Consider the following 50,711-nt stretch of genomic DNA (forward strand, 5'->3'; position numbering starts at 1 on the left):
AAGGCCTCGGTGGTGGCGGCCGGCTTGGTGGAGACGGCGAAGGCCTCGGTGGTGGCGGCCGGCTTGGTGGAGACGGCGGCTTCCACCAGGTGCAGGCCGTGGCCCGGCTGCAGCAGGTGGACCATCAAGAGGCCCAGCACCAGCGACACGGCCGAGGCGCCGATGAACCAGCCCAGGGTCTTGGCGCCGATGCGGCCCACCGCGGCGGCGTCCTCCATGTGGGCGATGCCGGCCACCAGGGTGGTGAACACCAGGGGCGCGATGATCATCTTGATCAGCCGCAGGAAGATGTCGGTGATCAAGCTCAGGCCCGAGGCGGCCGACTTGGCCCCTTCGGCGTCCAGGAACTGGTTGCAACCCCAGCCGACGAGCACCCCCAGCACCATCGCGCCGACGATCAGATAGGCGAAGCGTTTGTTCATGAAGGAGCCTTTGCGCACGCGGCGAACGCGCCGGGCGTCGCCGGGACGTCCGTGAAGCGCGTGGATTTTGGGAAAGGAAAGGACAGCGGGCGCGGCGAGGCCGGCCCGTCGGTGTCAGGAGCGCAGATGCGCGAAAGTCAGGATGCGGCGGCCTTCTGCAGGCGCTCGTAGCGGCTCAGCAGCCGCTCCCAGGTGACGCGCTTGATCGGCTCGCCACGGCGCAGCTTGGTCCAGGTCGTCTCGCTGATGCCGTAGACGTTGTTGAGGTGCTCGCGGGTGATGGCGGGCAGGCGGCTCTTCAATCGCTCGAAATGTTCGGCGGGGATCTGGATCACGTCCGGCATGGCGGTCCCGTAGCTCTGTTCAAGAGGCCGACATGAGCGGCCCGCATCTATCAAGACGCAGCCGACCTGCGTTTCCTCACGTCCGAAAGCAAAAATTTTTCCCCTTACCAATCCGTGACTTGGCTCTACGGCAAAAAGTTGTCGGGAAGGTGTGGGTTCGGAAACAGGCTGCGTCTTGAGGATCGGAAGCGCGAGGGGCGCGACCCAATCCAAAGGGGATGCAAGTATGCGATCGAGGACCTTGAAGCGGATGATGGCCGGCGGCTGCGCGTATGGCGCGCTGATGCTCGGCGTCGCCCACGCCCAGGAGGCCGCGGCCCCCGAAGAGCCCCAGGCCGTCGAGGCCGTCGTCGTCACCGGCTCGCGCATCGCCCGCCAGGACTACGTCGCCAACAGCCCGATCCAGACGGTCGGCGCCGCCGCCATCGAGGCCACCGGCCAGGTGACGGTCGAAAAGGCCCTGTCGCAGATGCCGCAGTTCACCGGCTCGTTCGGCCAGGGCAACACCGGCTCGACCAGCACGGGCCTCAACGGCGGCCAGTCCTACGCCAGCCTTCGCGGTCTGGGCGCCAAGCGCACCCTGATCCTGCTCGACGGCCGTCGCCTGCAGCCGTCCAACCCCGATGGTTCGGTCGACCTCAACATCATCCCCGAAGCCCTGATCGAGAACGTCGAAGTCATCACCGGCGGCGCTTCCACCGCCTACGGCTCGGACGCCACGGCCGGCGTCGTCAACTTCAAGCTCAAGCGCAGCTTCAACGGCCTGACCGCCGACGCCCAGTACGGCATCTCCGAGAAGGGCGACGCGGAGTCGTTCCGCTTCTCGATCACCGGCGGCTCGGACTTCGCCGAGGGCCGCGGCCGGGCGGTGCTGTCGTTCGACTACACCAACCGTGACCGCGCCCTGCAGAGCGCCCGCGACTACTACATCTTCCGCACCTCGGCGCCGGGCCTGTCGACCATCCCGCAAGGCACGGTGCTGTTCGGCGCCAACCTGCCGACCCTGGCCTCGATCAACAGCCTGTTCCAGGGGACCTACGGCACCGCCGCGCTCACCGGCAACAGCGCCGGCCGCTACACCGGCCAGATCGGCTTCAACACCGACCAGACCCTGTTCTCGACCTCGGGCGTGCCGGTCCTGAACTTCCGCGACCCGCAGACCGACAACGCCTACATCGTCAACGCCAACGCCGCCGGCACCTCCCAGCAGGTGAACTTCGGCTACAACGGCAGCTCGATGCAGTCGGACCTCGACCGCTACGCCGTGTTCGCCAAGGTCGACTACGACCTGACCGACAATCTGAAGTTCTTCTCGCAGTTCACCTTCACCGACTACGTCTCGGTGGGCGTGTCGAACCCGACCCTGGCCTCGAACGTCTACGGCCTGACCGTTCCGGTCACCAACCCGTTCATCCCGACCGACTTCCGTCCGATCCTGGCCTCGCGCCCGACCCCGAACGCCGCCTTCACCTTCTACAAGGCGCTCGATATCCTGGGTCCGCGCATCCAGAAGTACAGCTACGACGTCTTCCAGTTCACCAACGGCCTGTCTGGCGAGACCGGCTTCAAGGACTGGACCTGGGACGGCTACGTCTCGTTCAGCCGCGCCAAGTTCGACAACGAACAGACCGGCGGCGCCAGCGCCAGCGCCATCTCGCGCCTGCTCAACAGCCCGACCGGCGGCACCGAGTACTGCGCCGGCGGCTGGAACCCCTTCGGCAATCTGACGCCGTCGGCCGAGTGCGCCCGCTACATGTCGCGCCGCACCCTGAACCAGAACACCCTCGAGCAGCGCATGGTCGAGGTGAACGTCTCCGGTTCGCTGTTCGACCTGCCGGCCGGCACGGTGAAGTTCGCCGCGGGCGCCGACTACCGCTCCAACGAATACACCTTCAAGCCCGACAGCCAGCTGAACCAGCCCGACGGCACCAGCGACATCCTGGGCTACAGCGTGCTGCGCGACGCCTCGGGCTCGGTCGACACCTATGAAGTCTACGGCGAACTGCTGGTGCCGGTCCTGAAGGACCTGCCGTTCATCCAGGAGTTCAACCTCGACCTCGGCTACCGCTACTCCGACTACAGCTCGGTGGGCGGGGTGCAGACCTACAAGGCCGATTTCGACTGGAAGATCGTCGAGCCGGTGCGCCTGCGCGGCGGCTACAACCGCGCCATCCGCGCCCCGAGCGTCGGCGAGCTCTACGCGCCGGTCTCGACCGGCTCGGTGGCCATCGGCACGGCCTCGTCGACCACCACCAACGGCGACCCCTGCGACGTGCGCTCGTCGTACCGCACCGGCGCCAACGCCGCGGCCGTGCGCAGCCTCTGCCTGGCGCAGGGCGTGCCGACCGCGATCATCGACAGCTACCAGTTGGGTACGGCCCAGGTGTTCGCCCTCACCGGCGGCAACCCGGACCTGCAGGAAGAAACCGCCGACACCTACTCGTTCGGCGCGGTCCTGCGTTCGCCGTTCGACACGCCGCTGCTCAGCCGCCTGACGGCCTCGATCGACTGGTACGACATCAAGGTGAAGGACGCGATCGGCAGCCTGTCGATCGTCAACGCCTTCCAGTTCTGCTTCAACTCGGGCGGCTCCAACCCGACCTACGACCCCAACAACTACTACTGCTCGCTGCTGACCCGTAACTCGGCCAGCGGCGTGCCGACCAATCCCGTCCAGCCGCTGCTGAACCTGGGCCAGTTCCAGACCACCGGCGTCGACGTGCAGGTCGACTGGAGCTTCGACTTCGCCGACAGCGCCCTGGACATGATCCCGGGCTCCTTCGCCCTGAACGTGGCCCTGGGCTACACCGACAAGTTCAAGATCCAGAACCTGCCGGGCGCGCCGGTCTACGACTATGTCGGCACCATCGGCACGGGCGTGGAAAGCACCGCCGGCACCGCTCACCCGAAGTGGAAGTCGGTCACCTCGGGCACCTACACCTGGGGTCCGGCTAGCCTGGGCCTGCGCTGGCGCTGGATCGAGGCCATGGAGAACTCGGCCAAGGTCGTCACCCCGACCAGCACCTCGCGCGGCGTGAAGGCCTACAACGCCTTCGACCTCAACGGCCGCGTCGAGCTGCCTTGGGACACCGCCCTGCGCTTCGGCGTCAACAACCTGTTCGACAAGGCTCCGCCGCAGGTGGGCGACACCGAGGGCAACTACGACCCGCAGAACTACGACGTGCTCGGCCGCTCCTACTACGTGGGCATCCGCAAGCGCTTCTAGGTTCGATCGAAGTCCCGGGCGCGCTTCTCCCCCTTTGCGCGTCCGGTGCTCGCCGCCCAGTCAGCCCCGGCGGCGGCGAGGCGGGGCGCCGGTCTTGGCGGGCCGGCGCCCTTTTCGCGTTCAGTGGATCAGCAGGCCCGCCGCCGCCATCAGTCCCCCGGCCCCCAGCGCCAGGGCCCCGAGGATCGGCCAGGGCGAGAGCGGCGCCGGCGGATCCCAGCTCGTGATTTCGGCGTCGACGGCCTTGACCGCCTCGAAGGCGTCGCGGCGGCGGGGATGGGCCACCCAGGTCTCGAACTCCTCCTGGTCGCCTTGCCCGGCTTCGGGCGAACGCAGGCGCTCCAGCCAGGCGGCGGCTTCGCGGACGTCGTCTTCGGTTCGGGTCATGCGCACTCACTCCTGACCACGATCATGCGGGTGGGTGTTGCGTGCGTGTTTCGCGCGGGACGCGCCGCGATATCGCCGGCTGTCCTTCGACCCTCTGCTCCTAAAGCAGATGCGCGGGCGGGCTGCGGGACGGTTTCTTCAAACCGCAACCTTGCCGCAACACTGGCGAAACCGACAGCCGCCATGCCCCCGGCTTCCGCTGGCTATGCGCGTGGGGCGTGCTCATGGACTTCCTGGAACAGACGACGTTTCACAACCGCATCTGCGAGGACCTGGAGGCCGCCATGGCGGCGGGCGGCAAGGTCGACGCCGCCGCGATCCGGGCCGAGCGGACCTGCGCCGCCGGCCAGTGGCTGCACGGCGAGGGCCACAGGCGCATGCCCGGCAGCCACCTGCACCTTCACTGCCTGGAGGCCCATCGCGACTTCCACCGCATCGCCGGCCAGGTGGCCGAGCAGATCAACCGCGGCGCGATGGCCGACGCCCGCCGCGCGGTGCGCAACGGCGGGGCGCTGGCCGGGGCCAAGACCGAACTCGCCGCCGCCCTGCGCAAGCTGCGCGTCGCGATGGAAACGTCGGCGGGGTAGGGGGCGAGGGGCCCTGCGTCCTTCGAGGCCCGCTTGCGCGGGCGCCTCAGGATGAGGAGGTCAGTGCAATAGGGTCCTCATCCTGAGGTGCGACCCGAAGGGGAGCCTCGAAGGACGCAGGGCCTCACAGACCCGTCCACCCCCCGCCGATCGCCTGCACCAGGGCCACCGCCGCGGTCTGGCGCGAGATGCGGGCGGACGCCAGGTCGCGGCGGGCCGACAGGGCCGAGGCCTGGGCGGTGACGACGTCGGTATAGGCCACCTGGCCGGCGCGATACTGGTTCAGCAGCATCTGCTCGGTCTGGTCGGCGGCCTTGGAGGCGGTCTCCAGCAGGGCGTACTGGCGCTCGAGCACCCGCACCGCCGTTAGCTGGTTCTCCACGTCCTGGAAGGCGGTCAGCGCGGTCTGGCGATAGTCGGCGGCGGCCGCGTCGTACGAGGCGCGGGCCTGGGCGACCTGGGCCTTGCGGGCGCCGGCGTCGAACAGGGTCTGGGCCGCCGACAGCCCCAGCGACCAGGTGTTGGCCGAGGCCGAGAACAGGTCGCCCAGCACGCTGGCGGTCGAACTTCCGCTGCCGCTGAGGGTGAAGGTCGGGAAGTAGGCGGCGCGGGCCACGCCGATCTGGGCGTTGGCGGCGGCCACGCGGCGTTCGGCGGCGGCGACGTCGGGACGGCGCTCCAGCAGCGCCGAGGGCAGGCCGACCGGGATCTCGGGCACGCTGGCCGTCCAGTTCGGATCGGCGGCGATGCGGAAGCCGCTGGCCGGCTGGCCGACCAGCACGGCGATGGCGTTCTCGTACGTGGCGCGGGTCTGGGTCAGGCCCTCCAGGCTCGACTGCGCGTTGGCCAGGGTGGTCTGGGCCTGCAGCACGTCCGAGCGCGGGGCGATCCCGGCGTCGTAGCGGTTCTGGGTGATCTTCAGGCTGCGCCGGTAACCCTCGACGCTGGCCTGGACGAGGGCGATCTCGATGTCGCTCTGGCGCAGGCCCAGATAGTTGGTCGCCAGCTCGCCCTGGGCCGACAGCTGGGCGGCCGCCAGGTCGGCGGCGCTGGCCTGGGCGCTGGCGTCGGCGTTGCCGATCGAGGCGCGGATACGGCCCCAGACGTCGGGCTCCCAGCTGGCGCCGATGCTGGCGGCGTAGCGCTTGGTGTCGCCCGAGCTGGTGGCCCCGCCGGCGCCGGGCGCGCTGCTGGTCCCGCCGCCGCCCGAGCGCGTGCCCGAGGCCGACAGGTCGATGCTGGGGAACAGCGATGCGCGCTGCTCCTTCACCAGGGCGCGGGCCTGGCGATAGGCGGCCTCGGCGGCGGCGATGGTCTGGTTGTCCACCTTCACCCGCTCGGCCAGGGCGTTCAGCTGGGCGTCGCCCAGCAGGGTCCACCAGTCGCCGCGGTCCAGGTGGTCGGCCGGGGCGGCGGCCTTCCAGCCGTCCATCGCCTTCCACATGGCGGGCGCGGGCGAGGCCAGCCTTGGCGTCTCGTAGGCCGGCGTCGTCGAGCAGGCGGTCACGAGCGCCAGCAGGGGCAGGGCGGTCAGCAGGCGGGCGGTCATCGGGCGAGCTCCGGCGCGGAGGGCATGTGGGTCAGGTCGCGCTCGTCGCGCCGCTTGCCGCGCAGGCGGTCGAGATAGACGTAGACCACGGGGGTGGTGATGAGGGTCAAAAGCTGGCTGGCGATCAGGCCGCCGATGATGGTGATGCCCAGCGGCCGGCGAAGTTCGGCGCCTTCGCCGAAGCCGATGGCCAGGGGCAGGGCGCCCAGGGCGGCGGCCAGGGTCGTCATCAGGATCGGACGGAAGCGCAGGAGGCTGGCCTCCCGCACCGCCTCGATCGCCGTCAGGCCCCGGCCGCGCTGGGCCTCCAGGGCGAAGTCGATGATCAGGATGGCGTTCTTCTTGACGATGCCCAGCAGCAGGAACACCCCGATCAGGGCGATGATCGAGAACTCCATGTTGAAGATCAGCAGGGCCAGCACCGCCCCGACGCCGGCGGCCGGCAGGGTGGACAGCACCGTCACCGGGTGGACGTAGCTCTCGTAGAGGATGCCCAGCACGATGTAGATCGCCACGATGGCGGCCGCGATCAGGAACGGCTGCTGCTTCATCTGCTCGTTGTAGCTGCGGGCGCTGCCCTGGAAGCTGCCGCGCACGCTGGTCGGCAGGCCGATGTCGGCCTCGGCCTGGGTGATGGCCGCCTGGGCCTGCGACAGCGACACGCCTTCGGGCAGGTTGAACGACACGGTGGTCGCCAGCTCGCCGTTCTGGTGGTTGACGCTGGTGGGGGTGGCGCTCTGGGCCACGCTGGCGATGGCCGTCAGCGGCGTCATCGGCGTGGCGGTGGTGTTCAGCGCCGAGCCGGTGGAGGCGTCGCGCAGCGACGGGTTCACCGCCGCCCCGCTGCTGCTCGACGTGGTGGTCGAGCCGCTGGCCGAGGTCGGCACATAGACGTCGTTCAGCGCCTCGGGGCCCTGGGCGAACTGCTGCTGCCACTCCATGATCACCGAGTACTGGTTGACGTCCTCGTAGATCGTCGCGACCTGGCGCTGGCCAAAGGCGTTGTAGAGGGCGTTGTCCACCGCCCGGGGCGTGACCCCCATGCGCGAGGCGCTGTCGCGGTCGATGGTGACGAAGGTCTCGACGCCGTTTTCCGACTGGTCGCTGTCGACGTCGGTCATGACGTCGGAATGCTCCTTCATCGCCTCGGCCAGCTTCGGCGCCCATTCCTTGAGGGCGTCGCTGGAGTCGCTGGTCAGGGTGTACTGGTAGGTCGAGTTGCTCGACCGGCCGCCCATGCGCAGGTCCTGCACCGGGTTCAGGAAGATCGAGACGCCCGTCACCTTCTGCAGTTGCGGCCGCAGGCGGGCGATCACCGCGCTGCCCTTCTCCTTGCGCTCGCTGGCGGGCTTGAGATTGACGAACATGAAGCCGCCGCCGGCCCGGGCGCCGCCGGTGAAGCCGACCACGGTGTCCACCGCCGGGTCCTTGCGGATGATCTCGACCACGGCGCGCAGCTTCTGCTCCATGGTCTGGAACGAGACGCTCTGGTCGGCGCGGATGCCGGCCATCAGCTGGCCGTTGTCCTGCTGGGGGAAGAAGCCCTTGGGCACGGCGATGTAGAGCCAGATGGTCATGCCGATCACCGCCACGAGCATGAACATCACCAGCGGCTTGGCGTGCAGCGCCCAGTCCAGCGAGTGGGCGTAGATCGCCTGGATCCTGTCGAACATCCGCTCGAAGACGCGGGCGATGCGGCCTTCCTTGTGGCCCTCGGGACGGGCTTTGAGCAGGTAGGCGCACATCATTGGCGTGGTCGTCAGGCTGATGACCAGCGAGATCAGCACCGCCGCCGACAGGGTGACGGCGAACTCGCGGAACAGCCGCCCCACCTGGCCGCCCATGAACAGCAGCGGGATGAACACGGCCACCAGCGAGACGCTGATCGACAGCACCGTGAAGCCGACCTCGCGCGCGCCCAGGGTGGCGGCCTTGAAGCGGTCCATGCCCGCCTCGATGTGGCGCTGGGTGTTCTCCAGCACGACKATGGCGTCGTCGACGACGAACCCCGTGGCCACGGTGATCGCCATCAGGCTGAGGTTGTTGAGCGAGAAGCCCAGCAGGTACATCACCCCGAAGGTGCCCAGCAGCGAGACGATGGTCGCCGCCGCTGGGATGAAGGTCGCCCGGCCGCTGCGCAGGAAGGCGCTGACCACCAGAACCACCAGCACGATCGAGATCAGCAGGGTGACCTCGATCTCGTGCAGCGAGGCGCGGATCGAGTTGGTGCTGTCGCTGGCCACCTGCACGTTGATGTCGCCGGGCAGCTGTTCGCGCAGCTCGGGCAGGGCCGCGCGCACGCTGTCGACGGTCTCGATGATGTTGGCCCCCGGCTGGCGGGTGATCAGCACGATGATCGCCGGCTTGCCGTTGAACAGGCCGATGGTGCGGGTGTCGGCGACGCTGTCGGTGACGCTGGCCACGTCCGACAGCTTGACCCCCGCCTCGCCGCGCCAGGCGACCAGCAGGCCGGCGTAGTCGGCCGCCTTGCGGCCGCTGCTGGAGGTGTAGATCTGGAAGCGCTTGCCGTCGCCCTCGACCGCGCCCTTGGGGCGGTTGGCGTTGGCCGACTGGATGGCCGCGCGCACGTCCTCCAGGCTGACCCCGTACTTGTTGAGCAGGAACGGGTTGACCGAGATCCGCACGGCCGGCAGCGAGCCGCCGCCGATCTCGACGTCGCCGACGCCCTTCACCTGCGAGATGCGCTGGGCCACGACGTTCGACACCGCGTCGTAGATCTGGCCGGGGGTCTTGGTGTCGGAGGTCAGGGCCAGGATGATCACCGGCGCGTCCGACGGGTTCATCTTGCGGTAGGTCGGATTGCTGCGCAGCGTGGCCGGCAGGTCGGCGCGGGCGGCGTTGATGGCCGCCTGCACCTCGCGCGCGGCGCCGTCGATCTTGCGGTTGAGGTCGAACTGCAGGGTCACCCGGGTCGAGCCCGACGAGCTCTGCGAGGTCATCTCGTTGACGCCGGAGATCACGCCCAGGCGGCGCTCCAGGGGCGTGGCGACGCTGGAGGCCATGGTCTCGGGGCTGGCCCCCGACAGGCTGGCCGACACCGAGATGGTCGGATAGTCCACCTGCGGCAGCGGCGAAACCGGCAGCACGAAGAAGGCGAAGATGCCGGCCAGCGCCAGGCCGATGGTCAACAGGACCGTCGCCACCGGCCGGCGGATGAAGGGCGCCGACAGGTTCATGACGGCAGCCCCGGCAGCGGCTGGTCGACGCGATCCTCGTCACTCTCGTCGCGGCGCTTCTTGCCCGAGGGCGCGATGCGGTCGAAGGCGAGATAGACGACGGGCGTCGTGAACATGGTCAGCAGCTGGCTGACCAGCAGGCCGCCGAAGATGGCGATGCCCAGCGGGCGGCGCAGCTCGGCGCCCTCGCCAAAGCCCAGCATCAGCGGCACGGCGGCGAACAGGGCCGCCAGCGTGGTCATCAGGATCGGGCGGAAGCGCAGGATGGCGGCCTGGAAGATCGCCTCCTCCGGCGACTTGCCCTCGTTGCGCTCGGCCTCGATGGCGAAGTCGATCATCATGATCGCGTTCTTCTTGACGATGCCGATCAAGAGGATGATGCCGATGATCCCGATCACGCCCAGGTCATGGCCGGTCAGCCACAGCGCCAGGAGGGCGCCGACGCCGGCCGAGGGCAGGGTCGACAGGATGGTCAGCGGGTGGATGTAGCTCTCGTAGAGCACGCCCAGCACGATGTAGACGCAGACCACGGCCGCCAGGATCAGCCACAGCTGGTTGGACAGCGAGTTCTCGTAGGCCCCGGCCGCGCCCAGGAAGGTATGGCTCACCGACGAGGGCATGGCGATGTCCTTCATCGCCGCGCGGATCTCGTCGACCGCATGGCCCAGAGAAACGCCCGGCGCGGTATCGAAGCCGATCGTGGTGGCCGGGAACTGGGCCACATGGGTGACCTGCAGCGGCGACTGCTGCTCCTTGATGGTCGAGAAGGCCGCCAAGGGCGTGGGCGRGCCGCCGCCGGTGCGCAGGTTGAGGTTCCCCAGCGAGGCCGGGTCGGTCAGCAGGCCGGGCTTGGCCTCCAGGATCACGCGGTACTGGTTGGTCTCGGTGAAGATGGTCGAGACGATCCGCTGGCCGAACGCGCTGTAGAGGGCGTCGTCGACGTCCGAAGCCGTGATCGAAAGCCTCGCTGCGGTGTCGCGGTCGATGTCGACATAGGCCGCGGCCCCGGTGGCCGAGGCGTCGCTGTAGATGTTGCGCACGGCCTTCACGGTCGCCAGCTTCTCGGCCAGCTTGCCGGCCCACTCCTTGACCGTGGCGGTGTCGGCGCCTTCCAGCGACAGTCGGTACTGGGTCGGACCGCTTTCGGCGTCGATGGTCAGGTCCTGGGTCGGCTGGAGATAGAGGGTGACGCCGGGCACGCCGGCCACGCGATCGCGCAGCCGCTGCATGATCTTCTCCTGCGAGCCCTTGCGGTCGCCCTTCAGGTTGATCTGCATCTGGCCGGTGTGGAGCATGCTGTTGTTGGCCCCGTCGACGCCGATGAACGACGCGACGCTGTCCACGGCCGGGTCCTCAAGGATCGCCGCGGCCGCCTGCTGCTGCAGGCCGGCCATGCGCTCGTAGGACACCGACTGCTCGACCTCGGTGCGGGCCTGCAGCTGGCCGGTGTCCTGGGTGGGGAACAGGCCCTTGGGGATGACCATGTAGAGCACGCCGGTCAGCACCAGGGTGGCGACGGCGACGACCAGGGTGGCCTTCTGGCGGGCCATGACCCAGGCCAGAGCGGTCTCGTAGCGGGCCTCGATCCTCTCGAAGACCTCCTGGGCCTTGCGGCCGACGCGGCCGGGCTTGTCTTCCTCGTGGCTCTTGAGCCAGCGGGCCGACAGCATGGGGGTCAGGGTCAGCGACACCACGGCCGAGATCAGGATGGTGATCGCCAGGCTGACGGCGAACTCGCGGAACAGGCGCCCGACCACGTCGCCCATGAACAGCAGCGGGATCAGCACCGCGATCAGCGAGATGGTCAGCGAGATGATGGTGAAGCCGATCTCGCGCGCGCCCTTCAGCGCCGCCTGCATCGGCTTTTCGCCCTTCTCCATGTGGCGGATGATGTTCTCGATCATCACGATGGCGTCGTCGACGACGAAGCCCGTGGCGATGGTCAGGGCCATCAGCGAGAGGTTGTTGAGGCTGTAGCCCAGCAGGTACATCACCCCGCACGAGCCGATCAGCGAGATCGGCACGGCCAGGCTGGCTATCACCGTGGCGCGCAGGCTGTGCAGGAAGAAGAAGATCACCAGCACGACCATCACGACGGCCAGGATCAGCTCCAGCTCGACGTGGTGCACCGAGGCGCGGATGCCGGTGGTGCGGTCGGCCAGCACCTCGACCTTCAGCGTCGCCGGCAAACCCGCCTGAAGCTCGGGCAGCTTTTCCTTGATGGCGTCGACGGTCTTGATGACGTTCGCGCCCGGCTGGCGCTGGACGTTGACGATGATCGCAGGGGTCTTGCCGGCCCAGGCGCCCAGGCGGGTGTTCTCGGCGCTCTGCACCACATTGGCCACGTCGCGGATGCGGATCGGGGCCTCGTTCTTGTAGGTGACGATCAGGTTCAGATAGTCGTCGACCGTCAGCAGCTGGTCGTTGGCGTTGATGGTGTAGGTGCGGGTGGGGCCGTCGAAACTGCCCTTGGCGCTGTTGGCGTTGGAGTTGTCGATGGCGCTCTGCAGCTCGGCCAGGGTCAGGCCGTAGGACGCCATGGCCTGGGTGTCGGCCTGGATGCGGATGGCCGGCTTCTGGCCGCCGCTCAAGGACACCAGGCCCACGCCCGAGACCTGGCTGATCTTCTGGGCCAGGCGGGTGTTGACCAAGTTCTGCACCTCGGTCAGCGGCAGGGTGTCCGACGTGATGGCCAGCGTCAGCACCGGCGCGTCGGCCGGATTGACCTTGGCGTAGACCGGCGGGGCGGGCAGGTCGGCCGGCAACAGCGAATTGGCCGCGTTCATCGCCGCCTGCACTTCCTGCTCGGCGACGTCGAGGGTCTCACCCAGATTGAACTGCAGGGTGATGACGCTGGCGCCGGCCGTGCTGACCGAGCTCATGCGTGCAAGGCCCGACATCTCGCCCAGCTGGCGTTCCAGCGGGGCGGTGACGGTCTGGCTCATCACCTCGGGGCTGGCGCCCGGATAGAGCGTCTGCACCTGGATGGTGGGATAGTCGACCTGCGGCAGGGCCGACAGCGGCAGAAGCCGGAAGCCGACCAGGCCGGCCAGCACGATGGCCGCCATGAACAAGGCCGTGGCGACCGGCCGCTGGATGAAGGGGCGTGAGGGGTTCATCGGCCGGACGTCCGGTTATTCCGGACGCCGACGGCCTTCACCGCCGCCGGGAGGCGCGCCTTCCGGACGCTTGCCGCGCTGACCCTTCTCGCCGCGCTGTCCGCCCTGGCGCTGGGCCGCCTGGCCCGGCAGCTGCACCTTGCCGCCTTCGGTCAGGCGGTCGCCGCCCTCGGTGATGACCTTGTCGCCGACGGCGAGGCCTTGCGTGATCGCCACCTGGGTGGTGGTCGACTGACCGGTCGCCACCTTGGTCTTGGTGACGGTCTGGTCGTCCTTCAGCTTCCAGACGAAGGCGCCGTCAGAGCCCTGGCGCACGGCGGTGGCCGGCACGACCACGGCGTCCTTGAGGGTGTCGAGCTGGATGCGGACGTTGACGAACTGGCTGGGGAACAGCTTTCCGCCGCTGTTGGGGAAGCGGGCCTTGCCCTTCACCGTGCCGGTGCCGGTGTCGACCAGGTTGTCCAGCGTCGAGAACGTGCCCTGGTCCAGCGTGTTGACCCGGGTGCGGTCCAGCACCGTGACCGGCAGGGTGGCCCCGCCGAACACCCGCTGCGAGATGCGCGGCACGTCGTCCTGCGGGACGGTGAACTCCACGTCGATCGGCGACAGTGTGGTGATCACCGCCACGCCGCTGGCGTCGCCCGAGGCGATGTAGTTGCCGACGTCGACGACGCGCAGGCCCACGCGGCCGCTGACCGGGGCGACGATGCGCGAGAAGCCGACATTGAGCCTGGCGGTGCCGACCGCGGCGCGGTCGCTCATCACCGTGCCTTCCAGCTGCTTGACGGTGGCGACTTGGGTGTCGACCTCCTGGCGGGCGATCGAGTCCTGCTCCAGCAGGGTCTGGTAGCGCTTGAGAGTCAGGCGGGCGACGGCCAGCTGGGCCTCGTCGCGGGTCAGGTTGCCCTGGGCCTCCATCAGCGCCATCTGGTACGGCCGCTGGTCGATCTGCACCAGGGTCTGGCCGGCCTRGACCATCTGGCCCTCGCGGAACAGCACCTGGGTGATGACGCCCGAGACCTGCGGCTTGACGGTGACGGTCGCCGCGGGGGTCACCGTGCCCAGCGCCTCGATCACCACCKGCAGGTCGGCCTTGGCCGCCGTGGCCACCGCCACGGTGCTGGCCGGACCGCCGCGACGGCCGCCGCCGGGACCGCCCGGACCACCGGGGCCGCCGGGTCCGCCGGGGCCCATGTCGCCGCCGCCCCCGCCGCCGCTCAGCAGGGTCCAGGCCAGGACGCCCACCCCGGCCAGCGCGGCCAGGGCGACGGCGCCGCCGATGATCCGCGCCCGGCGGCTGGGCTTGCGGACGGCGAGGGACGGGCGGGGTTCGGTCATGGACGGCCTCTGGGCGCGGACGGTGCGGCGGCGAAGATGGTCGAAAAAGCCGTCGTCCTGGAGGACCCCGGCGGAAGCGTAAGCGATGCACGAAAAGTCGGGTCGCCGACCCTGGCGACCCGACGCTCAAGCTAAACTGCTAGAGGCGGCATTTGATCCATCGGCCGCCCTGGCCGCGGTACGCGTCGCGCTTGACGTCGTAGGAGCGGTACTTGGCCTTGCAGACGCGCACATGGCGCGCTTGCTTGCTTTCCTTGCCCGGCTTGGCCTGCTCGTGGCGCGGCGCCGGCGCCTCGTGGCGGTCATGGCCCTGGGCGAGGACGGGGCTGGACAGGGCGAGGGCGCCGAGGGCGAGCGCGGTGACGACGACTTTCATGTCGATCTCCAGTGTATTGGGATCGACTGGCTAACAACGTCACGTCGCGACGATGTTGCGGCTTTGAAACGGCTTTCGGCGAACTTGCAACACGCCGTGGCGGGAGTTGGGCGAAGGCCTTCTTCAATCCCGTCATTCCCGCCCTTGTGGCGGGAAACCCTGGTTCCGCTCGCACGTGAGAGGCCAGCGGATCGCCAGCGATCCGCCACGTCTGCCCTTGCGGCTTACAGAGGGGTTCCCGCCACAAGGGCGGGAATGACGGGTGGGGAAGGGGGGTCTACCCCCTGATCAGCGCGTCGCGCTCGGCCGGCGTCAGCGAGCGCCAGCGGCCTTCGGGCAGATCGCCCAGTTCGATCGGGCCGACGCGGTGGCGGAACAGGTCGATGACGTCCAGTTCCACCAGGTCGCACATCCGGCGGATCTGGCGGTTGCGGCCCTCGGTCAGCACGAAGCGCAGGGTCTCCTGGCCCAGGCGGTCGACGACGGCGCGCTTGAGCTTGCGGCCGTCGAGTTCGAGGCCATGGCGCAGCCAGTCGATCTTCTCGCGGGTCAGCTCGCCGCGCACCCGGACGCGGTATTCCTTTTCCAGCGTCGATTCCGGGCCGATCACGGCCTTGGCCACCACGCCGTCCTCCGACAGGATCAGCAGACCGCGCGAGTCCATGTCGAGACGACCGACCGGGGCCAGCTTGCTGTCGCGGCCGGGCACGGGGCCGGGCTGGCCGAACTGCGCGCCCCTGGTCAGCAGGCGCACGGCCGGGATCTGCTCGCCCTCGGGTTGCGACGAGACGATGCCGACGGGCTTGTGGATCATCACCGTCATGGCCGCGCCCAGCTTGGCGGTCGCGCCGTCGTTCAGCACCAGGGTCTGGCCGGGCAGGATCTTGCGGCCGGCGTCTTCCACCACCTCGCCGTCGATGGTCACCAGGCCCTGGCCGATCAGGGCCTCGGCCTCGCGGCGCGAGCAGACCCCGCTCTGGGCTAGCCACTTGTTGACGCGCTGAGGCTCGGCCTCGTCGTAGGTGCGGGTCCAGGCCATGGGATCAGTCGGCTTTCGGGGGATAGGCGTGGGTCTGGCCGCGCGGGTCTTCCACCGCGCCGTCGTCGAGATAGTTGGGGCCGATCGGCACCTTGCCGTGGCCGTCGGGGATGTCGAGCACGTAGGTCGGCTGGCACAGGCCCGAATAGCGGCCGCGGATGGCCTTCATCAGCGCCCGGCCTTCCTCGACGCTGGTGCGCAGGTGGCTGGTGCCGGGGGCGAGATCCCCCTGGTGCAGGTAGTAGGGCTTGATCCGGGTCTCGACCAGCGCCCGCATCAGCGCGCCCAGGCTTTCGGGATCGTCGTTGACGCCCTTGAGCAGCACGGTCTGGCCGATCATCGGGATCCCCGCGTCAACCAGGCGGGCGCAGGCGGCGCGGGCGGCGGGGGTCAGCTCGCGGGCGTGGTTGGCGTGCAGGGCCACGTACACCGCCTTGCTCCCCCGCTTCAGCGCCGCGACCAGCTCGGGCGTCACGGCTTGCGGATCGACGGAAGGAATACGCGTGTGGAAGCGCACGACCTTGACGTGCTCGATCGCTTCCAGCCGGTCCATCAGGTCGGCGATGCGGCGCGGCGACAGCACGAAGGGATCGCCGCCGGTGACGATCACCTCCCAGATCTGCGGGCGGGCGGCGATGTAGGCGAAGGCCTCGTCCAGTTGAGCCGGCGACAGGGTCGAAAGGCCCTCGGGGCCGACCATCTCGCGGCGGAAGCAGAACCGGCAATAGACCGCGCAGGTGTGGGTGGGTTTCAGCAGCACGCGGTCGGGATAGCGGTGGACGATCCCCTCGACCGGGCTGTGGGCGAAGTCGCCGATCGGGTCTTCGGACTCGGCGGGCAGGGTGACGAGTTCGGCCTCGTTCGCCACGAACTGGCGGGCGATCGGGTCGAACGGGTCGGCTTCGTCGATCAGCTGGGCCATGTCGGGCGTGATGGCCACCGCGTATTGGGCGGCCACGCGCTCCAGCGCCGGCAGGCGGTCGGCGGCGACGAGGCCGGCGTCGGCCAGGGCGCTGGCGCTGCGGAGGGTCTTCTTGGCGGCGATCATGATCGCTGCGGGATATGCGCCGAACGGGCGAGGTTGGCAAATCGGGGGGGGGGGGCTGGCGAGCTCTCTCCTAAACTCCCGTCATTCCCGCCCTTGTGGCGGGAAGCCCTCTGTCAGCCGCAGGGGCGGGAGGGGCGGATCGCTGGCGATCCGCTTGCGCTTCAAGTGCGGGCGGAGCCAGGGTTTCCCGCCACAGGGGCGGGAATGACGGGAAGAAATACAGTCAGGCGAGGCCGCCCTCACCGCGGACTGTGCACCGGCACGCTGCCGKGCCAGGGCTCGGGGCTGAAGGGCGAGGAGGGCGCGCGGTCGAGCGCGCCCATCAGGGCGAGCGCCAGCGCGCCGCCGACGAGCAGCAGTTTCATCGTCTTGGTCCTGTTAGGTGCGGTGGTGGAAAAGGGGCGGCCGCAGGAAGACGATCTCAAATTCCAGCAGGCTTTACGAACGATGGCTTCTGACTAAAGTTGTGAGTTCAGCTAACAAGTGAGGCGCGCATGCGACTTCCGCCCTTCGGCTCCCTGGTCGCCCTGGAGGCGGCCTATCGCCATCGGGGCTACAGCCGGGCGGCCGACGAGCTGAACGTCACCCACGGCGCCGTCAGCCAGCAGATCCGCAAGCTGGAGGAGGAACTGGGTGCGGTGCTGTTCCGGCGCGAGGGCAACGACATGGTCCCCACCCCCACCGCCCGGCGGCTGGCCGAGCACGTGGCCGAGGCGCTGTCGATCCTCAAGGCCGGCGTGCAGACCGCGCGCCAGACCCTGGCGGGGCCGCTGGTGATCAGCGCCACCTCGGCCTTCGCCAGCCGCTGGCTGGTCACGCGCCTGGCCCGCCTGGCCGCCGACACCGGCGAGGCCGACCTGCAACTGCGCATCGAGGACCGCAAGGCCGACCTGCGCACCGACGGCGTCGACATCGCCCTGCGCTTCGGCCGCGGGCCCTGGGAGGGGCTGGAGTCGATCCCGCTGCTGGGCGAGCGGCTGTTTCCGGTCTGCTCTCCGGGCTTTCTGGACCGGCATCCGATGAGCGGTCCGGCAGACCTGCTGACCGTGCCGCTGCTGCGTCACACCGGCGTGCACTGGGCCGTCTGGTTCCGGGGCATGGGCCTTGAGCCGCCGCAGATGATCACCGGCATCGCCTTCGACGACACCTCGGTGATGCTCGACGCCGCCGCGCAGGGCATCGGCGTCGCCCTGGCCCGCGAAGGACTGTCCGAACGCGACCTGCGCGACGGCCGGCTGGTGCGGCCCTTCGCCGGCGAGGTCGAGGTCGAGACCGGCCACCACGTCGTCTGGCGCGCCGATGCGCCCCGCCTGTCGCGGATCCTCAAGGTGCGCGACTGGCTGCTGGCCGAGGTGGGGCGGGAGGCTTAGCCGCCAATCCCGCCGTCGTCATCGCGGATAAGCCCTGCGGGCTTTCCGGGATGACGAATTTTAGGAGCGCCGACCTTACTGCCCCGGCGCCCAGTCCGCGCCCGGGATCGTGTTGACCATCCACGGGATGCCGAACCTGTCGGTCAGGCTGCCGTAGCCCGGCGACCAGAAGGTGGGTGCGAACGGCATGCCGACCTTGCCGCCTTCGGACAGGGCCTCGAACACCCGCCTGGCCTCGGCCGCGTCCTGCGTATGGAAGGTGACGTCGAAGCCGTTCTTGGGCTTGTCGATATTGGGGGCGAACTCGGGCGGCATGTCCGCGCCCATCAGCGACTGGTCGCCGACGTCGAGCCAGGCGTGCATCAGCCAGTCCTTGTATTTCGCATCGACCGGCATGTCGGCGGGGCCTTCGCCGAACGGAAAGGCGGCGGTGACCTTGCCGCCCAGCACCTGGGCGTAGAACTCGAAGGCCTGGCGGCACTCGCCCTGGAAGCTCAGGCTGGTGACGATCTTCATGGCGTCCTCCCTGGACATGTTTCCTTTGGGGAAACTAGCGCAGGAGAACGACGATCGGTCGACAGCGCGTCAGCGCACGGTCCTGGCCAGGCTTCGTGCGGCGGCCGAGGCCTCGACGACCGGTATCTCGCCCGCCGGGGCGGCTGGACGGGCGCCTTCGAGCAGAAGGATCTCGTCGGCCCTTCCGTCGTCGCGGGCGCAGTACAGGCCCGAGGCCTCTTCTGTCCGCCAGTGGAAGGCCCAGCCGCGGTTGCGGGTCTGGCCCACCTTGCAGAGGCTAAGATGGGTGGGGGATTGGCCACGCTGGAACTGGGCGTCGGCAAAGCCCGCGGCGCGAACGGCCTCGCGCGCCTGCGCCCGCCGTCGATCCTGGGCGTTGGGTCCGCAGGCCTGGGCCACGACGGCGACCAGGGCGAGCGCGATCAACACGCGTCGTTGCATCACGTCAAACCTCCGCCACCGGAACCCACAGCACCTCGTCGATGCGCCGCGCGCCCGTGGCCAGCAGCGCCAGGCGGTCGAAGCCCAGGGCCGAGCCGGCCGCGGCCGGCATGTGCTCCAGGGCGGCCAGGAAGTCTTCGTCGATGGGATAGCGCTCGCCATAGACGCGCTGCTTCTCGTCCATCTCGGCGACGAACCGGCGGCGCTGTTCGGCCGCGTCGGTGAGTTCGCCAAAGGCGTTGGCCAGCTCGACCCCGCAGGCATAGAGCTCGAAGCGTTCGGCCACGCGCGGATCGCCGGGCTTCGGGCGCGCCAGGGCCGCCTCGGCCGTGGGGTATTCGCAAAGCACCGTAGGGCGTCCGACGCCCAGGTTCGGCTCGACCTTCTCGACGATGATGCGGCTGAACACGTCGGCCCAGGTGTCGTCGGCCGAGACGCGGACGCCCGCCGCCGTGGCCGAGGCCGCCAGGGCGTCGCGGTCGGTCTGTCCGCCTTCGCCCAGGCTGCCCAGCAGGTCGACGCCGGCGTGGCGCATGAAGGCGTCGGCCACCGTCAGCCGCTCGGGCGCGGCGAAGGGATCGCAGTCCAGGCCCCGGAAGCTGAAGAGCTTGGTTCCCGCCGTCCGCGCCGCCAGGGCCAGCAGGGCCGCGCAATCGTCCATCAGGGTCTCGTAAGGCTCGCCGACCCGGTACCACTCCAGCATCGTGAATTCCGGATGGTGCAGGGGGCCGCGCTCCCGGTTCCGCCACACCTTGCCCAGGCTGAAGATCCGCTGCTCGCCCGCCGCCAGCAGCTTCTTGCAGGCGAATTCCGGCGAGGTGTGCAGGTGCAGCTCGGCGCGCTCGCCCGACAGCGAGACGGCCTGCGTCGAGAAGGCGTGCAGGTGCGCCTCGTTGCCGGGCGAGACCTGGAGGCAGGCCGCGTCGATCTCCAGGAAGTCACGGGCCGCGAACCAGTCGCGCACCGCCGCGGTGATCCGGTTGCGGGCCAGCAGGAAGGGGCGGCGGTCCTGGTGCTTGCCGGGGCTCCACCAGGGAGAAGGCGTGGGGGCTGACACTTGGGGCCTCTGAAAGGGGGCGAAACGACGGAAGGGCTGGCGATCTAGCCCCGTTCGCTATAGAGGGGCACACGGATTCATCTGCAATACACGCGCGCGCGTTCATCCGCGCCGTCGCCCGATCTTCAAGGACTCTCACGTGAAGGTAGCCGCCAGCTCGCTCCGCAAGGGCGCCGTCGTCGACATGGACGGCAAGCTCTATGTCGTCCTGACCGTCGACAACATCCACCCCGGCAAGGGCACCCCGGTGACCCAGCTCAACATGCGCCGCATCAGCGACGGCGTGAAGGTGTCGGAACGCTACCGCACCACCGAGCAGGTCGAGCGCGCCTTCGTCGACGACCGCAACCACACCTTCCTGTACCAGGACGGCGACGGCTATCACTTCATGAACCCGGAAACCTACGACCAGGTCGTGGCCACCCCGGACGTGATCGGCGACGCCGCCGCCTATCTGCAGGACGGCATGACCGTGATCCTGTCGACCCACGACGACGTGCCGATCGCCATCGACCTGCCGCGCACCGTGGTGCTGGAAGTGGTCGAGACCGAACCGTCGGTGAAGGGCCAGACCGCCAGCTCGTCGTACAAGCCCGCCATCCTCAGCAACGGCATCAAGACCACGGTCCCGCCGTACATCACCACCGGCACCCGGGTCGTGATCCTGACCGAGGACAACTCGTACATGGAACGCGCCAAGGACTGATCGTCCTTCTCGACACGTTCGAAATTGAAGAACCCCGGCGACCGAAAGGCCGCCGGGGTTTTTCTTGGTCGCCGCCCTGGCGCGGCCGCTACTCGGCGGCGGCCGTCTGGGGCGGGGCCAGCCGGGCCAGGGCCTCGGCCACGCCGGCGCCGTAGGCCGGATCGGCCTTGCTGCAATTGGCGATGTGCCGCTGCTGCACGTCGAGGCTGGCGCCGCCCAGCGAGCGGGCGGTGTTGTCGAACAGGGCCTGCTTCTGGCTCGCGTCCATCAGCCGGAACAGGTCGCCCGGCTGCTGGTAGTGGTCGTCGTCGACGCGGTGATCCCAGTGGGCGGCCGCGCCCTCGATCGCCAGCGGCGGCTCGGCCATGTGCGGGTGGTCGATCCATTCGCCGCGGCTGTTGGGCCAGTAGGTCGGGGTGGCGCCCAGATTGCCGTCGACCCGCATCGCCCCGTCGCGGTGATAGCTGTGATAGGGGCACTTGGGCGCGTTCACCGGGATGTGCACGTGGTTCACCCCCAGCCGGTAGCGCTGGGCGTCGCCGTACGAGAACAGTCGCGCCTGCAGCATCTTGTCGGGCGAGAAGCCGATGCCCGGCACGATGTTGGCCGGCGTGAACGCGGCCTGCTCGACCTCGGCGAAGACGTTCTGCGGATTGCGGTTCAGTTCCAGCACGCCCGCCTCGATCAGCGGGAACTCGCCCTTGGGCCAGACCTTGGTCAGATCGAACGGGTTGAAGCGGAAGGCCTTGGCCTGGGCGTCGGTCATGATCTGGACGTAGAGCGTCCAGCGCGGGAACTCGCCGCGCTCGATGGCCTCGAACAGGTCGCGCTGGCTGCTCTCGCGGTCCTTGCCGACCAGCGCCTCGGCCTGCGCGTCTGTCAGGTTCTCGATCGGCTGCTGGCTGCGGAAGTGGAATTTCACCCACACCCGCTCGTTGGCGGCGTCGAGGAAGCTGAAGGTGTGGCTGCCGAAGCCGTGCATGTGGCGATAGCCGCGCGGCAGGCCGCGCTCGCTCATCACGATCGTCACCTGGTGCAGGGCCTCGGGCAGCAGGGTCCAGAAGTCCCAGTTGTTCTGGGCGCTGCGCATGCCCGTGCGCGGGTCGCGCTTGACCGCGTGGTTGAGGTCGGGGAAGCGCAGCGGGTCGCGGAAGAAGAACACCGGGGTGTTGTTGCCGACGAGGTCCCAGTTGCCCTCCTCGGTGTAGAACTTCACGGCGAAGCCGCGGATGTCGCGCTCGGCGTCGGCCGCCCCGCGCTCGCCGGCCACGGTCGAGAAGCGCAGGAACACGGGCGTTTCCTTGCCCACCTCCGAGAACAGCCTGGCCTTGGTGAAGCGGGTGATGTCGCCGGTCACCGTGAAGGTCCCGTAGGCGCCCGAGCCCTTGGCGTGCATCCGCCGCTCGGGGATCACCTCGCGGTCGAAATGGGCCAGCTTCTCGAGCAGCCAGATGTCCTGCAGCAGGGCCGGACCGCGCGGGCCGGCGGTCTCGATGTTGACGTTGTCCTGCACGGGCGCGCCGTTGGCGCGGGAAAAACGGGCGTCCGACATGGCGGTCTCCGGGGGCGTTGCGTGGCGGCGAGCCTCGCCGATGGCGCTTGTCGGGGGCTTGAACGATCGCGTCGTTCAGAAGGTGCAAGCCGGGGCCCCCTCAGTCGCTCCGCGACAGCTCCCCCCGAGGGGGAGCATCTCGGCGCTTAAAATCCTCCCCCTCTGGGGGAGGTGGCCCGAAGGGCCGGAGGGGGCGGCCGACAAAATTCAGCCTCGCCCTCTTGATTGAGTGTTATGTAATAACATCTAAGTCGCCCCGACCGTTCGCTACCGGAGTACCCCATGGCCCGCCACACCCACCTGCAACGGGGTCTAGACGGCGCTGCGATCGGCCTTTCGGGGCTCTGCCTGGTGCACTGCCTGGCCGTTCCGGCCATGGCCGCCCTGCTGCCGCTGGCGGCGAACCTGTCGCATGCCGAGTGGTTGCACCCGCTGTTCCTGGCCATGGCCGCGCCGATCTCGGTCTTCGCCCTGGCGCGTTCGGGCAACTGGCGTCGGCCGGGCATGGTGGCCCTGGCGGCCGCCGGCCTGTCGCTTATGGCGGCCGGCGCCTTCGCGCCCATGGCCGACTGGGCCGAAGCCGCCCTGACCAGCCTGGGCGGGCTGGCGCTGGCCGGCGTCCACCTGTTCAACGCCCGGATCTGTTCGTGCGCCGAGCAGGCCGAACTGGAGCCCGCCGCGCAAGGCTGAGCCCGCTTTCGCAACGGTCGAGGCTGAGCTATCGTCGCAACTGAAAAGACAGTTGCGAGGTCCGCCCATGAAGTCCGCGTCCTTCATCGCCTGCGCCGTCCTGGTTCTCGGCGCCGCGCCCGCCCTGGCCGACAACGGCCAGGTCTTCGACCACGCCGCCCAGCAGGCCGCCTATTCGAGCATGCTGCCGCGCGACAACGCCCGCCAGTGCTTCAACGGCGCGGTGATCGCCGGGGCCAATCGCGCCGGCGCCAAGACGGTCTATGTCCAGTCGACCCAGGGCATCTATCAACTGAGCCTGGCCAGCGACTGCGACGGCCTGAACGCCGCCGAGAAGATCAACGTCCGCTCCAGCGGCAGCGACCTGGTCTGCCCCGGCGAGATGGCGGACGTCGTCGCCAAGACCGCGGCCGGTCCGCAGCATTGCCGCGTGTCCGAGGTGCGTCGCCTCAGCTCCGGCGAGATCAAGGCGCTGTCCACGGCCAGCCGTCGCTAGGCCGCCGCCTCAGCCTTCATCCAGGAACGCCGCGACCCAGAAGAACGGGGCGTTCCAGTTCACCGCCACCTCGTTCTGGGTGAAGGCGTCGATGCTGTCGGTCCAGCAGGTCTGGGCGGCGCACTTGCCTTCCATCTTCCTGGCCACGTCGTCGCTGAAGGCGGTGTTGTTGGGCCCGCCCGAGATCACCCCGGGCGGCGGGGCGGGGTACTTGCCCTTGCCCGCCCAGAAGCGGTGGTGCGGGTGCTTCATCGGCCGCGCGCCCCAGCCGGTGACGTAGGACTGATCCAGCGGATTGCGGCCCAGCACGTAGTCCATGGCGTCGGCGGCGGCCTGGCGATAGGCGGCCTTGCCGGTGAAGTCGTAGGCCAGGCCCAGCACCATGGCGCGGTTCATGATCACGCCGTTCGAGCCCCACACATACCGCGTCCCCGCGTCCGGCAGGCGATAGCCGGCCTGCTGGTCCTCGGCGGCGTACCTGTCGGCGGCGGCGGTCACGCCCGCGCGGGCGGCCTCGCGCACCGACGCCGGAACCTTGTCCGACAGGGCCAGCGAGATCACCCCCAGCGTCGAGGTCGAGCCCCAGCCGGGCGCCTCTGACGCCTTGCCGGCGGCGGGCATGTAGGGCGAGGCCTGCACGACCTCGCCATAGGCCGCCTCGCCGGTGGTCGCCCACAGTTCGGCCGCCGCCCAGAACAGTTCGTCGGAAAGTTCGCCGTCGCCATAGCCGCCGCCGCCGTTGAACTGGCTGTGGGCGTAGATCTCCGGATTGCGCCGCGCCGCGTCGAAAGCGGCGCGGGCGACCTTCAGGCAGCGGGCCGAGAAGGCCGGGTCGACGTCCTTCCAGACCCGCGCGCACTGGGCGGCGACGGCCGCCAGGTTCAGGGTCGCGCCGGTGGTCGGGTGGAACAGGTAGCGCGGCGCCGGATCCTCGTCCGGCGCGGTCGGGATGCCGGTCCAGTAGGCGTCGGTCAGCTTCTGGTGGGCCATGCCCGAGGCGTCGACGTCCGTCAGCGCCAGCGGCCCCTGGCCCTGCTTGCCGACCGGCAGGGCCATGGTCGTTCCCGGCGGAACCTGCATGCGCAGCAGGAACTCCAGCTCCCAGCGGGCCTCGTCCAGCAGGTCGGAGACGCCGTTGCCGGCCTCGGGAATGCGCTGGGCGCCGTCGGCGAAGTCGGGCGTCTTGCCCCCGGCCGCCAGGCGCTCGTGATAGTTCACCAGCGTCCAGACGGCGATGCCGCCGTTGACGACGTACTTGCCGTGGTCGCCGGCGTCGTACCAGCCCTTGCTGGCGTTCAGCTCATAGCCGCAGCCGGCCCAGACCTGGCCGCGCTGGTCCTGGCCGTTGAAGCAGGTGGCGCGGTCGGGCGCGTGGGCCGCGGGGCGGGCCAGTTTCGGATCGTCGCCGTTCCTGGCCTCGATCGCGATCCCGCTGCGGTTCTGGTAGAAGAAGGCCAGGGCGTCGCGCTTCAGCCGCGCATAGGGATGGGCGTCGACCGCGAACGGCCGGCTGGCCCGCTGGCCCACCTTCAGGCGATAGCCATAGCCGGCCGGCGCGGCCGAGAAGTCGATCTGGTGCAGGCTTTCGCCCGAGGCCGCGTCGGGGCCGACCACGCGGGTCTGGCCCTTGGCGACGACGCGGCCGTCCTTGTCCTCCAGCGTCCAGGCCAGGGGCGCGGTCGAGGCCTCCGGCAGCACGGCCAACTTGCCCGCGCTTTCCAGCACGCCGACCTGGTTCAGGCGGATGGGGGCGAGCGGTTCGGCCGCGAGGCTGGGCGAGGCGAGGGCGATCAGCGCGGTCGCCGCCAGCAGGGCGGGCATCGAACGGTGCGGCAAGGGCTTCCTCCGGGACGCGAGACAGATGGACGTCTTTGCGCGTCCCGGCGAGACCCTAGGCGATATCTGACAGCGTTGTCACGCGCGGATGGGAATTCAGCGCGCGGCCCCGGCGGAACGCGCGCGCCGGTCGGCGCCTAGGGTCTGGACGCAACTGGCATGCAAAGAAACGCGTCTTCCCGGCCGGGATGACAACCGCCACAAGTTATCGAAACAGATAACTTGTCGCCCTCGGCCAATTGCCTACCGACCCTAGTAACCCACGAACGGCAGCGAGGAGTGGTGGACGATGATCCGCAGCGCGCCGCGCTCGTCCTTCTTGAACACCCAGGTCTTGTCGACCACGGTCGGATTGCCCTCGGCGTCGCGCAGTTCCAGCTTGCCCATGGTGCTGGCGACCGCGCCGTTGATCTGGATGCCGACCGGCTTGTAGGTCACGCTGCGCCACGGCAGCAKGGCGAAGCCGTCGTCATAGGGATAGGCTTTGTCGTGGCCGACGAAATAGGCCATGGCGCCGACCTTGGTCTTGCGGAAGGTCTGGGGCTCGCGGGTCAGGGTCGGCTTGAACAGCACCGGACCCAGGTCATAGCCGTAGGCCTTGTCGATGAAGGCGCTGGCGACGGCCTTGGCCTTCTCGAAGTTGTTCTCGTTACCGTCATAGGCGACCGAGATCGACACCAGGCCCTTGCCCCAGGCTTCCGCCGCGGCGATGACCTCGGCCTCTGAGATCCGCGGGGTGATCGGCTGGCTGACGCCGGAAGCGGGCGAGGCCGCGACGGCGGCCAGGGCGACCGCCGAGGCGATCAGGGAGCGGCGAGTGGTCAGGGTCATCGGGTCGTACCTCCACGGATGAGCGGCGGCCGACACGGACCGCGCGCGGTTGGCTGGACGCGGACGCGGACTGGCTACTGGGTCTTTCGGGCGCGACGGGCGACCTCGAAGACGGGGTGGCGCTGTGGGGGAGACGGCCGGGCCGCCCGTTCGGAAACGGGCGCGCCGGCGCCGGTGTGACGTGGTGGTCGCCCCCCGAAGGCGCCGCGGGCACCTTCGGGAGAATTCATCGATTTTGCAATCTATGAATGTATTGTGCGCGGCTGCACCCAGTGCGTATCGCTAGGCGAGGGAGCTGCTCATCCTCAGCCAGCGCACGTCGAGCTCGCCGTCCAGATAGTCGGCGCGGTCGGCCAGGAAGCCGATGATGTACGGCTCCTCGAAATGCCGCATCAGTGCGGCGCGGTCGCTCCAGGCCTCGTAGAAGACGAAGAGGTCGCGATCGTCGCGGTCGCGATGGACGTGATAGGCCAGACAGCCCGCCTCCTGGCGCGTCGGCGCCACCAGCGACAACAGTCGCGCCTCCAGCCGGTCGGCCATGCCGGGACGGGCGCGGGCCGAGCCCGCCAGGGCGTAGGGGCCGGTCTCGTCGGCGTCCGGCAGGGGCGGGCCAAAGGGGGTGTTGGACATGGCGAACCTCATAGGTAAGGATATGTCCTTACCTAAAGCTCTTTGAAGGTATGGTTCAATCCTTACCTCTGTCATGGAGACCCGATGCCCGACGCCGAAGGCCACCCCGAGCCGCACGAGATGCAATTGGGCGCCCTGCTGGCCGCCCTGGCCGACCCTTTGCGCCGCCGCGTCGTCGCCGAACTGGTCCGAGCGCAGCCGCTGGCCGAGCGCACCTGCGTCTCCTTCGGCCTGCCGGTCAGCAAGGCTTCGCTGACCCATCACTTCCGGGTGTTGCGCGAGGCCGGCCTGATCCGCCAGGTCGACCGCGGCAACAGCCGGGCGGCCCAGCTGCGTCGCGACGAGATCGAGGCGCGCTTTCCCGGCCTGCTGGCCCTGGTCGCGGCCGAGGACGGCGCCCTCTAGACACCGGTGTCTTTCCCGCTACGACAGGGGACAACGAGACAAGAGGGAGGGCCGGAGATGATCGATCGGCGCGCGATGATGCTGCTGACCGGCGCGGGCCTGGTCGCCGGCCCCGCCCTGGCCGCCCAGGACGGCGACGCGGCGCTGAAGGTCCTGCTGGACGGCTTCGCCAAGGGCGGAACCGCCGCCGACAAGCTGAAGGCCCTCTTGGGTTTCGACCCCCAGACCCTGTCGCCCAAGGCCCGGCTCGATTACGACGCCGTGCGCATCGCCGCCGCCGCCGAGGCCGACCTCGTCCGCCGCTTTCCGTTCGGCGCGGGCGCGGCGGGGCCCTATGTCGTCACCACCCGGTCCGGCGCCTGGCAGAAGGCCTCGGAGGCCTGGGGCGACGCCGCGCCGGCCATGGTCGCGCGCATCCAGGCCGAGACCGACCGGATCCGCAAGGACGCCGACGCTGGCGTCGTTCCCCCCGCCTTCCTGATCGATCGCCTGGACAAGGCCCTAGTCGAGGCGCGGTCGAAGGCCTCGCCGTCGGTGGGAGGCGCGCTGAACGGCCAGCGCGCAGCCCTGCTGGCCCTGAAGCCCCGCGCGGGAACCGCCGCCGGCGTGCGCTTCAAGGACCGCGAGACCTACTACGCCGCCATGCTGAAGACCCAGCTGGGCGCGCCCATGGCGCCAGCGCAGGCCCGCCGCCGGCTGGACGCGGCCATCAAGACCCTGCACGCCCGCGCCGACGCGTTGCTGAAGACCCAAGGGCTGAGCCAGGGCGGGGTAGGCGAGCGCCTGCGGGCGCTGATGGCCGATGAGCGCTATCTGTATTCCGACGACGACGCGGGCCGCGACCGCGCCATCGCCGACATGGCGCCGTGGCTGGCCAAGGCCCGCGCGCGCTTGCCCCAGGCCTTCGGCGACCTGCCCGGCGCGGTCGACGCGGTGTCGGTGCGGCGCATGTCGCCCGCCGACGAGGCCGCCGGCCGACAGGGCTATCGCGACCTGCCCTCGGCGGACGGGAAGAAGCCCGGCGCCTACTATGTCGACCTCAAGCGCATCCGCGACCGGCCCAGCTGGAGCCTGCCAGCCGTGGTGCACCACGAGGTGCTGCCCGGCCACATGCTGCAGATCCCCAAGGAGGAGCTGTCGGGCGCTCATCCCTACCGCTCGCGCGTGGCCTGCCCTGCGGCGATGGAGGGCTGGGCCGTCTATGCCGAGCACCTGGCGTGGGAGATGGGCGCCTTCGAAGGCGAGCCCCTGGCCGAGATCGGCGGCCTCTACTGGATCCTGTTCCGCGCCGCCCGCGCCCGCATGGACATCGGCATCCACCTGGAGGGCTGGACGCCCGAGCGGGCCATGGCCTTCCTTGCCGACGTGCAGGGCGCGCCGGTGATCTTCGCCCCCTTCGCCCAGGAGGTCGAACGCGCCGCCATCGCGCCGGGCGCCGCGGCGGGGCAGGGGATGTACTGGCTGGAGCTGGCGCGCCTGCGCCGCGCGTGGGGCGGGACCCTGTGCGAGTTCCACGGCCGCGTGCTGGATCGCGGGACCCTGCCGCTGGCGATGCTGGCGCCGCGCTGACCCCCTCCGGCCCTCTGGGCCACCTCCCCCAGAGGGGGAGGATYTGARGCGCCAAGATGCTCCCCCTCTGGGGGAGCTGTCGCGGAGCGACTGAGGGGGCCGCCGAAGGCGGGTTACGCCGCCCCGACGTACTTCAGCAGCGTCACCATGTTCTCGATGTAGCTGCCGGTGGAGATCCCGATCTTCGGCTTGTCGGTCACGTAGGGCGAGGTGTCAGAGGCGTCGCCCACGTGGGTGCGGCTGAAGTCGCCCGGGGCCGGGGTGGGCGAGCCGTCGCCGATATAGGGATTGCTGGTCGCCTTCAGTTCGGTCGGCCACCAGCCGGCCTCGTTGAGGGCGGCGATCAGGCCCGCGGCCTTGTCGGGCGCGCCGGCCGTGGCGTCGCCCTTCAGGGCCCCGACGTTCAGGTCCGACACCGACACGTCCTTCAGCGTGAAGTACTTCGGCAGCGCCTGGCGGCCGCCCTTCAGCGGCGAGGCCTTGCTGGCGACTTCCGGCGGGGTGGCTTTCAGCGTCTCCAGCCGCTTGCGCAGGGCCGGGATGTTGACGCCCCGGAACGAGGAATAGTGGGCCACGGTGTTCTCGGGGTTTCCGTCGACATAGTAGCGCCCGTTGACGACGTTGCTGCCGGTGCGGTGCACGAACAGCGGCTTGTTGGTGCCGATCTCGACGAAGGTCGGGAACTGGCGGCCCTTCTGGTATTCGACCGGCAGCTTGGTGGTCTCCAGCCAGTCCAGCGCCTCGGAAAGGCGCGCCAGGTACTTCGGGTCGCCCGTGAGCTCGTAGAAGCCCATGCAGGCGGTGATGTTGGCGGCCGTGGTGTGGGTGGCGAAGGCCTCGGGCTCGTAGGTGCGCGCGCCGGACGGCTTGAGGTCGGAGACCTTGTGCTGCAGGCCCCAGCCGGCCTGGGGCAGGGGCTGCTGGCAGGCGACGAAGCAGTCCATCGCCTTCTTCACGGCCGGCAGCACGCGCGGGTCGCCCAGCGCCTGCCAGACCATCAGCAGGAACTCGATGTTCTCGCCGGCCACGTCGTCGTTGAAGGTGATGTAGCCGGTGTAGTCGGGCCGGCCGTGATGGTGGAACTCGTCCTTCAGCGGGAAGCGCTGGGGCCAGCCGCCGACCGGGTACTGGCTGTCGAGGACGAACTGGATGGCCTTGTCCAGCGCCGGCTTGAAGGCCGGATCCTTTTTCTCGACATAGAGCCGCAGCAGGAACTGCGAGCTTTCGGCCGTGCCGGCGTCGTCGAAGGTGGCGTTGCCGTAGTAGTGCTGGAATTCCTCGAGCCGCCATCCGTTCTTGCCGATGGTGTCGTACCACTTGCGGATCGACGGCTCGCCGGCCAGGTCGCCCAGATAGTTCCAGCCGCCGGCCGGGTGCTGGATCTTGATCAGGGCGCCGGCCACCTGCTTGGCCGCTTCGTAGTAATATTCGTCGCCGGTGGCGTGATAGGCGTCGAGGAACAGGTGGCCCATGGTCGCCGTGCCGGGCGGCTGCACCCAGATCATCGTCGGATAGGCCTCCATCTCGCCCCAGCGGCGCGAGAAGTCGGGCAGGTAGCTCCAGACGTAGCCGCCCTGGTAGGCGACCTTCTCGACCATGAAGGTGGTCGCCCGCTTCATCGTGGCCAGCGCAGCTTCCTTGCTCGGCGCCTCGGCCGCCAGGGCCTTGAAGGGCGCCAGGCCCGCGGCGGCGGCGAAGGCGGCCGCGGAGGTCGCCATCAGGCGGCGGCGGGTGAGGGGGCTGAGCGGCATCGACGCATGAACTCCAGAGCGGGCGGGCGCGACGCGGGGACGCAGGCGGCAGGGTCCGGAGGCTGGTCGCGACGCTCGTTTCCAAGCTGCGCCTTGGTTTCCTTCCCCGTCGAGGCGAAAAGCCCCGAATCCTTGCCGCCGTTGGCCCGGCGCATGTTTGGACGACACAATGTCCACCGGTGTCATGCTTGGCAAGCGCGCTGTTGGCGAACCCTGCCGAAAATTCCCCTGGGACGTGTGCGACAGGCCGCCGCGTTGTCTCAGGAGGCGATATCCAACAAATGACCACCATCGGTTCATGAGGCGACGCCGCCGCGCCGGAAAGGCAGCGGGCGACGCCGTCCTGTTGGGGAACAGGACGACACCCCCGGGTCCCAAGGACCCGGGGGTGTTTTCATATGTGCCTATGCACCTAACTGGCTGAGAGCGTTAACAAAACCCTTCGGCCTGCGTCGCGCGGTCGCATGGAGAACGACGTTCATTCGCAGTAAAGAATCGAACCATGCCGAGCCAAAACGATCATCTCAGGGAAGCCGAACGGCTGGAGCGTCAGGCCGAGATCGCCGACAGCGCCCACGCCCGCGAAGCCCTTCGCCGCATGGCCCAGACCTCGCGGATCACCGCCGCCATGGTCGGACTGATGGAAGCCTGCGCCGAAGACGCACCCGCCGGCGCCTGCTGAGGCGGCCCCGCTCGAACGCGTCCCTGACGACCGTCGCGACCTCGCGCAACGCGGGCTCTGGAGCGAGCCGAGCGACGGAGGGGGCATGGGGCAGGACCGTATGGACGAGGGCGTGCTGGCCAGCGCCGGCGCCTATTTCCACAGCGTGCTGGAAGCCAGCCAGGACTGCATCCGCGTCATCAGCCTGACCGGCTCGATCGAGTACATGAACCTCCGCGGTCGCGAGCTTTTCGAGATCGACGACTTCGAAGGCCGCAACCGCGACCGCTACTGGCCCGACATGTGGCCCCCCGAAAGCCGCCCCGTCGTCGAGGACGCCCTGAACAGGGCGCTGGCCGGCGGCTCCTCCTCGTTCCGCGCCCTGTGCCCCACCGCCAAGGGCAATGTCCGCTGGTGGGACACCACGGTCTCGCCGGTGCTGGACGAGGCGGGGCGTGTGGTGCGGGTGCTGGCCGCCTCGCGCGACGTCACCGCCGCCATGCTGGCCGAGCGCCATCGCCAGCTGCTGGTCAACGAGCTCAATCACCGTGTGAAGAACACCCTGGCCATCGTCCAGTCGATCGCCGCCCAGTCGCTGCGCAACGCCGGTGTCGACCCGGCGGTGCGGCGAGCCTTCGAGGGGCGGCTGATGGCCATCGCCGCCACCCACAACGTGCTGACCGACGAGAACTGGGCCGCCGCCAGCCTGCGCCAGATCGTCGAGGGCTCGGTGCGGCCCTATCGCAACGCCGACCACGAGGTGCTGGTCGCCGGCCCCGACCTGATGGTCTCGCCCAAGCCGGCGGTGGTCATGGCGCTGGCCTTCCACGAACTGGCCATCAACGCCCTGAAGTACGGCGCCCTGTCGGTTCCGGGCGGCGAGGTGGCGGTGCGCTGGACCTCCCAGCCGGGCGCCCAGCTGCTGGTCAGCTGGACCGAGCGCGGCGGCCCGCCGGTGGCGCGGCCCTCGCGGCGGGGCTTCGGCTCGCGGATCATCGAACTGGCCCTAGCCAGCGAACTGGATGGGCAGGTCGAGCTCGACTACCGGCCGGGCGGCCTGGTCTGCACCATCCGCGCGCCGCTCTGCGCCCTCGACAAGGTCGACGCCTTCATGGCGCTGCAGGCCTGAGGGCTGAAACCTCCGCCGTGCTGTGACGCTTTCCTGCCGCAAGTTCTTGCCATTCAGGCGGGGGCTGAAACAGGWAACGGGGGCCGAGTGGCCGATTTCGACTGGCGAGCTTGGACGGTGAAGGCGCGGCATGCGGCCTTGGCCATGGCCGCTTTCGTCGCCGCCAGGGCGCGGGGCCTCGTCGCCTTCGTCCGCCGTCATCCGCGCTGGATGGGCTTTTTCGGCCTGGTGTTCGCCGCCCTGCTGGCCGCCTTCGTCTGGATCGGCGTCAGCCTGCCGCTGTCGCGCTCGCTGGAGCCGCTGGACAGCCCCGCCGTCGTGCTGCTGGACGCGCAAGGAAAGCCCTTCGCCCGGCGCGGCGCCTACAAGGAGGCGCCCGTCGTCGTCTCCGAACTGCCCGACTACGTGCCCAACGCCTTCATCGCCGTCGAGGATAGGCGTTTCCGCCGCCATTTCGGCCTCGATCTGTGGGGCATGGGCCGGGCGGCGGCGGTCAACATCAAGGCCGGCAAGGCCCGCGAGGGCGCCAGCACCATCACCCAGCAGCTGGCCAAGAACGCCTTCCTGAGCAACGAGCGCACGCTGCGCCGCAAGGCGCAGGAGGCGGTGATCGCGCTGTGGCTGGAGCTGCGCCTGTCGAAGGACGAGATCCTCGCCCGCTATCTTTCCAGCATCTATTTCGGCGACGGGGTCTATGGCCTGGGCGCGGCCTCGCGGCACTATTTCGGCCGTGCGCCCGAGAAGCTGACCCTGGGCCAGGCCGCCATCCTGGCCGGCATGGTCAACGCCCCCAGCCGTCTGGACCCCGTCGACAATCCCAAGGCCGTCGCCGCCCGCGCCGACCAGGTCCTGGCCGACATGGTCGAGGTCAAGTTCATCACGCCCGAGCAGGCGAAGAACGCCCGCGGCGCCCGCGCCCGGGCCACGCGCGCCAGCCTGCCGGTCGGCGGCTATTTCGCCGACTGGGTCTCGCCCCAGCTCGCCGACGCCTTCGAGACCGCCCGCTACGGCGAGGTCCGAGTTCCCACCACGCTCGACGGCCGCCTGCAGCGCCGCGCCGAGCAGGCGGTCAACAACGCCCTGGCCCGGTCGGGAACCCGGCTGAAGGCGGGGCAGGCGGCGCTGGTGGCCATGCGGCCCGACGGCAAGGTCGTGGCCATGGTCGGCGGCCGCTCCTACGCCAAGAGCCAGTTCAACCGCGCCGTCCAGGCCAAGCGCCAGCCGGGCAGCGCCTTCAAGCTGTTCGTCTATCTGGCCGCCCTGCGCGACGGCGCCCGTCCCGACATGCGGGTGGTCGGCGATCCGGTGACCATCAACGGCTGGACGCCCAGGAACTACGAGGGCGGCGCGGGCAGCGACCTGACCCTGCGCGACGCCTTCGCCCAGTCCAACAACATCATCGCCGCGCGCATCTGGCAGACGGCCGGCGGCGAGGCGGTGGTGCAGGCCGCTCGGGATCTGGGGATCACCTCGCCGCTGAAGGCGACCGACGCCAGCCTGTCGCTGGGCGCGGCCGAGACGACCCTGCTGGAACTGACCAGCGCCTACGCCGCCGTCGCCTCGGGCCACATGCCGGTCGCGCCCTACGGCCGTCCGCGCAAGGACGGCGAGGCGGCTCCGCCCAGCCGCCAGCTCGACACGGCCCAGCGCGCGGCCCTCTACGAACTGCTCGGCGCGGTGGTCGAGGAGGGCACCGGCCGCGCGGCCCGCACCGGCCAACTGACCTACGGCAAGACCGGCACCACCCAGGAGCACCGCGACGCCGTCTTCGTCGGCTTTACCGGCGATCTGGTGGTGGGCGTCTGGGTCGGCAACGACGATCACTCGCCGATGAACGGCGTCACCGGCGGCGGGCTGCCGGCCCAGATCTGGCGCGACTTCGTCGGCCAGGGGCTGAGGGCCGGCCTGATCGCCCGCGACCGCGCCCCGGTTCCGCGCGTGCAGCCGCCGTCCGAGGAAGAGCAGCTGGAACGCGAGCTCGAACAGGATCTCGGCGGCATCCCGCGCTGGCTGCGGCGCATCTTCGGCGGCTGAACCGGGACGGGTGACGCGCTTGTAACTGGACGCCGGCGTGCCGCCGTGGCCTGCTCGGATCAGCCAAGGAGAGAGCGATGCCGCTTCCCAAGCCGCCGCGACCACGGCCGTCATCGCGGCGATAACGGCGACGATCTAGCCTTCAGGAACCTCCCCCCGTGGGGGAGGCGGCCGAAGGCCGGTAGGGGGACGTTGTCAGCTTCTTCCGAGGCGGGCGGTCATCATCCACACCCCCCACCGATCGCTGCGCGATCGCTTCCCCCAGAGGGGGAGGTTCCTGCTGCGCTCGCGCCTACCGGCAAACCTCAACGCACCGCTTGGCCAGCGCGTCCGTCGCATCCACGAACGGCACGGTCAGGTCGTCCTGGCTCATGACCAGGGGCACTTCGGTGCAGCCCGCCACCACGGCCTGCGCGCCCAGGCCAACCAGCCGATGCGCCAGGGCCGCCATGGTCTGGCGCGAGGCCGCCGACAGGTCGCCGCGCTTGATGCGGTACAGCAGGGCCATGAACTCGACCTGCTCGTGGTCGCCCAGGGTCACGGCCTCCAGTCCCAGGTGCGCCAGCCGGTCGCGATAGATGGCCAGGCCGCCGGCCGTGCCCAGCACGCCGATCCGGGTCGCGCCGCCGACGCGAGCGGCCTCAACCGCCGTCTCCGGCAGGTCGATCAGCGGCAGGCCGCTGGACTTCACCTGCGCGGCGAAGGCGTGGGCGGTGTTGCAGGCGATGGCCAGAACCTGCGCGCCCGCGTCGCGCAGGCCCGCGGCCATGGCCGCCAGCACGGGGGCGGCCGCGTCGCCCTGCGTGTTGCGGTCGGGGATCTTGGGATTGATGTCGACCAGCACCCGGATGTGGTCCTGCTCGCGCGCCACCGGGGTGGCCGCCTGCAGCTTGGCCAGGAAGTCGAGGGTGGCGGCCGGGCCCATGCCGCCCAGCACGCCGAGGACCTTGCTCATCGCGCCTGTCTCCTAGCCGAGCGCCGGCTCCAGCACCGACTGGTAGCCGAACAGGCCCTGGGCGCCGCCGGTATGCAGGAACACCACCCGCTCGCCCTTGAACGCGCCCTTGCGGGCCTGGTCGATCAGGCCCTTCATCGCCTTGCCCGAATAGACCGGATCCAGCAGCAGGCCTTCCGTCCGTGCAGCCAGGGCCAGGGCGTCGATCACGCCCTGATCCACCAGGCCGTAGCCTTCGCCCACATAGTCGCAGTCGGCCACGACCGCCTCGCGTCGCACTCGGCCCGCAGCGCCGATCGTCTCGGCGGTGGCTACGGCCAGATTGAGGACGTTCTCTTCCTGCTTGGCCTTGGGCGCGCGCACGCCGAAGCCGAGGATCGGGATATCCACCGACAGGGCCGCGAAACCGGCCACCAGGCCCGCATGGGTGCCGGCGCTGCCGGTGGCGGTGACCAGGCGGTCGATCTTCAGGTCCAGGCCGTCCGCCTGGACGACCAGTTCGCGGGCGCAGTCGACATAGCCCAGCGCGCCCACCGTGTTGGAGCCGCCGCCGGGGATCACATAGGGCTTGCCGCCGCGTCGGCGGACGATCTCGGCGGTCGCCTCCAGCTCCTCGTTCATGTCGGTTCCGCCCGGCACGAAGCGGATCGACGCGCCCATCAGCCGGTCGAGCAGCACGTTGCCGTTGCCGACATAGTCGCTGGCCTTAGAGCCCGTGCGCTCCTCCAGGATCACTTCGGTCGAAAGGCCGAAGCGGGCGCCGGCCGCGATGGTCTGGCGCACGTGGTTGGACTGCACCGCGCCTTGCGTCACCAGGGTGTCGGCGCCCAGCGCCAGGGCCTCGCCGAGCAGGAACTCCAGCTTGCGGGTCTTGTTGCCGCCGCCGGCCAGGCCCGTGCAGTCGTCGCGCTTGACCCAGAGGTCGATCCCCAGTTCCGCGCCCAGGCGGGGCAGGGGCTCCAGCGGCGTGGGCAGGTGGGCGAAGCGGGCGCGGGGAAAGCGGGCCAGGTGCATGCGGGTACTCCGATCCGGACGCCTGGAGATAGGCCGCCCCGGGCGGACTGGCAAAGCGTTTCAGCGAGGCTTTCGGCGCTGACGGTGCTATGCTGGCGCTCGCCTGGCGGCCTCGACGTCGCCGGGCTTCAAAAGCCTGTCCCCGCGTACCCGCGGCTTGGTTTCCCCCATTCCCCGCGGGCCTGTCGGAAGGCCGGGCTGACGTTGGGAGAAAACGCATGAAAGCCAAGACCCTCAAGTCTCGGTCGCCCCGTCGCATAGGTGTTTCCGGCGCACGGCCGTTTCGCGGCTGGATCCTCGGCGTCGCCGTGCTGGCGATGCTGCCGCCGGCCGGCGCCGCGACGGCCTCGGTCCTGATCATCGGCGGCGGCATGGCCAAGGACTGTTCCGAGGCGGTGATCCGGGGCCGCTCCGACGACGACACGATGCGCCTGTGCACCTCGGCCCTGCAGGTCGAGACCCTGTCGACCGGCGACCGCGCCCGCACCCTGGTCAATCGCGGCGTGATCCAGCTGCGCCGCCAGGCCTATGTCGAGGCGCGGGCCGATTTCGACGCGGCCGGCCGCATCGAGCCGAAGCTGGGCGAGGTCTATGTCAACCGGGGCGCGGCCCTGGTGGCCGAGGACCGCTTCGCCGAAGGCCTCGACGAGATCGACCGGGGCCTGGCCCTGGGCGTCAAGCAGCCCGAGCGCGCCTACTACAACCGCGCCCTGGCGCACGAGAACCTCGGCGACGTCAAGGCGGCCTATTACGACTTCCAGCGCGCGGCCGAGCTCGATCCGAAATGGTCGGCGCCGAAGGAGGAACTGGCGCGTTTCTCGTTCAAGAGCCGCTGACGCCGCGCCCTTCCGGCGCGCGGGGCGGCGCCGGAGGCATGGCATGAGACGGGTCCTGGCGATCACCATCGCGACGGGTCTGGCGCTGGCGTCGAGCGCGGCGAGCGCCCAGACTTACACTGGCCAGGCCGACGCGGGCCTTGCTCAGGAGCGCGCGGCCGCCCGGATGGAGATCGAGGCCCTGCGCCAGCAGCAGATGGCCCAGGCTCGTGAGGCCCAGGCCGCGCGCGACCGCGCCGCGGCGGCCCAGACCCTGCGCTCGCTGCAGGCGCAGGGCGCGAGCGCGGGCCGGCCCTATCGTCCGCCGCCGGCCGAGGTGCTGCCCGAGCGCGGCGATCCGTCGGCGGGGCTGTCGCTTCGGCTGGACGAACTGGACCGCTTGACCGACGCCCGTCTGGCGCGGAGCAATGAGGTGCTGCGGGCCATCAGGCCCGCTTCGGAACGCTAGGGATCTTCGGCTCATGGAATGGGAAGGCGGACGGCAGTCCGGCAATATCGAGGACCGGCGCGGCCTGGGTCCCGTGGCGGCCGGCGGCGGCATCGGCGCGCTGGTGCTGGCGGCTGTGGGCTATTTCGTGTTCGGCGTCGACCCGCAGACCACGCTGAACGCCGTCGAGGGCGTCCAGGCGCCGGCGGCCCAGCAGCAGGAAGGGCGGCGCGGCTCGGTGCAGGACGAGGGCGGCCGCTTCGTCGACGTCATCGAGACCTCCAACACCGATGTCTGGGGACCGATCTTCGCCCGCTCGGGCGGCCGTTACGTCCCGCCGACCTCGGTCGTGCTCTATGACGACCAGACCGGCACGGGCTGCGGCCTGGGCCAGTCGGCGATGGGGCCGTTCTATTGCCCGGCCGACCGCAAGGTCTATCTCGACCTCAGCTTCTGGAACGAGCTGGAGAGCCGCTTCGGGGCCAAGGGCGAGTTCGCCCGCGCCTATGTGATCAGCCACGAGATCGGCCACCACATCCAGAACCAGATGGGCGCGACCCGCAAGGCCGATAGCCTGGGCCGTCGCGGCGCCGAGAGCGGCTCGGTGCGGCTGGAGCTGCAGGCCGACTGCTACGCCGGGGTCTGGGCCCGCCACGCGCCCGAGGTCTCCAACATCCGCATCACCCGCGCCGACATCGAGGACGGCCTGGGCGCGGCGGCCGCCGTCGGCGACGACGCCATCCAGTCCAAGGCGCAAGGCCGGGTGATGCCCGACAGCTTCACCCACGGCACCAGCGAGCAGCGGATGCGCTGGTTCGGCAAGGGCTACGACGACGGCAGGCCCGCCGCCTGCGACACCTTCGCGACGGACGACCTGTAACCCCCGCGTGGGAGGACACGATGGACGACAGGGAAGTCACGGCCGTCGAGATGGCGCGCGCCGCCGGTGTCGATCCCAAGCGCTTCAGGCAGAAGCTGCGCGACGCCCGGCTGGCCTGGCACGTTCACAACGCACCGTGGCGCGTCGTCGAGCACAGCGATCGCCACGAGCAGATGGAGACCGTCCTGGCGCGCATGGTGAAGGCGTCCTGACGAACGTCGCTCGTCGCTCTTGACCCGCGCGTCAATCCTCCTAGTGTCCGCCCTGTTCACCGGGGGGTCGCTGTCGCGGCTGAGATTGGGCTTGAGCCCTGACCCGTCGAACCTGATCCGGGTCATGCCGGCGAAGGGAGGGAACGCGGATCTGGGAGCGTACAGTCCAGGCCGTAAGACCGACTTAGCTCGACACGTCCGGGTCTCTTCAGTGCTTGAGGAGCCCGCAACATGAACGCTCAAACCCCCATCGTTCCAGCGACCGATAACGTCGCCACCGGCCCCGTGCCGGGATCGCGCAAGGTCTATCAGGCCGGCGAGATCTTCCCCGACATCCGCGTGCCGTTCCGCGAGGTGGCCGTCCACCCGTCGGCCAACGAGCCGCCGGTGACGATCTATGACCCGTCCGGCCCCTACACCGACCCGAACGCGACCATCGACATCGCCAAGGGCCTGGAGCGCGCCCGCGACGCCTGGGTCGTCGCCCGCGGCGACGTCGAGGTCGTGGCCAATCCGCGCGAGGTGAAGCCCGAGGACAACGGCTTCGCCCAGGGCAAGCACCTGGCCCCGCAGTTCCCCGACAACGGCCGCAAGATCTTCCGCGGAACGCAAGGCAAGCTGGTCACCCAGCTGGAATACGCCCGCGCCGGCATCATCACCGCCGAGATGGAATACGTCGCCATCCGCGAGAACCTGCGCCGCGAGCAGACCCGTCCGTGCGTGCGCGACGGCGAGGACTTCGGCGCCTCGATCCCCGACTTCGTGACGCCCGAGTTCGTGCGCCAGGAAGTGGCCCGCGGCCGCGCCATCATCCCGGCCAACATCAACCACGGCGAACTCGAGCCGATGGCCATCGGCCGCAACTTCCTGGTCAAGATCAACGCCAACATCGGCAACTCGGCCGTGCTCGGCACCGTCGCCGAGGAAGTCGACAAGATGGTGTGGGCCACCCGCTGGGGCGCCGACACGGTCATGGACCTGTCGACCGGCCGCAACATCCACAACATCCGCGACTGGATCATCCGCAACAGCGCCGTGCCGATCGGCACCGTTCCGATCTACCAGGCGCTGGAGAAGGTCGGCGGCGTGGCCGAGGACCTGAACTGGGAAGTCTTCCGCGACACCCTGATCGAGCAGGCCGAGCAAGGCGTCGACTACTTCACGATCCACGCCGGCGTGCGCCTGCCGTTCGTGCCGATGACCGCCAAGCGCGTCACCGGCATCGTCAGCCGCGGCGGCTCGATCATGGCCAAGTGGTGCCTGGCCCACCACAAGGAGAACTTCCTCTACGAGCGCTTCGACGAGATCTGCGAGATCATGCGCGCCTACGACGTGTCGTTCAGCTTGGGCGACGGCCTGCGTCCGGGCTCGACCGCCGACGCCAATGACGAGGCCCAGTTCTCCGAACTGCGCACCCTGGGCGAACTGACCAAGGTGGCCTGGAACCACGGCGTGCAGGTGATGATCGAGGGGCCCGGCCACGTGGCCATGCACAAGATCAAGGCCAACATGGAAGAGCAGCTCAAGCACTGCCACGAGGCCCCCTTCTACACGCTTGGTCCGTTGACCACCGACATCGCCCCTGGCTACGACCACATCACCTCGGCGATCGGCGCGGCCATGATCGGCTGGTTCGGCACGGCGATGCTCTGCTACGTCACGCCCAAGGAGCACCTGGGCCTGCCCGACCGCAACGACGTGAAGGTTGGCGTGGTCACCTACAAGCTGGCCGCCCACGCCGCCGACCTGGCCAAGGGCCACCCGGGGGCCTCGATGCGCGACGACGCCATCAGCCGGGCGCGGTTCGAGTTCCGCTGGGAAGACCAGTTCAACCTCGGCCTCGACCCCGAGACCGCCCAGGCCTTCCACGACGAGACCCTGCCCAAGGAGGCGCACAAGACCGCGCACTTCTGCTCGATGTGCGGCCCGAAGTTCTGCTCGATGAAGATCAGCCAGGAAGTCCGCGACTTCGCCGCCGCCCAGGCGCCGAACACCGCCGAGCTCGGCATGGCGGAGATGAGCGAGAAGTTCCGCGAACAGGGCTCGGAGATCTACCTGAAGACGGAGTGATCGAAGCGGCCGGCGGGACCTGTTCCTCGCCGGCCGTCTTGATGCTCAAGCTATGGTCGGCTCAAGGTGGACGAATGAGGTCGTTCCTGTTCGCCGCCGCCTTGGCCGTCGCATTGCCGGTTTCGCCTGCGCGGGCGGAGCCGGACATGCAGCCTGTGCAGACCACCGGCCCCATCGCCAGACCCCTGCAGGGTGTCTGGAAGTCTCGCGGCTACGGCTGGGTCGTGCGGTTCGACGCCGACGGGCCCAGCCTCTATCACCTCGCCGGCGAGGACTGCTGGCGCGACCCGCGCGCGAAGGCCGATCCCGACGGGGTGCTGAAGCTTTGGCGGCCCATGGGCGCGGCGCTCGAGACGGCGGGCGAGGCCGACGGGACGACCTATCGCTTCGATCGGCTGAAGGCCCTGCCGGAGGCCTGCGTCAAGAACCGACCCTGGACGCCGCGCCGGACCCTGGCCGTCGTCGCCGACACCTTCGAGGCCTCCTACCCCCTGTCGCGGGAGCGCGGCCTGGACTGGCCGTCGCGACGGGCCGCGGCCGTCGCCGCCCTCGGCGTGGCGCCCGACGAGGCGGCGCTGTGGAAGGCGCTGGGCGTGCTGCTGCGGGGGATGAACGACGCCCACGTGGCGCTGGACGGGATCGTCGGCGGCCAGCCGCGCACCCAGCGGTTCGGCGAGGCGGCGGCGCTGATGCGGGCCAAGGCCGCGCCCGGCGGCGAGGCGGCCTGGGCGAAGGCCTGGCGGGCCGACCTGCTGGCCGCGCCCCTGGGCGTTCGCGAGGCGGCCGGCGGGCGGATCCTGTGGGGACGAAAGGGGAAGGTCGGCTATCTGGCCGTAACCGCCATGGGCGGCTTCGATCCCAAGGCGGGCGACGACGACGTCGCGCTGCTTGAGGCCACGCTGGACGAGGCCGTCACCGCCTTTTCGGGCGCAGAGGCGGTGATTGTCGACGTCAGCGACAACCGCGGCGGCTACGACGTGATCGCCCGCCGCATCGCCGCCCGCTTCGCCGACCGGCGGCGCGAGGTCGGATCCAAGGTCGCGGTCGGCGGCGACGGCGTCGCCCAGCCGTTGTTCATCACGCCGTCGGATCGCCCGCGCTACCTCGGCCCTGTCTGGCTGCTGACCAGCCAGGTCACGGTCAGCGCCGGCGAGACCTTCACACTGTCGATGCGAGCCCTGCCCAATGTGCGCCAGGCGGGCGAAACGACGCGCGGGGCGCTGTCGGACCAGCTGCAGAAGCCGCTGCCCAACGGCTGGCGCTTCGCCCTGCCGGCCGAGGTCCACCGCGACGCGCAAGGCCGGGTGGCGGAAGGCGAGGGGATCACGCCGCAGGTTCCGCTGCCGGTCTTTCCGCCCGGCGATCCGCACGGACACCTCCGGGCGCTGGACCGCCTGCTGGCCCTGATCGACGGGCGCTGAACTTTTTCGTGGCCCCCCTGTCGGCCTCCTCCGCGTTGGAACGTCCTATGGGGGCCAACAACGATCCAAGGGAGGATCCCATGACCTATGTCGACGGTTTCGTGCTCGCCGTGCCCAAGGCCAATGTCGAGGCCTACAAGGAGATGGCGACCCTGGCCGGCTCGATCTGGATGGAGCTCGGCGCGATCTCCTATGTCGAGGCCATCGCCGACGACGTGCCTTACGGCGAGCTCACCTCGTTCCCCCGCGCCGTCCAGCTGAAGGACGACGAGGTGACGGTGTTCTCGTGGATCACCTACGAGAGCCGGGCCAAGCGCGACGAGATCATGGCCAAGGTCATGGCTGACGAGCGCCTCAAGCCGTACATGGACAAGATGCCCTTCGACGGAAAGCGCATGATCTTCGGCGGCTTCGAGAGCCTGGTGGAGTACTGAGGGCCTACTTGGCCTTCATCGACTCCTCGCCGTTCATGATCTGGATGCCCGTGGCCTGGCCGCCGGCGCGAAGCTTGGCGATGTAGCCGATCTCGTGCTTGGCGCCGCCGTGGTCGGGCTCGATCTCCAGCGAGTCCCTGTAGGCCTTTTCGGCCTCGTCGAAGCGGCCCAGCTCGATCAGGGAGAAGCCCCGGGCGCGCAGCAGCCGGGCCTTGCCCTGCTGGTCGGAGATCAGGAAGGCGGCGGCCTTGTCGAAGGTGGCGTCATACAGCGCCAGGGCGTCGGCGAAGCGGCGCTGCGCCGTCAGCACCATGCCCTTCTCGGTGACCAGCATCAGGTTCTCGGGCTGCAGGGCCAGGCCCTTGTCGAGCCATTCGGAGGCCTTGTCGTAGTTGCGCGCCTCGACGGCGGCCGAGCCGAGCAGGAAATAGGCCAGGCCATAGGTGTTGTAGTCGACGACCACCTGGGTCTTCTGGTCCGGCGCGGCCTTCTCGGCCGCGGCGCTGGCCAGCAGGCTGGCGATCAGGCCCTGGTCCAGGTTGTAGGCCCGCACGATGAAGGTGTCGCCCTTGCGCTCGACCAGCGGGTAGGCGGCGGGGGTGTGAGAGACCACGGCCTCCAGCGCGGGAACCATCTTGCGGATCGTCCCAAGGTCGCCGCTGTTCATCGCCTTCTTGACCGTGGCCTGGTCCTTGGCGGCCTGGGCGTCGGCGGCCGAGGCCGGCGCGGGCGCCGGGCGGGCGTGGACCATCGCCGGCGTGGCGGCGATCATCAGGGCGGCGACGGCGACGGCGGCGGCGATACGCATGGACTTCCTCCGGTGAAGCTCCAGGTTATTCTACGTCTGTAAGATTGCAAGCGGTGCGTGCGGCGGCCGCGATGGCGCGCCTGGGTGGATGCACGGGCGGAACGGTAGGGCGGACGCCCGCATTGCAGGCTCATGCTCGAACTGGTTCTGGATCTCTGCAATCTCGTTGGCGGCTTCCTGCTGGCGATCGGTCTCCTGGCCCTGCTGCCCCGGGCGGGCGACGACCTGGGGCGCTTCGCCGCGCGCCTGGCGCCGTTCGGCTGGATCGTCGGGATCGCGGCCCTGGTCTGCGGCGGCTACTTCCTGATCGTGCACCTGGTTTCGGGGCCGCACGTCTTCCATTTCGAGCTCGTCGGCCTCGCCGTCGGCGTGCTGCTGCTGTGGGACCGCCTGCGGGCCGGGGCGCTGGCTCGGCGGCTGGGCGGGTCGGGCGAACTGCCGGACAGCGGAGCGCAGGGCGCGGGACTGGTCTTGGCGATCTTCGGGATCATCGCCATGATCGTCGGGTTGCAGGGTCTGCTGACGCCCGATTGACGAGTAACGGCCGCTTAAGGGCCTGGGCGCAGACTCGGCGGCAAGCACGATGCGGTCAGGGAGGCCGTCATGTCGTCCACCGTCACCTCCAGCACCCGGAGGTTCAGCGATCACTTCGAGCCGCAGGACATCGATCCGCAGGAGCAGCGTCGCCTGCGCGGTCATCTCGAACAGATCGACTACACCGCCTTTCTGTCCAATCGCGAGATCATGGCCCAGGCCCTGGGCAGGCTCGACGCCGGCCATTTCCAGAAGCTGGCCGTGACCACGGCCCAGGCCCGGGCGCGCTGGGCGGCCATGGCGCTGTCCATCGGCCAGTCAGGCCGCGCGCCCGATCCGGCCGAGGTCGAGAAGCTGGCCGGACTGCGCCTGGCCTATGACGAGCTTTCCGCCGCCTACGAGGCCCTGCGCCGGATGGTCGAGCGCGGCTACGTGGCCTACGGGCCGACCGCTTCTGCCTGATAGAACTGATAGAACGGGTTCGCGTCGGGAGAAGACTGGGGGGAAGGGGCCTTCTCCCGACGCGTCCGCCATGGAGCGCCGCAACCCTGCCGGAGGTTGTGCGCGGGCGGTTCGGGCCGTCGCCTAGGGAGCGCCGTCCGAGCGAGTCGCCGCACCTGCGGCCTCGGATTGACCATGCTCTTTATAGTTGTGCCGAGCAATCCATTTTTTCCACCAAGGGTCGAAGTTCCGTCGGGGAAAGCCTTGCCTTGCATTTGGGCGCCCCGGCCAGAGGCGCCCAGCCGTCTACGGCAGGCGGTCGCCGCGGTGCAGCGGGTCGGGCAGGGGATCGCCGGCCTTCACGAACTGCAGCGAAACCGAGTTGATGCAGTAGCGCAGCCGCGTCGGTGCGGGGCCGTCGGGGAAGACGTGGCCCTGGTGGCTGTCGCAGCGGGCGCAGCGGGTCTCGATGCGCACCATGCCGTAGGAGGTGTCGCGCACGGCCCTGACGTGGTCCTCGTCGAACGGCGCGTAGAAGCTGGGCCAGCCGGTGCCGCTCTCGAACTTGGTCTCGTGCTTGAACAGCGGCAGGCCGCACAGCCGGCAGCCGTAGACGCCGGGGCTCTTTTCGCCCAGCAGGCCGCCGCAGAACGGCGCCTCGGTGCCGTGATGCAGCAGGACGCGGGCCTCCTCGGCGGTGAGGTCGGCCTCCAGGCGCTCGCGTTCGGGCTCTGTGGGCGGGGTCAGGTCGAAACCTGTGGAAGAGAGGGTGGCGGCTTGGGTCATGCGTGCCAATCTAGGGGCTCGCACGGCCCGCCGGTAGGGCGCGCCGCATCAAGGGACGGGAAGCCTGCCATGATCACCTCGACCACTCCCTACGTCGCCGAGCGCGAGACCGTGGCCACCCTGGGGGTCGTCTCGGGCGAGGCCATCATCGGCGCGCACATCTTCCGCGACCTGTTCGCCGGCATCACCAACATCATCGGCGGCCGCGCCGGCGGCTACGAGAAGGCCCTGCGCGAAGCCCGCGACATCGCCCTGCAGGAGATGATCGACGAGGCCCGCCGCCAGGGCGCCGACGCCGTGGTGGGCGTGGATCTCGACTACGAAGCCCTGGGCGCCGACAACGGCATGCTGATGGTCACCGCCGCCGGCACCGCGGTGAAGCTGCGCTGATGACCATCGCCGTCGCCTTTCTCCAGCCCGGCTGGGCCGACTGGGAAGCCGGTCACGTGCTGGCCTCCCTGCGCGAATATTTCGGCGTGCAGATCGAGATCGCCACCCCGACCGGGGATCCGGAGACCTCGATCGGCGGCGTCCTGGCCGCCGCCGACTACCGCTTCGACGATCCGGTGCTGTCGGACGCCGACGCCTACCTGCTGATCGGCTCCGACGCCTGGCAGGGCTATGATAACGACGCGGTGTTCAGCCTGCTGCGCCAAGCCCACGCCGACGGCAAGATCGTCGCCGGCATCTGCGGGGCGACCATCGCTCTGGCCAAGGCCGGCCTGCTGGCGGGCAAGGCCCACACCTCCAACGGCAAGGACTGGCTGGCCGAGCAGGCCCCCGGCTACGCCGGCGCCGAGGGCTATGTCGAAAGCCCCCGGGCGGTGGTCGACGGCAGGATCGTCACCGCCTCCGGCTCGGCCCCGGTGACCTTCTCGGCCGAGGTCACGCGGCTCATCGCGCCCGAGGCTTCGGAGCGCCTCGACGGCTACGTGGCGATGTTCGCCCGCGAGTTCGGCGAGGGCTGAGGCCTCACTTCACCGCAGCCGCGCCCGCCCGGGCCAGGACGCCGTCCTGCTCGGGCGTGGCGCCGGCCACGCCGACCGCGCCGACGATCCTGCCCTCGACCAGCAGCAGCTCGCCGCCCTCGATGGCCAGAGCGCCGTTGGAGATGGCGTTGAGGTTGCCGCCCTTGACCGCGTCCTGGAACGCCTTGGTCGGGCGGCGATAGGCGGTGGCGGTCTCGGCTTTGCGGCGCGAGACCTCGGGGGCCGAGTACGAGGCCCCGTCCATCTTCCAGACCAGCACCGGGGCGCCGTTGGGCTCGACCACGGTGATGGTCACGGCCACGCCGGTCTTCAGGGCCTCGGCCTCGGCGGCGGCCGCCACGGCCTTGGCCTCCTTCAGCGTGACGTTGCGGCCGTAGGGCTCGGCGGCGTTCGCACCCGAGCCCAGGGCCAGCAGGCCGGCGATGATCAGAACCTTGTGGATCATGGCAGCTTCACCTCGTCGTTCAGGGCGGTGATCTGCGGCTGGTCGCTGACGATGCGCAGGCGCAGTTCCGACGGCTTGGCGCCGGCCGGGATCTTCAGGCTGGCGGTGTGGACCTTGGGCGTCAGGTCCTTGGGCGCGGCCAAAGCCGGCACGGCGGCCGAACCCAGCACCTTGCCGGCGGCGTCGACCAGTTCCAGCTTCGCGGCCTTGGCGTCCTGTGCGCCCAGGCTGTGCACCTTGGCGGTGATCGTCGAGCCCTTCACGCTGACGTCGCCGCGTCCGATGCCGAGGTCGGCGCGCCGGGCGGGGTCATCGCCCGGCGTCGCCAGGGCCATGTCGATGATCGTGGTCTGGCCCGGTTGCAACACGACGCTGACGGCCTTGGTGCGCTCGAAGGCGACGTTGCGGGTTTCGCCCGCCCCATCGATCGCGTCGTCGCCCGTGGTGTCGATCCCCTGGGTCAGCGTCCATTGGCCGGGCGCGACGTTCCAGCCGGTCATGGTCGCGTTCACGGGCTTGTCCGACAGGTTGTAGGCCACGACCTTGAAGCCCTTGGCCGTGCCGTCCTTGACCAGGATCGCCACGTCCTCGCCTTTCGCGGCGCCCTCGAAGCGCCAGCTGACGATGTGCCCGGGGTTCATCTGGCCGCGCTTGTTGGCGATGCCGCCCAGGCGCGAGCGCTGCAGCACGTCCGACGGGATCTCCACCCGGTCCGACCACCAGTGGCCGTCGGTGTGCATATACATGTGCTGGTCGGCCCACTGGATCTCGTCGGCATAGGCCTTTTCGAGCCAGGTCTTGTCGCCGGTCAGACTCCAGGCGGCGAAGCGCTCCATGGCCCCGCCCTTGGCGGCCGACTTGACGATGGCGTCCTTGTTGGCGTCGGCCAGGCCCAGCATCGACAGGGCGTTGTCGTTGAGGTCGTTCAGCGATTTGACGCCGTTCTTGCCCATCCGCCACTGGATCGGGGCCAGGTACTTGGCCTCGCCCGTCCAGCGCCAGGCCTGCCAGAAGATCTGGAACGGCCCGCTGGCGCCCGAGCCCTGCAGCACCGTGCCGCCCCGTTCCGCATCCGTGCGCCAGTTGATCTCGTTGGGATAGGAGCCGTCGGCCTTGGCGTGGGCCAGATAGCCGTCGGCTAGGCCCAGCACGATGTCGCGGGCGGTCTTGTCGCCGTTGTAGTCGCCGATCAGGATCGCCGGGTGCACCACGCCGAACGAGTAGGGCTTCTGCCACTCCCACGGGCCTTCGCGGTACGAGATCGAACCGCTGTACCAGTTGGTGTTGAAGTGGACGTGGCCGGCCGGATTGCGATCGATGATCCCCGGCAGGGCCTTCACCGTCGTGAACAGCCGCTCGACGGCGAGGGGATCTCCGTAGTCGAGATACATCGCCTCGCTGTTGGAGTTGATGCCCTCCTCGTAGGCGTGCAGCTCGTCGGTGGCGATAGTCGACAGGCCGTTCGTGAACATGCCGTTGCGGTAGACCGCGTCGGTCAGCAGGTTCAGCGAGCCCTTCACCTTGTCGGGATCCACGCCCATCAGGGCCAGGCCCGGCCACTGCTGCAGAAGGTCGGTGTCGTCCGACAGGCCGCCGCCGAAGTCGCCGTAAGCGACCTGGCGCTCGTCGATCCACCAGTTGATGAACTTGGCCACCCGCTTGAGGTCTTGCGTCTGGCGGAAGGCCCACAGCGGAACGCCGTCGGGCGCCTCGGGCTGTTCGAACGCCGGCCAGCCCTGGCTGCCATAGGTGATGTCGCCCCAGTACTCGCGGCCTTCCTTGTGGTCGGGATCCACGCGCAGCAGGTCGGAGATGTCGGCGTAGAGGCGGCGATAAAGGCCCTGGCGCTTGGAGGTGGTGTGCTCCTCCACCAGGAAGGCCCAGTTGTCCTTCACCTGGTTGAAGCGGTCGGCGACGTGCTCGGCCTGCGCTTCCTCGCGGGCCTTGAACACCAGCCGCACCTTGGCGCCGTCCAGGGCTTTGGGTCCGAACGCGGCGCTGTCGGCGGCGATGGTCAGGTACAGGCTGTCGGGCGTCAGGATCCGGTCGCGCAGATCCAGCCACAGGGTGCGGGCCTGCCCGGCCGTCACCGAGACCGAGACGTCGATCATGTTGCGGCCCGGCCAGATCGGATCCTTGACCTGGATGTTCAGCGGGATGGTCGTCCCCGCCGCGCCGGGCAGGGCGGGGATGTCCAGCGCGATCCCGTCCAGGCCGTCGCGGGCGTTCTCCCAGCCATAGGCCCAGTTGCGGGCCAGCGGCTGGCCCGCCGGCGCGTCGCCGAAGCCCGACGGGATCATCACGTGGACGATCGGCAGGCCGGGCGCCGAAAGGTCGGCGGCCGGGCGCTTGCGCTGCGGGGCCGCGTCGGGGATCGCCACCACCGTCGCCCGCTCGCCCGCCGGGAAGCGCCCGGCGACATAGGCGTTGAGGTCGGCCAGGTTCAGATAGTCCGGCGCCACGTCGGCCCGGACCGTGTAGTTCATCTTGAAGACGCCTTCGGGCTCTTTGCCCGACGAGACGTCATAGGCCCAGATCTCCTGGATCGGGGTTTCCTGGTCGGTGTTGGTGAAGGTTAGCACGCCGCCCTTCAGCGGTTGGGCCAGGGTGGTCACCGAGCGGTAGAGGCCCTTTGGCCGCACGCCGACCTTCACGCCCTTTTCGCCGGCTTTCGCCGCCCAGGTCAGGTCGCCATAGGCAGGTCCCTGGATTTCCAGCCGGCTGATCGGCTCGTCGGGCAGGGCCAGCGTCAGGGCCTTGCCGCCCTCGACATAGACGTTCCAGTCCGGCAGCGGGAAATAGTCGTCGCGGCCTTCCAGGCGCGAGCGGTTGTAGACGCCGGGCCAGGTGGTCTCGGGGATGCCGTCGTTGGCCCGCCACATCCACTGCTTGATGTCCTTGGCGTCGGCGAACTCGACCTTGCGGATGCGGGTGGCCGGATCCGTCAGCAGGGGCGGGGCCTCGCCCGTCCAGCCGTGGCGCAGGCGCCAGGCCGCGCGCGTGGCGGGATCGTCCAGCGTCGGGACCGGGGCGGCGGCGCCCGGCGCTTCGTTGCGGGCCAGGGCCGCGACGCCGGCGGCGTCCAGCGCGCGGTCGTAGACGCGGATCTCGTCCAGGTCGCCGCCGCGCAGGAAGTTGTAGCGGCTCTGCACCTGGTGCGGGGCGATCACCCGGCCGGCGATGCCGAATTGATCGAGGCCCGCGTCATAGACCCGCCTGGCGTCCTTCCTGGCTGCGGGCTTGCCGTCGACGAACAGCTGTACGCCGGTCTGCTCGTCCCAGGTGAAGGCCAGGTGCGTCCAGGCGTCGGGCGCCGGCGGCTTGTCGAGCTTGAACGAGACGCGGGTGCGGGCCAGACCGTTGTCGGTGACGAAGGCGTCGAAGCCGTGGCCGTTCCAATCGACGCGCAGGAAGGCCATGTCCCAGCTGGTGTGGTCGGCGTAGCCGACGCGGAAGATCACGAAGGGCGCGACGCCGACCGGATAGCCCGAGCGCCAGAAGAACGACAGCGTGCCCCGCTGGGCCTGGATGTTGCCCGGCGCGTTCCAGGCCAGGACGCCGTCGTCCTGGGTTGACAGGGCCGGGCCGGCCTTGCCGGCGGCGATCACCGCCACCTTGTCGGCGAAGTTGGGGATGGCGTCGCCGGCGGCGTAGTCGGCCTTCAGGCCCTTGTCGCCGGAAACATGGAAGAGGAGGGCGGGTTCGGAAGGGGCGGCCGCCGCGGCCGCGTCTGCGGCGGTCAGGACCGAAAAGGCCGAGGCCAGAAAAAGCGCCTGCTTTACCACGCGTCACTCCCTAGTCGTTCTTATTGGAAACCGGTGTCATGGTTCCTGCGACGCTTTTAGCGCGATGGGCCCGCGTTGCAAACCGGCCTTGGCCTGTTACGCCTAGGAGAGCCGAGACGCTCCCCCTGAAGGGGGAGCTGTCGGCGAAGCCGACTGAGGGGGAAGTGAGTGCGGTCAGCAGATGCGTTGGCGTCAGCGGCGACTTCCCCCTCCGGCCCTCCGGGCCACCTCCCCCTTCAGGGGGAGGGTCTGAAACGAGCCAAGGACCGCCGCCGATGTTCAACAAGATCCTGATCGCCAACCGGGGCGAGATCGCGGTGCGGGTGATCAAGACGTGCCGGCGGCTCGGGATCGCCACGGTGGTGGTC

48 protein-coding genes and 1 riboswitch are annotated in these 50,711 nt (G+C 69.7%); of the genes, 23 read left to right on the plus strand and 25 right to left on the minus strand.

Annotation, left to right across the window (positions count from 1 at the left end):
- Together AC1DCG_RS16305 and AC1DCG_RS16310 are read right to left on the minus strand one after the other, a co-directional pair.
- A partial coding sequence (locus AC1DCG_RS16305; protein ID WP_477041559.1) for a dicarboxylate/amino acid:cation symporter occupies positions 1–422 on the minus strand: 422 nt, incomplete at its 3' end.
- Between the two features lie 137 nt (positions 423–559).
- The gene (locus AC1DCG_RS16310) at positions 560–766 is read right to left on the minus strand and encodes a hypothetical protein (protein ID WP_058346819.1); all 207 of its coding nucleotides are present in this window, start codon (positions 764–766) and stop codon (positions 560–562) included.
- 226 nt (positions 767–992) lie between these two features.
- Here AC1DCG_RS16310 and AC1DCG_RS16315 point away from each other — a divergent pair, with 226 nt between their 5' ends.
- Positions 993–3,992: a TonB-dependent receptor domain-containing protein gene (locus tag AC1DCG_RS16315; RefSeq protein WP_477041560.1), complete on the plus strand. Its 3,000-nt coding sequence runs from the start codon at positions 993–995 to the stop codon at positions 3,990–3,992.
- Between the two features lie 120 nt (positions 3,993–4,112).
- Here the strand turns inward: AC1DCG_RS16315 and AC1DCG_RS16320 are convergent, their stop codons facing one another.
- Positions 4,113–4,379 carry a FecR/PupR family sigma factor regulator gene (locus tag AC1DCG_RS16320; RefSeq protein WP_477030930.1) on the minus strand — a complete coding sequence of 89 codons (267 nt, stop codon included), beginning with the start codon at positions 4,377–4,379 and terminating at the stop codon, positions 4,113–4,115.
- 224 nt (positions 4,380–4,603) lie between these two features.
- Between AC1DCG_RS16320 and AC1DCG_RS16325 the strand changes: the two genes are divergently transcribed.
- Entirely contained in the window at positions 4,604–4,966 is a 363-nt protein-coding gene (locus AC1DCG_RS16325) for a CZB domain-containing protein (RefSeq protein ID WP_477030931.1), read from the plus strand.
- 124 nt (positions 4,967–5,090) lie between these two features.
- On the opposite strand, the gene AC1DCG_RS16330 is transcribed toward AC1DCG_RS16325, so the two are convergent.
- The 8 genes from AC1DCG_RS16330 to AC1DCG_RS16365 all read right to left on the minus strand — a co-directional run bounded on the left by AC1DCG_RS16330 (position 5,091) and on the right by AC1DCG_RS16365 (position 16,997).
- On the minus strand, positions 5,091–6,515 hold the full coding sequence (locus tag AC1DCG_RS16330; protein ID WP_477030932.1) for an efflux transporter outer membrane subunit: 1,425 nt from the start codon (positions 6,513–6,515) through the stop codon (positions 5,091–5,093).
- Positions 6,512–9,712 carry an efflux RND transporter permease subunit gene (locus AC1DCG_RS16335; protein WP_477030933.1) on the minus strand — a complete coding sequence of 1,067 codons (3,201 nt, stop codon included), beginning with the start codon at positions 9,710–9,712 and terminating at the stop codon, positions 6,512–6,514. The genes AC1DCG_RS16330 and AC1DCG_RS16335 overlap by 4 nt, the downstream gene beginning before the upstream one ends.
- The gene (locus AC1DCG_RS16340; RefSeq protein ID WP_477041561.1) at positions 9,709–12,831 is read right to left on the minus strand and encodes a multidrug efflux RND transporter permease subunit; all 3,123 of its coding nucleotides are present in this window, start codon (positions 12,829–12,831) and stop codon (positions 9,709–9,711) included. The genes AC1DCG_RS16335 and AC1DCG_RS16340 overlap by 4 nt, the downstream gene beginning before the upstream one ends.
- Before the next feature lie 15 nt (positions 12,832–12,846).
- Positions 12,847–14,169 (minus strand): efflux RND transporter periplasmic adaptor subunit, encoded by a 1,323-nt coding sequence (locus AC1DCG_RS16345; RefSeq protein ID WP_477041562.1) that lies wholly within the window; start codon positions 14,167–14,169, stop codon positions 12,847–12,849.
- Between the two features lie 139 nt (positions 14,170–14,308).
- On the minus strand, positions 14,309–14,545 hold the full coding sequence (locus AC1DCG_RS16350) for a hypothetical protein (RefSeq protein ID WP_477030936.1): 237 nt from the start codon (positions 14,543–14,545) through the stop codon (positions 14,309–14,311).
- 277 nt (positions 14,546–14,822) lie between these two features.
- Entirely contained in the window at positions 14,823–15,584 is a 762-nt protein-coding gene (locus AC1DCG_RS16355; protein ID WP_477030937.1) for a pseudouridine synthase, read from the minus strand.
- A gap of 4 nt (positions 15,585–15,588) precedes the next feature.
- Complete coding sequence (locus tag AC1DCG_RS16360) at positions 15,589–16,632, minus strand: lysine-2,3-aminomutase-like protein (protein ID WP_477030938.1); 1,044 nt, start codon at positions 16,630–16,632, stop codon at positions 15,589–15,591.
- A 239-nt stretch (positions 16,633–16,871) separates the two neighbouring features.
- Positions 16,872–16,997: a hypothetical protein gene (locus tag AC1DCG_RS16365; RefSeq protein ID WP_477041563.1), complete on the minus strand. Its 126-nt coding sequence runs from the start codon at positions 16,995–16,997 to the stop codon at positions 16,872–16,874.
- Between the two features lie 129 nt (positions 16,998–17,126).
- On the opposite strand from AC1DCG_RS16365, the gene AC1DCG_RS16370 reads away from it, so the two are divergent.
- Positions 17,127–18,002, plus strand: a complete 876-nt coding sequence (locus AC1DCG_RS16370) for a LysR substrate-binding domain-containing protein (RefSeq protein WP_477030940.1) — start codon at positions 17,127–17,129, stop codon at positions 18,000–18,002.
- Between the two features lie 75 nt (positions 18,003–18,077).
- Here AC1DCG_RS16370 and AC1DCG_RS16375 read toward each other — a convergent pair whose 3' ends face one another.
- The 3 genes from AC1DCG_RS16375 to epmA form a co-directional block, all read right to left on the minus strand.
- Entirely contained in the window at positions 18,078–18,518 is a 441-nt protein-coding gene (locus tag AC1DCG_RS16375; RefSeq protein WP_477030941.1) for a VOC family protein, read from the minus strand.
- 69 nt (positions 18,519–18,587) lie between these two features.
- A complete protein-coding gene (locus AC1DCG_RS16380) occupies positions 18,588–18,962 on the minus strand; it encodes a hypothetical protein (RefSeq protein WP_477030942.1) in 375 nt (124 codons plus the stop codon).
- A gap of 1 nt (position 18,963) precedes the next feature.
- A complete protein-coding gene (epmA, locus tag AC1DCG_RS16385; protein ID WP_477030943.1) occupies positions 18,964–20,016 on the minus strand; it encodes an EF-P lysine aminoacylase EpmA in 1,053 nt (350 codons plus the stop codon).
- A 139-nt stretch (positions 20,017–20,155) separates the two neighbouring features.
- Between epmA and efp the strand changes: the two genes are divergently transcribed.
- Positions 20,156–20,722, plus strand: coding sequence for an elongation factor P (gene efp, locus AC1DCG_RS16390; RefSeq protein ID WP_165260549.1), 567 nt, complete (start codon positions 20,156–20,158; stop codon positions 20,720–20,722).
- A gap of 88 nt (positions 20,723–20,810) precedes the next feature.
- Here the strand turns inward: efp and AC1DCG_RS16395 are convergent, their stop codons facing one another.
- Positions 20,811–22,274, minus strand: a complete 1,464-nt coding sequence (locus AC1DCG_RS16395; protein WP_477037249.1) for a catalase — start codon at positions 22,272–22,274, stop codon at positions 20,811–20,813.
- A 282-nt stretch (positions 22,275–22,556) separates the two neighbouring features.
- Between AC1DCG_RS16395 and AC1DCG_RS16400 the strand changes: the two genes are divergently transcribed.
- Complete coding sequence (locus tag AC1DCG_RS16400) at positions 22,557–22,964, plus strand: MerC domain-containing protein (RefSeq protein ID WP_165260545.1); 408 nt, start codon at positions 22,557–22,559, stop codon at positions 22,962–22,964.
- A 67-nt stretch (positions 22,965–23,031) separates the two neighbouring features.
- Positions 23,032–23,460, plus strand: coding sequence for a DUF6491 family protein (locus AC1DCG_RS16405; RefSeq protein WP_477037266.1), 429 nt, complete (start codon positions 23,032–23,034; stop codon positions 23,458–23,460).
- 9 nt (positions 23,461–23,469) lie between these two features.
- Here AC1DCG_RS16405 and AC1DCG_RS16410 read toward each other — a convergent pair whose 3' ends face one another.
- The 3 genes from AC1DCG_RS16410 to AC1DCG_RS16420 all read right to left on the minus strand — a co-directional run bounded on the left by AC1DCG_RS16410 (position 23,470) and on the right by AC1DCG_RS16420 (position 26,757).
- Complete coding sequence (locus AC1DCG_RS16410; RefSeq protein ID WP_477030946.1) at positions 23,470–25,296, minus strand: glycoside hydrolase family 9 protein; 1,827 nt, start codon at positions 25,294–25,296, stop codon at positions 23,470–23,472.
- A 252-nt stretch (positions 25,297–25,548) separates the two neighbouring features.
- A complete protein-coding gene (locus AC1DCG_RS16415) occupies positions 25,549–26,127 on the minus strand; it encodes a hypothetical protein (protein WP_477041564.1) in 579 nt (192 codons plus the stop codon).
- Between the two features lie 282 nt (positions 26,128–26,409).
- A complete protein-coding gene (locus AC1DCG_RS16420) occupies positions 26,410–26,757 on the minus strand; it encodes a putative quinol monooxygenase (RefSeq protein ID WP_477030948.1) in 348 nt (115 codons plus the stop codon).
- A gap of 84 nt (positions 26,758–26,841) precedes the next feature.
- Here AC1DCG_RS16420 and AC1DCG_RS16425 point away from each other — a divergent pair, with 84 nt between their 5' ends.
- On the plus strand, positions 26,842–27,162 hold the full coding sequence (locus tag AC1DCG_RS16425) for an ArsR/SmtB family transcription factor (RefSeq protein ID WP_477030949.1): 321 nt from the start codon (positions 26,842–26,844) through the stop codon (positions 27,160–27,162).
- A 57-nt stretch (positions 27,163–27,219) separates the two neighbouring features.
- Positions 27,220–28,731 carry a DUF885 domain-containing protein gene (locus AC1DCG_RS16430; protein WP_477030950.1) on the plus strand — a complete coding sequence of 504 codons (1,512 nt, stop codon included), beginning with the start codon at positions 27,220–27,222 and terminating at the stop codon, positions 28,729–28,731.
- A gap of 113 nt (positions 28,732–28,844) precedes the next feature.
- On the opposite strand, the gene AC1DCG_RS16435 is transcribed toward AC1DCG_RS16430, so the two are convergent.
- Positions 28,845–30,482, minus strand: a complete 1,638-nt coding sequence (locus AC1DCG_RS16435; RefSeq protein WP_477037055.1) for a pectate lyase — start codon at positions 30,480–30,482, stop codon at positions 28,845–28,847.
- A 502-nt stretch (positions 30,483–30,984) separates the two neighbouring features.
- On the opposite strand from AC1DCG_RS16435, the gene AC1DCG_RS16440 reads away from it, so the two are divergent.
- From AC1DCG_RS16440 to AC1DCG_RS16450, 3 genes are all read left to right on the plus strand, one after another.
- The gene (locus AC1DCG_RS16440; protein ID WP_101719805.1) at positions 30,985–31,164 is read left to right on the plus strand and encodes a hypothetical protein; all 180 of its coding nucleotides are present in this window, start codon (positions 30,985–30,987) and stop codon (positions 31,162–31,164) included.
- An 85-nt stretch (positions 31,165–31,249) separates the two neighbouring features.
- On the plus strand, positions 31,250–32,272 hold the full coding sequence (locus AC1DCG_RS16445) for a sensor histidine kinase (RefSeq protein ID WP_477030952.1): 1,023 nt from the start codon (positions 31,250–31,252) through the stop codon (positions 32,270–32,272).
- 87 nt (positions 32,273–32,359) lie between these two features.
- Positions 32,360–34,306 carry a transglycosylase domain-containing protein gene (locus tag AC1DCG_RS16450; protein WP_477030953.1) on the plus strand — a complete coding sequence of 649 codons (1,947 nt, stop codon included), beginning with the start codon at positions 32,360–32,362 and terminating at the stop codon, positions 34,304–34,306.
- Between the two features lie 292 nt (positions 34,307–34,598).
- Here AC1DCG_RS16450 and cuyB read toward each other — a convergent pair whose 3' ends face one another.
- Both cuyB and cuyA read right to left on the minus strand, forming a co-directional pair.
- On the minus strand, positions 34,599–35,261 hold the full coding sequence (gene cuyB, locus AC1DCG_RS16455; RefSeq protein WP_477030954.1) for a cysteate racemase: 663 nt from the start codon (positions 35,259–35,261) through the stop codon (positions 34,599–34,601).
- 12 nt (positions 35,262–35,273) lie between these two features.
- A complete protein-coding gene (cuyA, locus tag AC1DCG_RS16460) occupies positions 35,274–36,275 on the minus strand; it encodes a D-cysteate sulfo-lyase (RefSeq protein ID WP_477030955.1) in 1,002 nt (333 codons plus the stop codon).
- Between the two features lie 218 nt (positions 36,276–36,493).
- Between cuyA and AC1DCG_RS16465 the strand changes: the two genes are divergently transcribed.
- From AC1DCG_RS16465 to AC1DCG_RS16495, 7 genes are all read left to right on the plus strand, one after another.
- Entirely contained in the window at positions 36,494–37,111 is a 618-nt protein-coding gene (locus tag AC1DCG_RS16465) for a tetratricopeptide repeat protein (RefSeq protein WP_477030956.1), read from the plus strand.
- Positions 37,112–37,154: 43 nt separating this feature from the next.
- Positions 37,155–37,559, plus strand: coding sequence for a hypothetical protein (locus AC1DCG_RS16470; protein ID WP_477030957.1), 405 nt, complete (start codon positions 37,155–37,157; stop codon positions 37,557–37,559).
- 13 nt (positions 37,560–37,572) lie between these two features.
- Positions 37,573–38,418, plus strand: a complete 846-nt coding sequence (ypfJ, locus tag AC1DCG_RS16475; protein ID WP_477030958.1) for a KPN_02809 family neutral zinc metallopeptidase — start codon at positions 37,573–37,575, stop codon at positions 38,416–38,418.
- A 20-nt stretch (positions 38,419–38,438) separates the two neighbouring features.
- Positions 38,439–38,630: a hypothetical protein gene (locus tag AC1DCG_RS16480; protein ID WP_477030959.1), complete on the plus strand. Its 192-nt coding sequence runs from the start codon at positions 38,439–38,441 to the stop codon at positions 38,628–38,630.
- A 50-nt stretch (positions 38,631–38,680) separates the two neighbouring features.
- Positions 38,681–38,786, plus strand: a riboswitch (TPP riboswitch).
- 75 nt (positions 38,787–38,861) lie between these two features.
- On the plus strand, positions 38,862–40,700 hold the full coding sequence (thiC, locus tag AC1DCG_RS16485) for a phosphomethylpyrimidine synthase ThiC (protein WP_477030960.1): 1,839 nt from the start codon (positions 38,862–38,864) through the stop codon (positions 40,698–40,700).
- 146 nt (positions 40,701–40,846) lie between these two features.
- Positions 40,847–42,121 (plus strand): S41 family peptidase, encoded by a 1,275-nt coding sequence (locus AC1DCG_RS16490; RefSeq protein WP_477030961.1) that lies wholly within the window; start codon positions 40,847–40,849, stop codon positions 42,119–42,121.
- An 80-nt stretch (positions 42,122–42,201) separates the two neighbouring features.
- Positions 42,202–42,555, plus strand: coding sequence for a DUF1428 domain-containing protein (locus AC1DCG_RS16495; protein WP_165260509.1), 354 nt, complete (start codon positions 42,202–42,204; stop codon positions 42,553–42,555).
- A 4-nt stretch (positions 42,556–42,559) separates the two neighbouring features.
- Here the strand turns inward: AC1DCG_RS16495 and AC1DCG_RS16500 are convergent, their stop codons facing one another.
- Positions 42,560–43,363, minus strand: coding sequence for a tetratricopeptide repeat protein (locus AC1DCG_RS16500; protein ID WP_477037054.1), 804 nt, complete (start codon positions 43,361–43,363; stop codon positions 42,560–42,562).
- A 132-nt stretch (positions 43,364–43,495) separates the two neighbouring features.
- On the opposite strand from AC1DCG_RS16500, the gene AC1DCG_RS16505 reads away from it, so the two are divergent.
- Both AC1DCG_RS16505 and AC1DCG_RS16510 read left to right on the plus strand, forming a co-directional pair.
- On the plus strand, positions 43,496–43,897 hold the full coding sequence (locus AC1DCG_RS16505) for a hypothetical protein (RefSeq protein WP_477030963.1): 402 nt from the start codon (positions 43,496–43,498) through the stop codon (positions 43,895–43,897).
- A 69-nt stretch (positions 43,898–43,966) separates the two neighbouring features.
- Complete coding sequence (locus AC1DCG_RS16510; RefSeq protein WP_477030964.1) at positions 43,967–44,359, plus strand: hypothetical protein; 393 nt, start codon at positions 43,967–43,969, stop codon at positions 44,357–44,359.
- A 285-nt stretch (positions 44,360–44,644) separates the two neighbouring features.
- Here AC1DCG_RS16510 and msrB read toward each other — a convergent pair whose 3' ends face one another.
- A complete protein-coding gene (gene msrB, locus AC1DCG_RS16515; RefSeq protein WP_165260501.1) occupies positions 44,645–45,124 on the minus strand; it encodes a peptide-methionine (R)-S-oxide reductase MsrB in 480 nt (159 codons plus the stop codon).
- Positions 45,125–45,193: 69 nt separating this feature from the next.
- Between msrB and AC1DCG_RS16520 the strand changes: the two genes are divergently transcribed.
- A complete protein-coding gene (locus AC1DCG_RS16520; RefSeq protein ID WP_058349561.1) occupies positions 45,194–45,514 on the plus strand; it encodes a heavy metal-binding domain-containing protein in 321 nt (106 codons plus the stop codon).
- Positions 45,514–46,092 (plus strand): type 1 glutamine amidotransferase family protein, encoded by a 579-nt coding sequence (locus AC1DCG_RS16525; RefSeq protein WP_477030965.1) that lies wholly within the window; start codon positions 45,514–45,516, stop codon positions 46,090–46,092. Before AC1DCG_RS16520 ends, AC1DCG_RS16525 begins: the two co-directional genes overlap by 1 nt.
- Positions 46,093–46,096: 4 nt before the next feature.
- Here AC1DCG_RS16525 and AC1DCG_RS16530 read toward each other — a convergent pair whose 3' ends face one another.
- Complete coding sequence (locus tag AC1DCG_RS16530; protein ID WP_477030966.1) at positions 46,097–46,558, minus strand: GlcG/HbpS family heme-binding protein; 462 nt, start codon at positions 46,556–46,558, stop codon at positions 46,097–46,099.
- Positions 46,555–50,343 (minus strand): LamG-like jellyroll fold domain-containing protein, encoded by a 3,789-nt coding sequence (locus AC1DCG_RS16535; protein ID WP_477030967.1) that lies wholly within the window; start codon positions 50,341–50,343, stop codon positions 46,555–46,557. Before AC1DCG_RS16535 ends, AC1DCG_RS16530 begins: the two co-directional genes overlap by 4 nt.
- A 275-nt stretch (positions 50,344–50,618) precedes the next feature.
- Between AC1DCG_RS16535 and AC1DCG_RS16540 the strand changes: the two genes are divergently transcribed.
- On the plus strand, positions 50,619–50,711 hold a 93-nt coding region (locus AC1DCG_RS16540; RefSeq protein ID WP_477041565.1), incomplete at its 3' end, for a biotin carboxylase N-terminal domain-containing protein.

The organism is Caulobacter sp. 10L414 (assembly GCF_056395525.1).

Bases quoted from the DNA above. Each gene is read 5' to 3' on its own strand.
- AC1DCG_RS16435 (WP_477037055.1), bottom strand. From the start codon at position 30,482: ATGCCGCTCAGCCCCCTCACCCGCCGCCGCCTGATGGCGACCTCCGCG.
- AC1DCG_RS16430 (WP_477030950.1), top strand. From the start codon at position 27,220: ATGATCGATCGGCGCGCGATGATGCTGCTGACCGGCGCGGGCCTGGTC.
- AC1DCG_RS16375 (WP_477030941.1), bottom strand. From the start codon at position 18,518: ATGAAGATCGTCACCAGCCTGAGCTTCCAGGGCGAGTGCCGCCAGGCC.
- ypfJ (WP_477030958.1), top strand. From the start codon at position 37,573: ATGGAATGGGAAGGCGGACGGCAGTCCGGCAATATCGAGGACCGGCGC.
- AC1DCG_RS16400 (WP_165260545.1), top strand. From the start codon at position 22,557: ATGGCCCGCCACACCCACCTGCAACGGGGTCTAGACGGCGCTGCGATC.
- AC1DCG_RS16330 (WP_477030932.1), bottom strand. From the start codon at position 6,515: ATGACCGCCCGCCTGCTGACCGCCCTGCCCCTGCTGGCGCTCGTGACC.
- AC1DCG_RS16310 (WP_058346819.1), bottom strand. From the start codon at position 766: ATGCCGGACGTGATCCAGATCCCCGCCGAACATTTCGAGCGATTGAAG.
- AC1DCG_RS16320 (WP_477030930.1), bottom strand. From the start codon at position 4,379: ATGACCCGAACCGAAGACGACGTCCGCGAAGCCGCCGCCTGGCTGGAG.
- AC1DCG_RS16510 (WP_477030964.1), top strand. From the start codon at position 43,967: ATGTCGTCCACCGTCACCTCCAGCACCCGGAGGTTCAGCGATCACTTC.
- AC1DCG_RS16360 (WP_477030938.1), bottom strand. From the start codon at position 16,632: ATGATCGCCGCCAAGAAGACCCTCCGCAGCGCCAGCGCCCTGGCCGAC.
- AC1DCG_RS16495 (WP_165260509.1), top strand. From the start codon at position 42,202: ATGACCTATGTCGACGGTTTCGTGCTCGCCGTGCCCAAGGCCAATGTC.
- AC1DCG_RS16445 (WP_477030952.1), top strand. From the start codon at position 31,250: ATGGGGCAGGACCGTATGGACGAGGGCGTGCTGGCCAGCGCCGGCGCC.
- AC1DCG_RS16530 (WP_477030966.1), bottom strand. From the start codon at position 46,558: ATGATCCACAAGGTTCTGATCATCGCCGGCCTGCTGGCCCTGGGCTCG.
- AC1DCG_RS16420 (WP_477030948.1), bottom strand. From the start codon at position 26,757: ATGTCCAACACCCCCTTTGGCCCGCCCCTGCCGGACGCCGACGAGACC.
- AC1DCG_RS16505 (WP_477030963.1), top strand. From the start codon at position 43,496: ATGCTCGAACTGGTTCTGGATCTCTGCAATCTCGTTGGCGGCTTCCTG.
- AC1DCG_RS16350 (WP_477030936.1), bottom strand. From the start codon at position 14,545: ATGAAAGTCGTCGTCACCGCGCTCGCCCTCGGCGCCCTCGCCCTGTCC.
- AC1DCG_RS16315 (WP_477041560.1), top strand. From the start codon at position 993: ATGCGATCGAGGACCTTGAAGCGGATGATGGCCGGCGGCTGCGCGTAT.
- AC1DCG_RS16525 (WP_477030965.1), top strand. From the start codon at position 45,514: ATGACCATCGCCGTCGCCTTTCTCCAGCCCGGCTGGGCCGACTGGGAA.
- AC1DCG_RS16370 (WP_477030940.1), top strand. From the start codon at position 17,127: ATGCGACTTCCGCCCTTCGGCTCCCTGGTCGCCCTGGAGGCGGCCTAT.
- AC1DCG_RS16395 (WP_477037249.1), bottom strand. From the start codon at position 22,274: ATGTCGGACGCCCGTTTTTCCCGCGCCAACGGCGCGCCCGTGCAGGAC.
- AC1DCG_RS16500 (WP_477037054.1), bottom strand. From the start codon at position 43,363: ATGCGTATCGCCGCCGCCGTCGCCGTCGCCGCCCTGATGATCGCCGCC.
- AC1DCG_RS16470 (WP_477030957.1), top strand. From the start codon at position 37,155: ATGAGACGGGTCCTGGCGATCACCATCGCGACGGGTCTGGCGCTGGCG.
- AC1DCG_RS16325 (WP_477030931.1), top strand. From the start codon at position 4,604: ATGGACTTCCTGGAACAGACGACGTTTCACAACCGCATCTGCGAGGAC.
- thiC (WP_477030960.1), top strand. From the start codon at position 38,862: ATGAACGCTCAAACCCCCATCGTTCCAGCGACCGATAACGTCGCCACC.
- cuyA (WP_477030955.1), bottom strand. From the start codon at position 36,275: ATGCACCTGGCCCGCTTTCCCCGCGCCCGCTTCGCCCACCTGCCCACG.
- msrB (WP_165260501.1), bottom strand. From the start codon at position 45,124: ATGACCCAAGCCGCCACCCTCTCTTCCACAGGTTTCGACCTGACCCCG.
- cuyB (WP_477030954.1), bottom strand. From the start codon at position 35,261: ATGAGCAAGGTCCTCGGCGTGCTGGGCGGCATGGGCCCGGCCGCCACC.
- AC1DCG_RS16480 (WP_477030959.1), top strand. From the start codon at position 38,439: ATGGACGACAGGGAAGTCACGGCCGTCGAGATGGCGCGCGCCGCCGGT.
- AC1DCG_RS16465 (WP_477030956.1), top strand. From the start codon at position 36,494: ATGAAAGCCAAGACCCTCAAGTCTCGGTCGCCCCGTCGCATAGGTGTT.
- AC1DCG_RS16440 (WP_101719805.1), top strand. From the start codon at position 30,985: ATGCCGAGCCAAAACGATCATCTCAGGGAAGCCGAACGGCTGGAGCGT.
- AC1DCG_RS16520 (WP_058349561.1), top strand. From the start codon at position 45,194: ATGATCACCTCGACCACTCCCTACGTCGCCGAGCGCGAGACCGTGGCC.
- AC1DCG_RS16355 (WP_477030937.1), bottom strand. From the start codon at position 15,584: ATGGCCTGGACCCGCACCTACGACGAGGCCGAGCCTCAGCGCGTCAAC.
- AC1DCG_RS16490 (WP_477030961.1), top strand. From the start codon at position 40,847: ATGCAGCCTGTGCAGACCACCGGCCCCATCGCCAGACCCCTGCAGGGT.
- AC1DCG_RS16405 (WP_477037266.1), top strand. From the start codon at position 23,032: ATGAAGTCCGCGTCCTTCATCGCCTGCGCCGTCCTGGTTCTCGGCGCC.
- AC1DCG_RS16425 (WP_477030949.1), top strand. From the start codon at position 26,842: ATGCCCGACGCCGAAGGCCACCCCGAGCCGCACGAGATGCAATTGGGC.